This window comes from Citrobacter sp. wls619, assembly GCF_005281345.1.
GTDB lineage: Bacteria > Pseudomonadota > Gammaproteobacteria > Enterobacterales > Enterobacteriaceae > Citrobacter.
The window spans coordinates 426-58096 of the sequence record NZ_SZXJ01000100.1 but is presented as its reverse complement, the minus strand read 5'-3'; the positions used below and the strand labels follow the sequence as shown (position 1 = coordinate 58096).

Annotated in this window: 59 protein-coding genes, 1 tRNA gene and 1 pseudogene (1 of these 61 only partly in view); 25 read left to right on the top strand and 36 right to left on the bottom strand. The window is 49.9% G+C overall.

Annotation, left to right across the window (positions count from 1 at the left end; all coding sequences use genetic code 11):
• The 5 genes in view from FDX19_RS22150 to flgB are tightly spaced (at most 26 nt apart) and all read right to left on the bottom strand, a layout consistent with a single transcriptional unit that may run on beyond the window.
• Positions 1-328, bottom strand: partial view of a flagellar basal body rod protein FlgF gene (locus FDX19_RS22150; RefSeq protein WP_043015267.1) — the 5' portion only. It extends 410 nt beyond the left edge of the window; the window shows 328 of its 738 coding nt (coding positions 1-328); it begins with the start codon at positions 326-328; its stop codon lies off the left edge, out of view.
• A gap of 9 nt (positions 329-337) precedes the next feature.
• Entirely contained in the window at positions 338-1540 is a 1203-nt protein-coding gene (flgE, locus tag FDX19_RS22145) for a flagellar hook protein FlgE (protein ID WP_137384419.1), read from the bottom strand.
• A 26-nt stretch (positions 1541-1566) separates the two neighbouring features.
• Positions 1567-2433: a flagellar hook capping FlgD N-terminal domain-containing protein gene (locus tag FDX19_RS22140; protein ID WP_137384418.1), complete on the bottom strand. Its 867-nt coding sequence runs from the start codon at positions 2431-2433 to the stop codon at positions 1567-1569.
• Positions 2433-2864, bottom strand: coding sequence for a flagellar basal body rod protein FlgC (gene flgC, locus FDX19_RS22135; protein WP_006685942.1), 432 nt, complete (start codon positions 2862-2864; stop codon positions 2433-2435). The genes FDX19_RS22140 and flgC overlap by 1 nt, the downstream gene beginning before the upstream one ends.
• A gap of 2 nt (positions 2865-2866) precedes the next feature.
• Positions 2867-3214 carry a flagellar basal body rod protein FlgB gene (gene flgB / locus FDX19_RS22130; RefSeq protein ID WP_016151840.1) on the bottom strand — a complete coding sequence of 116 codons (348 nt, stop codon included), beginning with the start codon at positions 3212-3214 and terminating at the stop codon, positions 2867-2869.
• Positions 3215-3296: 82 nt separating this feature from the next.
• Between flgB and flgA the strand changes: the two genes are divergently transcribed.
• From flgA to FDX19_RS22080, 10 genes are all read left to right on the top strand, one after another.
• On the top strand, positions 3297-4067 hold the full coding sequence (gene flgA, locus FDX19_RS22125) for a flagellar basal body P-ring formation chaperone FlgA (RefSeq protein WP_137384417.1): 771 nt from the start codon (positions 3297-3299) through the stop codon (positions 4065-4067).
• A gap of 96 nt (positions 4068-4163) precedes the next feature.
• Positions 4164-4451 (top strand): flagellar biosynthesis anti-sigma factor FlgM, encoded by a 288-nt coding sequence (gene flgM / locus FDX19_RS22120; RefSeq protein WP_137384416.1) that lies wholly within the window; start codon positions 4164-4166, stop codon positions 4449-4451.
• Between the two features lie 12 nt (positions 4452-4463).
• Positions 4464-4892, top strand: coding sequence for a flagellar protein FlgN (flgN, locus tag FDX19_RS22115; protein WP_075145155.1), 429 nt, complete (start codon positions 4464-4466; stop codon positions 4890-4892).
• A gap of 134 nt (positions 4893-5026) precedes the next feature.
• Positions 5027-5971, top strand: a complete 945-nt coding sequence (locus FDX19_RS22110) for a lysine-N-methylase (protein ID WP_137384415.1) — start codon at positions 5027-5029, stop codon at positions 5969-5971.
• Positions 5972-6027: 56 nt separating this feature from the next.
• The gene (locus tag FDX19_RS22105; RefSeq protein WP_137384414.1) at positions 6028-8589 is read left to right on the top strand and encodes a glycosyltransferase; all 2562 of its coding nucleotides are present in this window, start codon (positions 6028-6030) and stop codon (positions 8587-8589) included.
• Between the two features lie 31 nt (positions 8590-8620).
• The gene (locus FDX19_RS22100; protein ID WP_170974424.1) at positions 8621-9697 is read left to right on the top strand and encodes a glycosyltransferase; all 1077 of its coding nucleotides are present in this window, start codon (positions 8621-8623) and stop codon (positions 9695-9697) included.
• Positions 9694-10809, top strand: coding sequence for a DegT/DnrJ/EryC1/StrS aminotransferase family protein (locus FDX19_RS22095; protein WP_137384412.1), 1116 nt, complete (start codon positions 9694-9696; stop codon positions 10807-10809). Before FDX19_RS22100 ends, FDX19_RS22095 begins: the two co-directional genes overlap by 4 nt.
• On the top strand, positions 10806-12074 hold the full coding sequence (locus FDX19_RS22090; protein ID WP_137384411.1) for an ATP-grasp domain-containing protein: 1269 nt from the start codon (positions 10806-10808) through the stop codon (positions 12072-12074). Before FDX19_RS22095 ends, FDX19_RS22090 begins: the two co-directional genes overlap by 4 nt.
• A gap of 1 nt (position 12075) precedes the next feature.
• Positions 12076-13266, top strand: a complete 1191-nt coding sequence (locus tag FDX19_RS22085; protein ID WP_137384410.1) for a sulfatase-like hydrolase/transferase — start codon at positions 12076-12078, stop codon at positions 13264-13266.
• Positions 13267-13317: 51 nt separating this feature from the next.
• Positions 13318-14049 (top strand): class I SAM-dependent methyltransferase, encoded by a 732-nt coding sequence (locus tag FDX19_RS22080; protein ID WP_137384409.1) that lies wholly within the window; start codon positions 13318-13320, stop codon positions 14047-14049.
• 57 nt (positions 14050-14106) lie between these two features.
• Here the strand turns inward: FDX19_RS22080 and FDX19_RS22075 are convergent, their stop codons facing one another.
• Genes FDX19_RS22075 through FDX19_RS22040 form a run of 8 tightly spaced genes read right to left on the bottom strand, consistent with a single transcriptional unit; the run spans position 14107 to position 21066 of the window.
• The gene (locus tag FDX19_RS22075; protein WP_137384408.1) at positions 14107-14502 is read right to left on the bottom strand and encodes an adenylyltransferase/cytidyltransferase family protein; all 396 of its coding nucleotides are present in this window, start codon (positions 14500-14502) and stop codon (positions 14107-14109) included.
• Positions 14499-14942, bottom strand: coding sequence for a flagellar export protein FliJ (gene fliJ, locus FDX19_RS22070; protein WP_137384407.1), 444 nt, complete (start codon positions 14940-14942; stop codon positions 14499-14501). The genes FDX19_RS22075 and fliJ overlap by 4 nt, the downstream gene beginning before the upstream one ends.
• Positions 14943-14944: 2 nt before the next feature.
• A complete protein-coding gene (gene fliI / locus FDX19_RS22065; protein WP_137384406.1) occupies positions 14945-16285 on the bottom strand; it encodes a flagellar protein export ATPase FliI in 1341 nt (446 codons plus the stop codon).
• The gene (gene fliH, locus FDX19_RS22060; protein WP_137384405.1) at positions 16278-16988 is read right to left on the bottom strand and encodes a flagellar assembly protein FliH; all 711 of its coding nucleotides are present in this window, start codon (positions 16986-16988) and stop codon (positions 16278-16280) included. The genes fliI and fliH overlap by 8 nt, the downstream gene beginning before the upstream one ends.
• A gap of 3 nt (positions 16989-16991) precedes the next feature.
• Positions 16992-18008, bottom strand: coding sequence for a flagellar motor switch protein FliG (locus tag FDX19_RS22055; RefSeq protein ID WP_043015252.1), 1017 nt, complete (start codon positions 18006-18008; stop codon positions 16992-16994).
• Entirely contained in the window at positions 17986-19665 is a 1680-nt protein-coding gene (gene fliF, locus FDX19_RS22050) for a flagellar basal-body MS-ring/collar protein FliF (RefSeq protein WP_137384404.1), read from the bottom strand. The genes FDX19_RS22055 and fliF overlap by 23 nt, the downstream gene beginning before the upstream one ends.
• A 4-nt stretch (positions 19666-19669) precedes the next feature.
• Entirely contained in the window at positions 19670-20032 is a 363-nt protein-coding gene (locus FDX19_RS22045) for a flagellar hook-basal body complex protein FliE (protein ID WP_137384403.1), read from the bottom strand.
• A gap of 47 nt (positions 20033-20079) precedes the next feature.
• The gene (locus FDX19_RS22040; RefSeq protein ID WP_137384402.1) at positions 20080-21066 is read right to left on the bottom strand and encodes a sigma-54-dependent Fis family transcriptional regulator; all 987 of its coding nucleotides are present in this window, start codon (positions 21064-21066) and stop codon (positions 20080-20082) included.
• 595 nt (positions 21067-21661) lie between these two features.
• On the opposite strand from FDX19_RS22040, the gene FDX19_RS22035 reads away from it, so the two are divergent.
• The 7 genes from FDX19_RS22035 to FDX19_RS22005 are packed head-to-tail and all read left to right on the top strand — an operon-like array spanning position 21662 to position 27919.
• Positions 21662-22525, top strand: coding sequence for a FliM/FliN family flagellar motor switch protein (locus FDX19_RS22035; protein ID WP_043015248.1), 864 nt, complete (start codon positions 21662-21664; stop codon positions 22523-22525).
• On the top strand, positions 22518-22889 hold the full coding sequence (locus tag FDX19_RS22030) for a FliM/FliN family flagellar motor switch protein (protein WP_137384401.1): 372 nt from the start codon (positions 22518-22520) through the stop codon (positions 22887-22889). The genes FDX19_RS22035 and FDX19_RS22030 overlap by 8 nt, the downstream gene beginning before the upstream one ends.
• A complete protein-coding gene (gene fliP, locus FDX19_RS22025) occupies positions 22886-23644 on the top strand; it encodes a flagellar type III secretion system pore protein FliP (RefSeq protein ID WP_137384400.1) in 759 nt (252 codons plus the stop codon). Before FDX19_RS22030 ends, fliP begins: the two co-directional genes overlap by 4 nt.
• A gap of 12 nt (positions 23645-23656) precedes the next feature.
• Complete coding sequence (locus tag FDX19_RS22020) at positions 23657-23929, top strand: flagellar biosynthetic protein FliQ (RefSeq protein ID WP_003838859.1); 273 nt, start codon at positions 23657-23659, stop codon at positions 23927-23929.
• Between the two features lies 1 nt (position 23930).
• Complete coding sequence (fliR, locus tag FDX19_RS22015) at positions 23931-24713, top strand: flagellar biosynthetic protein FliR (RefSeq protein WP_137384399.1); 783 nt, start codon at positions 23931-23933, stop codon at positions 24711-24713.
• Complete coding sequence (flhB, locus tag FDX19_RS22010; protein ID WP_137384398.1) at positions 24703-25842, top strand: flagellar type III secretion system protein FlhB; 1140 nt, start codon at positions 24703-24705, stop codon at positions 25840-25842. The genes fliR and flhB overlap by 11 nt, the downstream gene beginning before the upstream one ends.
• Positions 25826-27919, top strand: a complete 2094-nt coding sequence (locus tag FDX19_RS22005) for a flagellar biosynthesis protein FlhA (RefSeq protein ID WP_137384397.1) — start codon at positions 25826-25828, stop codon at positions 27917-27919. Before flhB ends, FDX19_RS22005 begins: the two co-directional genes overlap by 17 nt.
• Positions 27920-27957: 38 nt before the next feature.
• Here FDX19_RS22005 and FDX19_RS22000 read toward each other — a convergent pair whose 3' ends face one another.
• The gene (locus FDX19_RS22000; protein WP_137384396.1) at positions 27958-28719 is read right to left on the bottom strand and encodes a C40 family peptidase; all 762 of its coding nucleotides are present in this window, start codon (positions 28717-28719) and stop codon (positions 27958-27960) included.
• 349 nt (positions 28720-29068) lie between these two features.
• Here FDX19_RS22000 and dpaA point away from each other — a divergent pair, with 349 nt between their 5' ends.
• On the top strand, positions 29069-29809 hold the full coding sequence (gene dpaA, locus FDX19_RS21995) for a peptidoglycan meso-diaminopimelic acid protein amidase (RefSeq protein ID WP_137384395.1): 741 nt from the start codon (positions 29069-29071) through the stop codon (positions 29807-29809).
• Here dpaA and FDX19_RS21990 read toward each other — a convergent pair.
• Positions 29780-30547, bottom strand: coding sequence for a class II glutamine amidotransferase (locus FDX19_RS21990; protein ID WP_069323846.1), 768 nt, complete (start codon positions 30545-30547; stop codon positions 29780-29782). The two genes, dpaA and FDX19_RS21990, sit on opposite strands and share 30 nt — an antisense overlap.
• Positions 30548-30676: 129 nt before the next feature.
• Positions 30677-31255: a D-sedoheptulose 7-phosphate isomerase gene (gene lpcA / locus FDX19_RS21985; RefSeq protein ID WP_016151815.1), complete on the bottom strand. Its 579-nt coding sequence runs from the start codon at positions 31253-31255 to the stop codon at positions 30677-30679.
• A 239-nt stretch (positions 31256-31494) separates the two neighbouring features.
• Between lpcA and fadE the strand changes: the two genes are divergently transcribed.
• The 3 genes from fadE (at position 31495) to FDX19_RS21970 (ending at position 35407) form a co-directional block, all read left to right on the top strand.
• The gene (gene fadE / locus FDX19_RS21980) at positions 31495-33939 is read left to right on the top strand and encodes an acyl-CoA dehydrogenase FadE (protein ID WP_137384394.1); all 2445 of its coding nucleotides are present in this window, start codon (positions 31495-31497) and stop codon (positions 33937-33939) included.
• Between the two features lie 110 nt (positions 33940-34049).
• Complete coding sequence (locus tag FDX19_RS21975) at positions 34050-34817, top strand: amidohydrolase (RefSeq protein WP_137384393.1); 768 nt, start codon at positions 34050-34052, stop codon at positions 34815-34817.
• Positions 34818-34996: 179 nt separating this feature from the next.
• On the top strand, positions 34997-35407 hold the full coding sequence (locus FDX19_RS21970; protein WP_137384392.1) for a Spy/CpxP family protein refolding chaperone: 411 nt from the start codon (positions 34997-34999) through the stop codon (positions 35405-35407).
• Between the two features lie 99 nt (positions 35408-35506).
• Here the strand turns inward: FDX19_RS21970 and FDX19_RS21965 are convergent.
• Positions 35507-35583: transfer RNA gene (locus FDX19_RS21965), tRNA-Asp, on the bottom strand.
• A 134-nt stretch (positions 35584-35717) separates the two neighbouring features.
• On the bottom strand, positions 35718-36446 hold the full coding sequence (dnaQ, locus tag FDX19_RS21960; protein WP_170974423.1) for a DNA polymerase III subunit epsilon: 729 nt from the start codon (positions 36444-36446) through the stop codon (positions 35718-35720).
• A 64-nt stretch (positions 36447-36510) separates the two neighbouring features.
• Between dnaQ and rnhA the strand changes: the two genes are divergently transcribed.
• Complete coding sequence (rnhA, locus tag FDX19_RS21955) at positions 36511-36978, top strand: ribonuclease HI (RefSeq protein ID WP_137384390.1); 468 nt, start codon at positions 36511-36513, stop codon at positions 36976-36978.
• Here rnhA and FDX19_RS21950 read toward each other — a convergent pair.
• A complete protein-coding gene (locus FDX19_RS21950; protein WP_137384389.1) occupies positions 36975-37697 on the bottom strand; it encodes a class I SAM-dependent methyltransferase in 723 nt (240 codons plus the stop codon). The genes rnhA and FDX19_RS21950 overlap by 4 nt on opposite strands.
• A gap of 33 nt (positions 37698-37730) precedes the next feature.
• Between FDX19_RS21950 and gloB the strand changes: the two genes are divergently transcribed.
• Together gloB and mltD are read left to right on the top strand one after the other, a co-directional pair.
• The gene (gene gloB, locus FDX19_RS21945; RefSeq protein ID WP_137384388.1) at positions 37731-38486 is read left to right on the top strand and encodes a hydroxyacylglutathione hydrolase; all 756 of its coding nucleotides are present in this window, start codon (positions 37731-37733) and stop codon (positions 38484-38486) included.
• A gap of 71 nt (positions 38487-38557) precedes the next feature.
• Positions 38558-39916: a murein transglycosylase D gene (mltD, locus tag FDX19_RS21940; protein ID WP_137384387.1), complete on the top strand. Its 1359-nt coding sequence runs from the start codon at positions 38558-38560 to the stop codon at positions 39914-39916.
• Between the two features lie 49 nt (positions 39917-39965).
• On the opposite strand, the gene FDX19_RS21935 is transcribed toward mltD, so the two are convergent.
• From FDX19_RS21935 to FDX19_RS21925, 3 genes are all read right to left on the bottom strand, one after another.
• Positions 39966-40736: a class I SAM-dependent methyltransferase gene (locus tag FDX19_RS21935; protein WP_137384386.1), complete on the bottom strand. Its 771-nt coding sequence runs from the start codon at positions 40734-40736 to the stop codon at positions 39966-39968.
• 76 nt (positions 40737-40812) lie between these two features.
• Positions 40813-41613, bottom strand: a complete 801-nt coding sequence (locus tag FDX19_RS21930) for an endonuclease/exonuclease/phosphatase family protein (protein WP_137384385.1) — start codon at positions 41611-41613, stop codon at positions 40813-40815.
• 131 nt (positions 41614-41744) lie between these two features.
• The gene (locus FDX19_RS21925) at positions 41745-42920 is read right to left on the bottom strand and encodes an MFS transporter (protein WP_137384384.1); all 1176 of its coding nucleotides are present in this window, start codon (positions 42918-42920) and stop codon (positions 41745-41747) included.
• A gap of 104 nt (positions 42921-43024) precedes the next feature.
• Between FDX19_RS21925 and yafC the strand changes: the two genes are divergently transcribed.
• Positions 43025-43939 (top strand): DNA-binding transcriptional regulator YafC, encoded by a 915-nt coding sequence (gene yafC / locus FDX19_RS21920; protein WP_137384383.1) that lies wholly within the window; start codon positions 43025-43027, stop codon positions 43937-43939.
• Positions 43940-43959: 20 nt separating this feature from the next.
• On the opposite strand, the gene dkgB is transcribed toward yafC, so the two are convergent.
• The 14 genes and pseudogenes from dkgB to FDX19_RS25560 all read right to left on the bottom strand — a co-directional run.
• Positions 43960-44763 (bottom strand): 2,5-didehydrogluconate reductase DkgB, encoded by an 804-nt coding sequence (gene dkgB, locus FDX19_RS21915; protein WP_137384382.1) that lies wholly within the window; start codon positions 44761-44763, stop codon positions 43960-43962.
• Between the two features lie 470 nt (positions 44764-45233).
• The gene (locus tag FDX19_RS21910) at positions 45234-46253 is read right to left on the bottom strand and encodes a hypothetical protein (protein WP_137384381.1); all 1020 of its coding nucleotides are present in this window, start codon (positions 46251-46253) and stop codon (positions 45234-45236) included.
• 508 nt (positions 46254-46761) lie between these two features.
• The gene (locus tag FDX19_RS21905; protein ID WP_137384380.1) at positions 46762-47793 is read right to left on the bottom strand and encodes an RAMP superfamily CRISPR-associated protein; all 1032 of its coding nucleotides are present in this window, start codon (positions 47791-47793) and stop codon (positions 46762-46764) included.
• A 12-nt stretch (positions 47794-47805) separates the two neighbouring features.
• Entirely contained in the window at positions 47806-48498 is a 693-nt protein-coding gene (locus FDX19_RS21900) for a hypothetical protein (RefSeq protein ID WP_249357592.1), read from the bottom strand.
• 2 nt (positions 48499-48500) lie between these two features.
• Complete coding sequence (locus FDX19_RS21895; RefSeq protein ID WP_137384466.1) at positions 48501-50384, bottom strand: helicase C-terminal domain-containing protein; 1884 nt, start codon at positions 50382-50384, stop codon at positions 48501-48503.
• On the bottom strand, positions 50371-50856 hold the full coding sequence (locus FDX19_RS21890) for a type I-E CRISPR-associated protein Cas6/Cse3/CasE (protein WP_170974419.1): 486 nt from the start codon (positions 50854-50856) through the stop codon (positions 50371-50373). Before FDX19_RS21890 ends, FDX19_RS21895 begins: the two co-directional genes overlap by 14 nt.
• Before the next feature lie 101 nt (positions 50857-50957).
• Complete coding sequence (locus FDX19_RS21885) at positions 50958-51752, bottom strand: hypothetical protein (protein ID WP_249357591.1); 795 nt, start codon at positions 51750-51752, stop codon at positions 50958-50960.
• Between the two features lie 123 nt (positions 51753-51875).
• Complete coding sequence (locus FDX19_RS21880; RefSeq protein ID WP_249357590.1) at positions 51876-52364, bottom strand: DUF943 family protein; 489 nt, start codon at positions 52362-52364, stop codon at positions 51876-51878.
• A gap of 65 nt (positions 52365-52429) precedes the next feature.
• Positions 52430-53257, bottom strand: coding sequence for a DUF3289 family protein (locus tag FDX19_RS21875; protein ID WP_170974421.1), 828 nt, complete (start codon positions 53255-53257; stop codon positions 52430-52432).
• A 212-nt stretch (positions 53258-53469) separates the two neighbouring features.
• The gene (locus tag FDX19_RS21870) at positions 53470-54003 is read right to left on the bottom strand and encodes a M949_RS01915 family surface polysaccharide biosynthesis protein (RefSeq protein WP_137384376.1); all 534 of its coding nucleotides are present in this window, start codon (positions 54001-54003) and stop codon (positions 53470-53472) included.
• 16 nt (positions 54004-54019) lie between these two features.
• A complete protein-coding gene (locus FDX19_RS21865; protein WP_137384375.1) occupies positions 54020-54529 on the bottom strand; it encodes a hypothetical protein in 510 nt (169 codons plus the stop codon).
• A complete protein-coding gene (locus tag FDX19_RS21860) occupies positions 54526-56649 on the bottom strand; it encodes a LysM peptidoglycan-binding domain-containing protein (RefSeq protein ID WP_137384374.1) in 2124 nt (707 codons plus the stop codon). The genes FDX19_RS21865 and FDX19_RS21860 overlap by 4 nt, the downstream gene beginning before the upstream one ends.
• 4 nt (positions 56650-56653) lie before the next feature.
• Entirely contained in the window at positions 56654-57088 is a 435-nt protein-coding gene (locus FDX19_RS21855) for a DUF4431 domain-containing protein (RefSeq protein WP_170974420.1), read from the bottom strand.
• Positions 57078-57671, bottom strand: a pseudogene (locus FDX19_RS25560) (type VI secretion system tip protein VgrG); the annotation flags it as partial. The pseudogene FDX19_RS25560 and the gene FDX19_RS21855, both read right to left, overlap by 11 nt.

Below are 57671 nucleotides of genomic sequence, written 5' to 3'. Positions count from 1 at the left end.
GATCGTCCTGCTGAATATTGCCGTTGCGGGTGTAGACCTCGTTTCCGGCTTTATCCTGTACGGCGATATAGCCGGTTCCCTGAATGGCGACGTCCAATGGGCGCTCGGTTTTTTCCGCCACGCCGGTGCTGTCATTAACGCCGCTGGGACTTTCCTTCGCCATAAAACGCGTGTCGAAGCCACCGCCCTTCACTTTGTCATTGCTCGCCATCGCCATATCCGCACGAAAACCATTGGTGTTGACGTTGGCAAGGTTATTGGCGCTAATCTGCTGCTCCAGTAGCGTCTGGGTGGCGCCGCTCAGCGCGGTATAAATCAACCGATCCATTTCTTAGCCTTACATCGCCTGGAAGAGAGCCTGATCCAGCTGCGTACTGGTGGAAATCACCTTGGTGTTCGCCTGGTAGTTACGCTGGGCGGTCATGAGATTAACCAGCTCGTTGGTAATATCCACGTTGGAGCTTTCGAGCATGCCGGAGGAGAGCGTGCCGCAGGAGCCGGAGCCTGGCGTGCCAATCAGCGGCGTACCGGATTCGCCCGTTTGTACCCAGGCAGTCCCGCTCACCGCTTCCAGTCCGTTCTCATCCGGGAAAGTGGCCAGCACCACCTGCCCCTGCAACATGCGCTCGCCGTTGCTGTAGGTGGCGTAAACTTTACCGTCGTCATCAACCTGCACGCCGTTTTGCGTCGCGGAGGCATAACCGGTGGCGGAGTTGGTAGTAACCGAGAAATCAGAGCCGTACTGAGTACAATCGGAGTAGTCAATGGTCATCGAAATCGGTGCGGCTTCATCGGTGGTGAAGGTGATAGTTTGCGGGGTTGATGGGGTGACCAGCTTGCCGGTATTCGCATCGAAGGTCAGCGAAGTCGGCGGTACGCCGCTCTGCGCTTCGCCATCAAAGGTGTACTGCACTTCCCAAGTGTTATCCGCCGTTTTAGTAAAGTACTGGCTAACCGAGTGCTCATTACCGAGCGAGTCATACACGGTGGTGGTGTAGCTGTCGGTGTAGGTGTCGCTGTTGTCAGGATCAAACGGTACGGTTGCGCGATCGATCGCTTCATCACTGGCGTCAAAGTTGGCCGTGAAGGTCATGCTGTCCGTGGCCTGCGCCGGGATGTTGCCGGTTTTAATCTGAATATCGGTAACGGTACCGGTTTGCAGCGTGCCGCTGTCATCAACCGGATAACCCTGCAGGTAATCGCCGGAGGCATTGACGATATAGCCGTTTTTATCCGTCACGAAGGAACCGGCGCGGGTATAGGAGATGTTCCCGGCGCTGTCGCACATCACAAAGAAACCATCATCATTAATGGCCAGATCCAGCGCATTGCCGGTTGAAACCATTGAGCCGCCGGTAGAGATGCTTTGTGCCGAACCCGCCACGCTCACGCCCATTGCCTGCGTTCCGGCGTACATGGCGGAGAACTGGGTGGTCATCGATTTATACCCGACCGTACCGGAGTTCGCGATGTTGTTACTGATGCCATCAAGCTGTTCGTTGACGGCGTTCAGGCCCGTCGCTGCAATTTCATAACTCATTGTTTCTTCCTGTAATGTAAACTAAATCAGATCACCGTATTGCTGTCGGCGTTATCGCTGCCGTCGTCAGTATCAGGCGGCGTGGTGTCATCAGTGCTGTCCGGTACGCCAAACTGGGTGATCATGGTGAATGGCACTTCGCCAACGCCGTCAACGTTGAGCACTGGCGTGCTGCCATCGAGCGGAATACGCACATCTTCCACCTTGCCCGTCACCTCAATCGGCACTTCCTCTTCTCCGGTATTGGTCACCACGGACACGCTGTAATCGCCCGGCGGGATGCCGTAATCGGCAGGATTGATGTCGAAATCCACCTGGCCTGGTCCAACGGAGGTTTCACCTTCCGGGATCAGCGATACGGTGTAGTCATCACCGGCTTCATCGGTAAAGTGCAGATCCACATCGGTACAGCTGTCATCCAGCGTGACGCGCCCCTGGATCGCCTGGCTGTTGTCCTCGATATCCAGCGAAGTGGTTTGCACCATAATGTCGTCGCCGACCATATTCCCCAGCGCCATCACCTGAATGTTGCTCATCAGCACCGCGTTGGTGTTGGCCTGGACGCTCATCTCTTCCATCATGGCAACCTGCGCCATTGAGGAGAGCTGATCGATATAGGCCGTAGGATCGGTGGGATCGGTCGGGTCCTGGTTTTCAATTTCAGCCACAAACAGCGTCAGAAACGTGTCGACCGCCGACGTTTCGGTGGATGTTGTGGTTGTCGGGGTACTGCTGCTGTCACTGGTATCCGTGGTTGACGACGTGGCGGAAGAACTGCTGTCTCCCAGATTGGTGCTTTGCGCCGTGGCGCCGACGTTATTTTCAGCCACCGCCGTCTTCTCGGAAGAAGAGGCCAGCGCCTGAGATTGGGCATACAGAGCCAGGGTATTCATTACACTTCTCCCAGTTTGAGTAAGCTTTGCTGCATACTTTTGACGTTATTCAGCACATCAACGTCGGTTTCAAAATCACGTGAGGCAGACATCATGTCAGCCATTTGCTCGACTACGTTGACGTCCGGATACCAGACGAAACCATTCTGGTCCGCCATCGGGTGGTGCGGCTCATAACGCTTCACCGCCCCGCCGCTTTGCATGACGTCCTGTACCTGTACGCTGGCGCCATCAATGGCATGGCGGTTATGCCCACCTATCAGACTATTGTTGTAAACCGCGGCAAAAACCGGGCTACGCGCCTTATAGGCCTGCGCCTCGCTGCTGGCGGGAGATTCCGCATTCGCCATGTTGCTGGCGACGGTATTCAGACGGATGGTTTGCGCCGTCATCGCCGAGCCGGAAATCTGGTAAATATCAGTAAACGACATGGTTATTTCCCTTCAATGGCCTCTTTGATACCGCTAAGTTGCAGGTTCAAAAAGGTCAGACTGCTTTGATAATCCATACTATTTTGTGAAAACCGGGCCTGCTCGGTATTCAGCTCTACGGTATTGCCATCCTCTGAGGGCTGCATCGGTACACGGTATTTCACGTCAGCCTCGGGCAGCACATTTGTACGACTTGCCCGTTGCATCTCAGCGGCAAAATCAATATCTTTAGCTTTGAAATTTGGTGTATCGACGTTTGCCAGATTCGCGGTCAGTAGCTCGGTCCTCTCAAGACGTAACTTCACTGCCTGCGGATGTACACCTAATGCCTGCTGAAAACTGATTCCCATTTCTTGCATCACTCCTGCGTAGATATCGCTGTTATTAGCAATATGTATGCCAACTTTTAAGTGATTGATGAGAAATGACTTTATGAAACTACCCTCCTACGTAAGGAAGCCTTCTTTCCCCTTTGCCGCGGAAATATTGCTGGCTTTATGCTGCGTCTTACCCGTACATGCCGCCGTCCATCCCATACAGCACAGCGCCCGGGAACAGATCAACGCGCTGGTCCTGACGGCGGCTGGTCATGAAATTGACGCGCTGGCACAAAAGCAGCAGTGGCAGGACTATCGCTACACGTTCAATATCTATATTCCCTCCGCCGTCAGCACCAGCGCGCTATGCGCAATCGCGCCTCAGGTCACCTCCAGCACCTCTGCGGAAATGGCCCTTTCGCGAATGAACTTTGTGGTGAGCTGCCCAGGCAGCGCGGGCTGGCAATATAACGTTGCAGTACGCCCCGACGTGTCGGTGCCGGTAGTGATGCCAAAGTCGTTGATTGCCCGGGATACGGTGATTACGGCCGATGACCTGCAGCTTAAAAAATTCAACATCAGCAACCAGCGGGAAGGGTTGATGACAAATATGGATGAGGCGATTGGTCTCACCAGCAAACGCGCCCTGCAGCCGGGTAAACCGATTACCCATAGCGAGTTGGTTCAGCCCGTATTGGTTAAACGCGACCAGCCGGTGACGATCGTCTCTCGTATGGCCGGGATTACCGCCTCGATGCCGGGCGTGGCGTTGAAAAACGGTCGTAAAGGGGATGTGATAAAAATTCGTAACAGCAGCAGCCAGCGGATTGTCAGCGGTGTGGTGGACGATGCCGGCGTGGTCACTACGCTCACTGCTGAGCAGTGAAGGGATTTTTTGTGATGGGATTAAAGTTTTCCTCTATTGCCGTCGCTTTTAGCCAATAACAGATAACCAACCCAACGAAATATGTACGAGGTTGCTATGAAAATTACCCCAACGCTGCCAGGCAATCGCCCTGCGTCAACAACCGGACAGACGCGTTCAGATAAGAGCAGCGCGCAGACCAAAACCTCCAGCGCCGCGACGCTTTCCGCCGATGATATTACTCAGGCGGGATTGCAAACAGCGCAGCAAACGCTGAACAGCGATCCGCAAAGCGACGTTGATTACGACAAAGTAGCGCAAATGCAGGCCATGCTGGCCGCAGGCGACATGCAGGTTGATACCCAGCAGTTGGCTGGCGACATGCTCAGCTTTTTCCAGAAATAAGAGGCCAAAATTGTGAGTACCAGGCTACAGCAGGTGAAAACTCTGCTTCAGGGCATCCGGGAAGACGGGACGCGATATGACGCGCTCAGACACCAATTGGAACAACAACGTCTGTGCATGATCCGTCGCGCCAGTGAAGAGCTGCTGGCGGTCAATGACACGATCCAACAGCATTATGAGCAGTTGCAAAACAGCAGCCAGCAGCGCCGATCAATCCTGCAATTGCTGGGCGTAAGCGTCGATCGTGCAGGGATGGAACAGGTATTTAGCTGGTTGCCAGGCGTACAGAAAAGTGCCGCAGAGGGCTGGTGGCAGAGCCTTGAGCAAAAAGCGAAACGCTGCAAGGCATACAACGAAAAAAATGGCGATCTGCTGATCCGCCAGTATGAATTTATTCAGGCGTTTTTAGGCACCGAGCCGGATTTTATTTACCAGCGCTAAAACTTCCTTCCCTGACGCGGAAACTCGCTTTCCGCGCCCAAGCTAACTAATTGATATAAATACAATAAAAATTCAGGCATGGATATTGCAATGATATAACCAGATTTGAATATTGGGATTGCTGAGAACAGATTATGAGTATGATTGAGTGTTATGAACCTGACTTTGTCCGGTTGTTTTTATCCCACCATCCGGATTCCGCTTTACTGGCCAGCATACGCTGGAAAACGGAAGTACGTCAGAGTCTGGTATTAACCGATCCGGCCTGCTGCCAGGCTGCATTAGGCGATCCCAACGCCTTTGTACTGCATACCTCGCAATGTGCAGCCGATGCGGACAGCCCGGCGTTATCCCCACGCGATCAGGTACTTAACCAATCGGCTCTGCATACCATCACGCTCCCCGGTTTGTCGCCGGAGCTGCACCTGTATGCGCTGGGCATCATGCTCTCTTTTTCCGAAAAATGCCCAGGCGACAGCGACCCTACGCTGGAGAAGCTGGCCTCGCTGCCGCAGGTTCTGGCTGACCATGCGCAAAGCGGAAAACTGCAGGAGCAGTTCGCGCAACTGCCCAGCCTGCCCCAGTTGCAACGGGAACTGATCACCCAAATGGGCAACTGCGAGTTCAATTGGGATTTATTGCCAGAAAGCACGCGCAAATTGACCTTACCTCTGCAGGTCAGCCTGCTGATGCTCCAGGATGCAAACAGTGAGGCCATGCTCCAGCAGCAGCTGCAAGCTCAATGGCTAAACACCTATGAGCACTACTTTGCTCAGAACGCATGGATATTCAGTAACTATCTGATTTATCGACTGTATCACGATACATTCCCGCAGCACGAGAGTGAAAGCGTGCTGCAGCGCTTCTTCGAGCTGGTGGTTGACGTCTTTATGATTCGCACACTTTTATGCCTGTGGACGATGGATGATTCCCCGCTGAACCACGACGAAATCTACGCCCTTTTCGCGCTGTTTGAAGCATGGCGCAACAGCGAGAATGCTCGCTCGCTGCGCCAGCATATTCTGGACATGCAGCCGGGTGATCCTCTGCTCTCGGCGTTCTCCCTGATAACACGTTAGTGCCTGTTGGCCGGGTGAATGCCCGGTCCTTTTTCGAATCGCGAATACACATCACCATGTCTGAATCCTCCAAAGCACGTTCCGCCCTGACCGGCATCGTTAAAACGCTCGACACTGGCCGCGAAAAACCGTTTGTCAGCGTCATTACACCCACGTGGAACCGCGCCGCTTTCTTACCCTATTTGCTGTATATGTTCCGTTATCAGGACTACCCTGCCGACCGCCGGGAGCTGGTTATCCTGGATGATTCTCCGCAAAGCCATCAGTCGATCATTGACAGACTGACGCAGAATCATCCGGAGAAATTTAATATTCGTTATATCTACCATGCGGAAAAACTGACGCTGGGCAAAAAGCGCAATATGCTCAATGCGCTGGCGTTAGGTGAATATATTCTCTGTATGGACGACGATGATTATTATCCGGCGGATAAAATCTCTTACACCATCGATATGATGCAGCGCCACCGGGCGCTGATTTCGGGCTCCGATCAGATCCCCATCTGGTACAGCCATATCAACCGGCTGTTCAAAAGCCGCAGCTTTGGCCCGCAGAACATTCTCAACGGTACCTTTTGCTACCACCGCAATTATTTAAAAAAGCACCGTTACGATGATGACTGCAACTTAGGCGAAGAAGAAGGATTCACCAACCAATTCACCGCGAACCCGCTGCAATTGCCGGGTGAACGCACCATTATTTGTATCTCGCACAGCCAAAATACGTTCGATAAAGACTTTGTTTTGGGTAGCAGCGAGCCGCTCAACACCTCGCTGGCCCAGGCGATGACCGACCCGATGCTAAAAAACTGGTATCAGAGTCTGCATAACGCCACCCATCATCAGCCGATCCAGTGGGATTACATCGATCAGGTGGTGATCGTGAATCTGGACTCACGTCCGGATCGTTTAGCGCACATCCAGCAAGAGCTGACGTTTCTCAATTTCCCTACGCAAAAGATCACTCGTCTTGCGGCGTCAGTTGCCACTAACGGCCAGACGGGTCGCCGCCAGTCTCATATGCAGGCGCTGCAGCTGGCACAGCGTAACGGCTGGAAAAACTACCTGCTACTTGAAGACGATAGCGTGATCCTGAAGCAGGAAAAGCATATCCGGGTACTCAATTCGCTTCTGAACGCGCTGCCTGGCTTTCCGTGGGAGGTGGTTATCCTCGGCGGGGAAATTAAACAAGGCCGCGAACTCAAAAGCCTCAATGGCATGATCCATGCCCGCGACTGCAATAAGGTTTGCGCCTATCTGGTCAACAGCAGCTATTACCCGGCGCTGGCTCAGCAGATGGAACATGACCTCTCCGATACGCTCGAAGGGCAATGGCAGCCGCTGCTACGTGAAGGAAAATGGCTCTCTTGTTACCCAAGCATCTGCTATCAGCGTGCGGGATACAGCGATATCGAGAAAAAAGAAACCGATAACATCGGGTACTACTTCAATAAAATCAATAAGAAACCCGAGACCGTCAATACGTTGTTAAGCCACTCGCCTGCTACGACATCCACGCAGATAGATGCCATTGGCTTCTATATGGAAACTTCGCTGCATTACGCGGTCTATCGCCCCATCATTACCGAACTGCAGGCGATGGGCCATACCTGCTCGCTGCTGGTCAGTGACAAAATATCCAAATCGTTTCTGGATGAGATGACAGCGACGATTAAAACCATTAACGATCCTGCTCTCGGCGGAACGCGTCTTTCTGCGGTCATTGAACAGCGTCAGCGCTTCCGGTGCCTGATCAGTCCTTACTACACGCCGTTGCTGAACGGGCTGGCGGATACCCATGTTCGTACCCTGTATGGGCTGGCGAAAGAAGAGTGGAATCATGCCTGGTGGAACGCCTTTTATCACCGCATCTTGTGCTACAGCCACTATAGTCAGCGCGCACTTGATATCGGCGGTAGTGCTAAAGTGGTGGGGAATCCCCGTTTCGATGAATGGCATAACCACACTTACGATACCACGCTGCCCAACAGCCTGAAGCTGAATGCGAAAAAGCAGACCATCCTGTATGCGCCAACCTATGGCGCGCTAAGCTCGCTCCCCCATTGGGCGGAACAGCTCAGCCGGTTAAACCATGAATACAATGTCGTCACCAAACTGCATCATGGCACCCGGCACAGGCCGGAGGAAGCCGCCTCTCTGGCACTGGCGCAGCGCTATTTAAAGAACAGACTGGACGATCAGCAGCATTTGCTGGCGCTTATTGCGCAGGCGGATTACGTCCTGACGGACAGCAGCGGCTTTATTTTTGACGCCATTCATATGAATAAACGCGTCATTTTACTGAGCTGGCCTGAGATGGCCTCGTTGCTGGATGGCCAACAAAGTTTCTCAACCCCCGATAGCGCGGATCAGCGTATCCGCGACGTTCTCCCGGTGGCACAGGATATACAGAGCTTACGCCACGCACTCTCTTGCGAGTTTGACTGGGCTGCGCTGGAAGCGCCATTGGCTGAGATTCGCCATCACTATTGCGATGCGTTTATGGATGGTCAGGCGGGGAAACGGGCAGCGCAGGAGATCGTAGAGCTCATCGATGCCTCATCCAGGCAGCAGAGCAATACGTTACTGCTTAGTTTGCAACAGAAGCTATTTAGTTGATAACACAATAATTTTCGCCAGAGATTACGCTATGCCAACGCCTTTAGTGAGTATTATCGTTACCAGTTATAACCACGACGCTTTTCTTGAAGAGGCGCTGGATAGCGTCTTTAACCAGACGTGGAAAAATACCGAAGTCATTATCGTCGATGATGCCTCTACCGATCGGTCCGTCGAAATCATTAAAAAATACCAGCAGAAATATAATTGCAAAACAATACTGCGGGAGACCAACTATTATTCGCAGAAGGATAAAACTGGCGATAAACCGATCATCGAAGCTATGAACATGGCCACGGGAAAATATATTGCCGCGGTCGACTCAGACGATCTTATTGTTCCCACTAAAATCTCTCACCAGGTTAATGTGTTAGAGAAAAACCCGCACTGTGTAATGTGCTATAGCGCCATTCAGGTCATCATGCCTGACGGCTCGCGTTTTCCTTACAGCGATCTCTTCCTTAATGGTGACGTTTTTCATCATCTGCTGGTTTCCGGAAATCTTAGTCTTTATATCGGATCGTTAATCCGCCGCGAGGCGTATCTGAAGATAGAACGTTCCGATCCCGAACTGGTCCAGGAAGACTGGGATATGTTTCTGAAACTTTCCCGCCAGGGTCACTTTATTTCAACGCAGCGTTTAGTGGCCTACTACCGTCGACATGACAATAACACCTGGTACAGAAAAGATAACAGCAAATTAATGTACCGAAACAGGATGATGATCCTGAATCAATGGAAACATGAAGACGCCTGGGTAGAAGCGATGAACAGTCGCTGGAAACAGTATGCCCACCCCGATCATACGCTGGTCAAGGAAGATATTGACGAACTGTTAGTTAAACATCCAACTGACCCCTTGCTCCATTTTCAGGGTTTTATCGCGGCGATCCACACTAAAGATGTTAATAAAGCACAATATCATATCGTGCAAGCCATCATCTATTGTGACATTCGTCTGGAGATATTACCGCAATTATATTGCGCGGCATTAAAGAGCATTACTGACAATAAGATAAGAAGCACGATCCTCTCCAGCTTAAAAAGCAGACTGCCCGAGCAATACCAACAAATCAGCGCAAAATTCTCTCAGGATCTTCAGCAATGAAACAAGCAGAACCAAACCTTATCACCGTCACTAAACCCTTCCTGCCTCCGCTGGAAGAGTTTATGCCTTATCTGCAAGAGATCTGGTCAAGTAAGCAATTAACAAATAACGGCGCCATGCATCAGCTGCTGGAGGAGAAGTTAGCCTCTTATTTGAATGTTCCCTATATCTCGCTGTTTTGTAATGCCACCATCGCTTTAATCGCCGCGATGCAAACGCTGCGAATTAAGGGCGAGGTCATTACTACGCCCTATTCTTTTGTCGCCACTACGCACAGTATTCTCTGGAACCAGTTAACGCCGGTATTTGTTGATATTGATCCGCACAGCTTTAACATCAACCCACACCTGATTGAATCTGCGATTACCGGCAAAACGGGATTGATCATGCCGGTACATGTCTACGGGCAAACCTGCGACACCGCTGAAATTGAGAGAATATCCAATAATTACGGTATTCCTGTTATTTACGATGCGGCGCATGCCTTTGCTGTAGAAGATTGTGGCGGAAGCATTCTACGCCATGGCGATCTTTCCGTACTGAGCTTCCATGCCACCAAAGTGTTCAACACCTTTGAAGGCGGCGCTATCGTTAGCTACGATAAAAAAACCAAACAACGAATCGATTATCTGAAGAACTTTGGTATTGCTGACGAGTTAACCGTTGTGGCGCCTGGCATCAATGGAAAAATGAATGAGGTCCAGTCCGCTTTTGGTCTCTTGCAATTACAGTATGTGGATGAGGCGATAGCAAAACGCCAAAAAATCGATAAATGTTACCGTGAGCAGTTAGCCAATACGCAAGGCATTTTCATTCCGGCAAGCAACGCGAATCACAAGAGTAACTACAGTTACTTCCCAATCCTCGTGCGTCCTGATTATAAAATGTCGCGAGATGGGTTATACGATCATCTCAAAAGCCATAACATCCTAACGCGGCGATATTTCTACCCCCTGCTGTCTAATCTCAACATGTACAAAAACATGTCTGGCGCCAATAAAGAGACGCTGCCTGTGGCAAACCAAATCGCCGAACAGGTGCTGTGCCTGCCGATTTATCCAGATATGACATCCGCTGAACTCAGCACCATTATCGAGCTGATAACCGCATGATCAATGTCCTTATCTTCCCGGCGGGAACTGAGATTGGGCGTGAGATTTACCTGTCTCTGCGCAACGAAAAAAACATTAATCTGGTTCTTGCCGGTGCCGACTACGACAGCCATGCCCGACATTACGCTTGCGAATACCATGTCGTGCCGGATGTTACGCATCAGGATGGGTTACCTGTCTTACAGGCATTAGTTGTACAAGAAAGTATTGATTATATTTTTCCGGCTCATGATGACGCTCTTCTTTTTCTGTCTGAAAACCGGGAGGCGCTTTCCGCTACGGTACTCTGCCCATCACAGGAAACATGCCGCATCACGCGGTTTAAAAGTAAAACCTACCAGGCGCTTAAAGGTGCGGTCCCTCTGCCAGCCGTATTCAATGATCCCAAAGAGATCGCGCACTGGCCCGTATTTGTCAAACCCGACCGCGGGCAAGGTGCGCAGGGAGCTTTGCGTATTGATTCCCCAGAGAGGCTGGCATCGATCCTCGCACAGAGAAATGATCTGATCATATGTGAATATTTAAACGGTGAAGAATTCACCGTAGACTGTTTTTCCGATCGCGCGCAGGGGTTATTATTTTGCCAACCACGCGTACGCTCGCGGATACGAGCCGGTATTGCGATGACTTCCGCATTAGTCAGCCTGCCAGAAGTTGAAACTTACGCACGTGCGATATCACAGCGCTTACAGTTATACGGCGCATGGTTTTTTCAGTTGAAGCGTTCTGCCTCGGGTACGTTGACATTACTGGAAGTTGCTCCGCGTATTGCTGGAACAATGGCGCTCAACCGCGCCAATGGCATCAATTTCGCCATGCTGACATTGTACGAAAGTATGCGCGTTAACGTCTCGCTGCGCCCGCTCGCTGAAAACCTGCAAATAACCCGCAGCTTAGCCAATCACTATACGTATGATTTTACCTACCGGCATGTGTACATCGACTACGATGATACGATAGTGCTAAAAAATAAACTCTGCGTGCCTGTCTTCACCTTTCTCTGCCAGTGTCTGAATCGCGGAATAAAAATTCATCTCATCACGCGTCATGCCGGTGATATTTACGCTGAACTGGCGCAACGGCGGATTAACGCTTTATTTGACACCGTCACCCACTTGGGTAAACACGATAAAAAAAGTGATTATATTCACGAACCCGACGCCATATTTATCGATGACAGTTTTCGTGAAAGGCAGGAAGTTTCCTCTGTCACCGCCATCCCTGTCTTCGACATCAGCATGCTCGAACTATTAATATGTGAATAACATGAAAAAAAACATTATATTTTTGCATCTTGAAAGTCTTAACCACACGATTTTTAATAATCGGCAGTGGTTTCCTTTTACTAATAAAATCTATAATCAGTCGCTGCGATTCAATAATTTTATCTCGAGTGCAACCTCCTCACTGATGGCGTTAAGCGACCTCTTACACGGGGATGACAATACGTTAGAGCATAATATCCATCTTGAGGAAAACATCTCCATCCATCGCCACTGCCCCGCGCTTTTCGATGTTTTAAAGCAGCACGGATACACCACAGCAGGTATGGGATACCCAAAAAACTGGGCAAATGTCGATGCAATCTGGAGTGCAACGGATACCTTTAACTGGTATGACACGTCGAAAATAATGCTGGCAGAAATGCAGCAGGTCGTTTCCCGGCCGGAACCCTTTGCGCTCTACTTATGGAATCTCAGTAGCCATCTTTGTTATTACGACGACATTAAAAAAGGTGGCGCTAACAGCCTCGAACGCTGGCAACGTGGTTACCAAAGCATGGATTTTATGGTCGGACAGACCATTAAAATGCTGCTGGAAGCCCAAAAACTCGATAATACAATTATCGTCGCCTTTGGCGATCATGGCGATGACTTTTGGGGACATGGCTTTAATGGCGGCTATACCCATGGTATTGAACCGTATACATCATTAGTACATACCCCAGCGTTTATTTTTTGCCCTGGAATGAAATCGGCTGATTTAAATCATATGATTAGCATGGTTGATATCTATAATACGGTTTTGACATTAGCAAATGTACCTTCAACGCGTTGTGACAATAAGTTCTTTGCCTTAACCCCGCAACGTAAAGTCTGCTTTAGCCGTAATCTATTTGCACAACAAAAAAGCCAACACCAGGGAAGCCCCTTAAAAAAAGGTTATGCTATCACCAATGAATATTTTCATTTAATGAAAGTAGATAGTAAATTCAAGATGTTTCTATGGAAAATCGATCCGGCAAACCAGTTAGATATTTTAACATTATTAAAAGATAGTAAGTCAGGTACTCCATACCTCGATCTCAAAAAGGTGGACCGGCAGCGTATGGGTGGGGCCCATCCTCATATCACGCATTTTTTCTCAGCGGATATCGCACAGGTATTAGCTGATAACTTTCATCATCTACAGCAACAACTGGATTCATGGATCGATAGTAAAAAAAACCATAAATGAAGAAAAGTCACTTCCTGCCCTAAAAATACATTGAGATTATTGAGACGATTCATGAAATTACATTCGACACCATCCCCCCAATGCAAAATTTGCGATTCATCACCAGAACTCTATGGAGTGACTGACTTTAATGTATCTTGCTATGGCAACAATGTGCATAGATACAACTATCCTCTGAGCGGCCATGCTATCTATTATTATAAATGCAAAAACTGCGGTTTAATATATACCCACGCTTTTGATACATGGTCTGATGATGATTACTCCCAGCATATATACAATGCAGAGTATACTAAGCATGATCCCAACTTTATCTCGAAAAGGTCTGCTCATAACTTCACTTTGCTACGCAATGCTTTCAAAAATCTCGAGAGTTTTCGCATGATTGATTTTGGCTGCGGCGATGGACAACTGGTGAAGTTGCTAAAAGAATATGGTACTGATGCTGTTGGCTGGGATCCATTTAATAATTCAGCACCAATGCCAGAGGAAAGATTCGAGTTTATGACTTCATTTGAAGTCATGGAGCATACGCCAACGCCAGTCAAAACAATGGAGATTATAGACTCTCTTCTGGATCAAGAGAATGGGAAATACTTCTTTTCAACTCTCACAAATGACTTACACCTGGCTGAGCTAATGAATTTTTGGTATATAGCCCCACGAAATGGTCATATAACCATTCATTCAAACAAATCTCTTGATATCCTTTTCGCTAAGTTTGGGATGAAAGTAAAACACATTTCAGAGCTTTATCACCTGGCTTATAAACACAGTGATTAACTGTTTATTATTTACTTCATAAAAATTCAGTCAGGAAATACTATCGCTTATAATATCTTATTTGAATTTCTTCACCACCTCAATAATCGAGGTGGTGGATATCGATGGCGTTCTGGGAAAATAGACCACTTCGCACAGGTACGACAAACTATCAAAGCGCCCTGCCCAGTCATCGCCCATTACCAGCGTATCGGCGTTAAACTGGCGAATATAGTCCGCTTTTTTCTCCAGCGACTCTTCGAGGAACACGCTGTCCACACATTTAAGTCCGGCAACAATCCCCATGCGATCGTTTTGGCTGTAAACCGGCATCCGGCCTTTTTTCTGCATATTTAGCGCATCGGAAGAGATACCGACGATCAGTCGCTCCCCCAACTGCCCGGCGCGTTGCAGAATATGCAGATGCCCGATATGAAAAACATCAAACGTGCCAAAAGTAATGATCGTTTTCATACCAGCCCCAGCGTCTTCTGTCGTAGCCAGCATTGCGCGGCAATTTCATCTATGGCTTTTTGCTCTTTTACCTGCGCCTCATTGCTCAACTCGTAGCGCTTATCATCGAGCGTCATGGCGACGATTTTCTCTTCGCAGGCCGCCGCGACGAGGTTTTTCTGAATACGCTGCTCTTTGATTTTAGCCAGCGTTTTTTCCTGTTCTTGCCAGGCAATAACCGTGCGCAGCGTGCCTTTGTATCCGGTCACGTTTTTAAGCGATTCAACGGAAGGCGCCTCAACGCCGGTGCCGGTTTTTTGGATCAGGTAGCCCAGCGCTTTGATGTTATTGTCAAAACCAGTACAAACCTGCTGCTGTTTAGCCAGCTGTACCGTCATGTCTTTGACCGATTTATCCCGCAGGCGCTGCAGTTGCGCCAGGGTATCGATAATTTGCCGCATAATTATTTACCTTCCGTTTTCTTCGCCAGCGGAAACAGGGCCTGCAAGCGGCTTTGCACCAGCTCCAGAGAGGCCGGTTCACTGACTTCCTGGCGCAGAAAACGCTCGATGGCGGGGAACACTTTGACGGCCTTATCCACGCTGGGATCAGCTCCTGCAACATATCCACCCAATGGGATCAGTGGCTTAATTTCCATATAGGCGGCATAGTTTTGTTTCAGCAGACGGGCCGACTGTTGGTGTTCCTTGGGCGTGACCTGGGTCATGCATCGACTGATCGACTGCCCAATATCAATGGCTGGATAGTGTCCGGCCTCCGCCAGCTTACGGGTTAGTACGATATGCCCGTCCAGCACCGCACGCGCGCAGTCGACGATCGGATCCTGCTGATCGTCCCCTTCCGCCAGTACCGTGTAAATGGCGGTCATCGACCCTTCGCTTTCACTGTTACCCGCGCTTTCCACAAGCTTAGGGATCATGCCGAACGCCGACGGCGGATAGCCTTTCGTCGCCGGAGGTTCGCCCAGGGACAGCGCGATTTCACGCTGCGCCATGGCATAACGGGTTAACGAATCCACCAGCAGTAAAACGTGATGTCCGCGATCGCGAAACCAGGCGGCGATAGAGTGGCAAAGCTCGGTGGCTTTCAAACGCATTAACGGCGACTCATCCGCCGGTGCCGCCACGATAATAGATTTTGCCAACCCTTCCGCGCCCAGCGAGTGATCGATAAACTCCTTCACCTCGCGGCCACGCTCGCCAATCAACCCCACCACCACGATGTCGGCCTTGGTCTGGCGGGTGATCATCCCCAGCAGCACGCTTTTACCCACACCGCTACCGGCCATCAGACCCACGCGCTGGCCTTTGCCGATAGTGAGCAGGCCGTTGATTGCTTTCACGCCGACATCCAGCGGTTGATTCACCGATCGGCGCGTGAGGGGGTTGATGGAAGGTGCCTGAGGCGGCAGCACGTCATTGCCCGTAAGACGCCCTTTGGCATCCAGCGGTTCGCCCAGACCATTGACTACCCGCCCCAGCCAGCTTTCGCTTATCAGGATCTCCTGCGCTTTTTCTTCGGGGAAAACGCGCGCACCCGCCATCAGCCCGACGGGGTGCTTGAAGGGCATCAGGTAGGTGATATCGCGGTTAAACCCCACCGCCTGCGCATCGATCAACGTATGGTTGGCGCTTTCGACGCGGCACAGCTGGCCGGTCACCAGCGGACAGCCCACGCTCTCCAGCAAAATGCCGTTCACGCGCACCAGTCGCCCGGCAACCCGGGCTAAAGGGATCGACTCAATGGAGCGCAGCGCGTTGTCAAAGCAGGATAGGTCACTCACCCGTCGGCTCCGGCAGCAGCGACTCTTTCAGCGCCGACATGCATTGGTCGAGACGATGCTCGCAGCCAATATCCAGCTCGGATTTATCGGTAATTACCCGACACTCGCCTGCCTGCAGATCGGGAGATGGGGTCAACCCCCATTCAGCGACTTTCTCCGGCGCAGCGTCTTTGATACGGTTAAACTCTTCATTACTCAGTAGGACCTGTAGCGACTCAGGCATCGCCGGAAAGGCCGAAATCGCCTCTTCAACCAGCGATAGCAACTGCGTCGGTTGCAGCGCCAGCTCGCAACGAATCACCTGACGCGTAACCTTTTCCACCAGCTGCAGCAGGTCCTCCCGCTGTTTACGCTGAATGTGCGCCAGGTAGTCGTTCACTTTGTCGGAGATAACTGCCAGCGGCTGCGCTGCCCGCTCAAACTGCTTACGCCCTTCCTGCTGCCCGGCCAGGCTGCCTTCAGTGTATCCCTGACGACGGCCTTCATCGTGCCCCTTCTGATGGCCTTCCTGAAAGCCCTGCTCCTGGCCTTCGGTCATCCCTTGTTCAAATCCTTTTTGCAGTCCTTCCTGGAAGCCATCCATCAACTGGCGCTGATAATCCGCCGGCGTGATCCCCGGCGTGAGCTGTTCAGCCTGCAAATGGCGCTGGCGAGGGGGAAAACGGTGCAGTCGGTAACGACCACGAATGGTTTCAATCGCCATGTGTTACTCCGCCGTCTGTTCAGCAAACAGCTGTAGCTGAATTTCACCCGCTTCCTCAAGCTCGCGGGCAATCCCCATAATTTCACGGCGGATCTGCTCAATACGGCTCACCGGAACCGGACCCAGGCGCGACGTTATCGCCTCCAGCTGTTGGACCTGACGCTTAGGCATCACGGCATAAATCGAGCGGCGCAACAGCGCTTCGGTCCCTTTCAGCGCCACCGCCCAGTCTTCCATCGGCACTTCGTCGAGCAGGCGACGACGCACTTCATCACTTTGGCGGCTCAGAATGAAGAAGTCGTACATTTCGTCCTGCAACTGTTCGAGGACATCTTCATCGCGTTCGCGCAGCTGATCGAGGATCACCTGTTGATTACCCTGGAAGCGGTTCACGATATCCGCGGCCTGCTTGATCCCTTTCACTTTCGAACCATGTTCGGACAGCACTGACAGCCCACGTTCGATCAACCGATCCAGCTCATCCACCACGTCGCGATTCACATCGTTGAGCTTGGCAACCCGATAGAGGATCTCGTTTTGCACCGACTCACTCATGTAAGACAGTACCGTCGCTGAGATCTCCGGCGTCAGGAAGGCAAGGAAGACGGCCTGCAATTGCAAATGCTCTTCTGAAATCAGTATCGCCAGCTGGCGCGGTTCTACCCATTGCAAACGCGCCATTCGTGAGCGGATCTCATCACCGTAAATGCCGTTGATCACGCTGCTGGCGATTTCCGTTCCCAGCGCTTTATTGAGGATCCCTTGCAGCATGGAACGCGAGGCGCCGTTAATGCCGCTCTGCTCGCGGAACTCATCAAAAAAGTTATTGATCACTTTTTTCGCCATGCTGGTTTTTACGCCAGACAGACGCGCCATGTTTTCGCTGAGACGAACCACCTCTTCGCGGCTGAGCTTTTGCATCACCGTGGCTGCCGCCTCCTCGCCCAGACACAGCAATAAAATTGCGGCCTGCTCGAGGTAGCTGTTGTTACTGCCGTTATTTATTGTCAATTCGCTCATTGCTGGTAATCCATTGTCTGAGAACTTCAGCTACGCGATCGGTGTCGCTCATCGCCAGTTTTTGCAGGAACTCCAGCTTCACTTCCAGACCGGAGCTCTGCGAAGGCAGGCTGTCGTCACCAGGGAAAGAAGGCAGTTCGATATTTTTGCGTTCATCTTCAGCGGCCGCAAAATGGGGTTTGTCCGCAGGAATTGCGATTGGTACAGCGTCCAGCGCCAGTTCAGGCGAAGAGGTCCTGCGGCGCTCGGCGGTCAAACGTTTCATCACCGGACGGACAACAAACAGCAACAACAGCAGAGCCAGCAGGCCGCAGCCAATTAAACGAACCCAGGCCAGAATGCTGCCATCCTTCCAGAAAGGCAGCACCGGCTCGACGGGGATCGACTGCGGCACAAAGTTGAGCAGCGATAAAGACAGATTGTCGCCACGTCTGGCATCAATTCCGGCAGCGTTATTCAACAGCGCCGTCAACTGGGTGGTTTGTTCCGGTTTCCAGTTCTTCAATGCAGGCGCGCTCTGATTGAGCACCACGGCCACATTTAACCGTTTGATATCGAATCCTGGATGCTGGATATGCTCAACGCTACGGTCCCAGGAATAGTCGCGCTTGTTCTCACTATGTTTTGACAACGCGGCAGGCTGGCGAGACTCTTCTGGCGTTGTCCCGGCGGCGCCGTTTCCTACCTGGTTCGTCGCCAACGGAGGACGATTGCTCAGCGAGCCGGGGATCCCCATGGCAATTTGGTTGGTATCGCTATCGAGCACCGTTTCTTCACGATTCACCTTCGGCGTATCGCCGTAATGCTCCTGGGTTTCGTCGATATTGCTCAGATCGAGATCCGGCATCACGCTCACCCGGTAGTTGCCGGTACCGACCAGCGAGTCGAGGACATTTGCGAGACTGGCACGGGTCTTATCCTGAATATCCTTAAGGATCTGGTCGCGCTTACGCGTCGCCGCAGAAACGGCTTCTCCCGCGCCAATGCCGTCGGACAGTAAATTCCCTGCCTGATCGACAACGCTAACCTTCGACGCATTCAGATTGGGCACGCTGCCGGACACCAGATGCACAATGGCATTGACCTGGTCCATATCCAGCTTGCTGCCGTAATGCAGACGCACCACAACCGAGGCGCTGTTTTGCGGTTCATCACTGACGACAAATGAGCTCTCTTCATTCAGCGCCAGATGCACGCGAGCACTCTCGACAGCGTCCAGTGTCATAATGCTTTGAGCCAGTTCGCCTTCCAGACTCCGCTTGTAACGGACGTTTTGCACAAACTGACTGGCGCCCAGCACTTCGTCTTTATCCATCAGCTCGTAGCCGCTGGGCAGCATGGCCTGCACGCCTTTCGCCGCCAGCGTCATCCGCGTTTTCGACAGCGCGTCTTCCGGAACCAGAATTTGCCCGCTCTGCGGGTCAATACGGTATTCCAGCTTTTCGCCGTCCAGCACGGTGACTATCTGTGAAACCGGGAGGTTTTCCTGGCTACCGTACAGCGAAACATAGCCATGATTACCGTTCCACAGCACGCTGACAATTATGGCGGTAGCCGCAAGCGCCGCAGCCGCCACCAGCATCAGGCGTTTATTACCATCCAGTCTGAAAGAGAACGAGGGTAAAAACTGAGTGATTTTTTTTATTAATTCATTCATAGCGTTAGACTGACATGCTCATCAGGTCATTGAATCCGGAAGCGACTTTATTTCTGACCTGTACCAGCGCAGAAAACGATAACGATGCCTGCTGACTGGCAATCATGGCTCCCGCCAGGTCGTCACTTTTCCCCATCTCAATGGCCGTTTGTTTTTGCTCCGCGACCTGCTGGAATTGATCAACATGATTCAGCGCGCCTTGCATGACGCGGTCGAACGAGACCGGAGAAGATGCCAGTTGGGCGCCCACGGCGTTAATCTGCATCGGCGAAAGGACGGGCGCCTGCGCGACCGCTTTCATCTGCTGCATGTCCTGCATCATTTGCGTCTGCATCGTACTGGCTGGGGCTATCGTATTTATGCTCATGACCTACTCTTAAAATTAAAAAAGCGTTCTCGGTACCACAGACTGATTCAGGAAAAGATCTCAATTCCCTGTTTTCGCATTGACGCCAGACGATAACGAAGCGCACGTGGGGTAATACCTAATAAATCAGCAATTTTGGTTTTATTGCCCTGATATTTACGCATCAGGTCAGCGATATATTGATACTGCGCGCTACGGCCATGCTGACCCAGATTATCGCTGGTCGTTATTGGCATACTGGGCTTTGGCTGCCATTGCGGCTCGCTCCAGGAATCAGACTCAATGGATGGCAGACCTAAGGTATCGGGGTAAATGACGCCATCACGATTCAGGATCATTCCCCGTTGTATAGCGTTCTCCAGTTGACGCACGTTACCCGGCCATTCGTAGCTCAGTAATGCCCGGCGCGATGATTCAGAGAGCTTGATATTTTTAACCAGCACCGTGGAGTATTTTTTGATAAAGGACTCCGCCAGCGGAATAATGTCTTCCATGCGCTCGCGCAGCGGCGGCATGGTCAACGGAATAACTGATAACCGATAATAGAGATCTTCTCTGAAGCGTCCTGCAGCCACCTCTTCTTCAAGATTTTTATTGGTACAGGCAATTAAACGGAAGTTCAGTTTGATTAAACGGTTACTACCTAAGCGCTCAACCTGTTGTTCCTGCAATACACGCAATATTTTAGCCTGTAGCGCTAAAGGCATATCGCCAATCTCATCCAGCAGTAATGTGCCGTTATTGGCTAATTCCATTTTCCCCGGAACGGTAGCCACTGCCCCGGTGAATGCACCTTTATCATAGCCAAACAACGTGGCTTCGAGCATATTTTCAGGGATAGCGGCACAGTTCACCCCGATATAAGGTGCCTGAGGTTCCTGCGTAGACGCAATTGAATGGATAAATTTGGCGACACATTCTTTACCAGTACCGGTTTCACCATGGATAAGGACTGGTACATTAAACGCAGCAATACGCCTTGCCATTGAAAACACATTGATACTGGAGGCTGCTTCGGCAATAAGTTCAAACATGATTATTTTACACTTAGAAGTAAAGTTAACATCCGTTACGAGAAATATACAAATCATTCCAAAGCACAATCATCGAATAATAGATATCGCCCGTGCCATGTCTTAATCCCATCCTTGCTCATGTTTTACCGCCCCTTCAAAGGGCAGCCCTATCGAAGACTATTTTCAAATAGGGTTTTTCCTAAAAAAATACTAACACCGGAGCCATTAACAATCTTAAATTAAAAGATAATAAAAATATTATTCATTCAAAAACAATGAGTTACATTGATTTCGGCATAAAAACCAGCCACATAAGACATACCTTAAGTGGGTGAGCGGATTAGCGGTGAGCATCACGTATACGTAATTAATTATTTTTTAATTATAGCCTGAAGCCATTAATAACTTGCAGAGGAGAGAGGTAAAATATCTAATATCCAGCCCTACATCAGAGACGAGAGTAGGTACTGCATTTCATATCTAATGGACTTCAACAATATGAGAATAGCGTCAAGGATGAACCATAAATTAAATGGGTTTATTTTTTCTTTGATAACCGCGGGATTTGATATCAATCCATCCGTCCCAGAAATTACAGCTGAGAAAGCGTACCATGCTGAAATATAGTCAAACGCCCGGAATCTTTAAACTTGAAGGAAACCGGCTTGGGCGTCCTTATCATCGTCTGCCGACTATGTTCACGGGTAATTTTGATACAATTGAATCACATCTCGGAAACTATTTTCTCAAAAAACATCGCACAAATATAACACTCAGAAAAATACAATGCGAGATGGATGTTATCAATAAAAGCGCCGAGTTATTAGTCTCGCAGGTTGGGCATTTGGCCTTTGATATCGACCGCGCGCTATTGTTAATGTTGCTGGGCAACTTTTATGGTTTGACGTCATCGCTTGCAGACGAAAAATCAGAAGATGATTTACCGACCAAAACAGAAACCCGACTGCGAAGCAGACTGGCGCTGGATATTAGCAATATTATTTTTAATAAAAATATATCGGGTATTCCGCTGACGCTCAAACCGGACAGCAGTACCGTACAAACACATTGGGCGTATCAGCTTACATTTGTTTTAGGTGATGAGGAGAATTGCAGTTTCCGCATCTTACTGGACGATTCCCATACTGATTACATTCTGAATTTAATCCGCCGCAGCGAACACGGCGAGAAGAAAAAGCAGGTTGATAAAGCCAGCATTGAGACGCGTAAAAAAACGCTGATCAAAGAAATCATTCATACGCTGCCGCTGACCATGAACGTCAAAATTGCAGAAATCCCCCTCAATGTCGCCGACCTGACGACAATTAAGCCAGGGGATATTTTACCTATCGCCATGCCTGATACTTTCCCTGTTTATATCGGGAAATCCGAATTATTTAATGCCCTGATCGTAGAGGACAAAGACAAACTGTTTTTGTCCGAATTAACGAGCAAGACGGAGAAATCCTATGAGTAAGCCAGAAGATATTTTAGAGCAAGGTTTCGAGTTAGCGCCCGAAACAACCCCGCCGGCCGCACCGTCGGAAACAGAGACGCTGGTAGCGCGTTTAGAAGACCGTTTTTCCGAGTCGATGTCATTGCTGAAACGTATTCCGGTCACACTAACGCTGGAAGTGTCATCCGTGGAAGTGATGCTGTCCGATCTGCTGAATATTGATGACGACACCGTCATTGAGATGGACAAACTCGCCGGTGAACCGCTGGATATTAAGGTCAATAACATCCTGCTAGGCAAGGCTGAAGTGGTGGTGGTCAATGAAAAATATGGCCTGCGCGTTCTTGAATTCAACACGCATGAAATCAACGACCTGGCACCATGAAACGCGCACCAACCCTCACGCTTATACTGGGTATCTCGTTACTCATCCTTTCTCCCTTTGCCTGCGCACAAGGGGGAGATATCCCGTTGCTGAATGTGATTTCGCACGGCAATAGTCAGGAATACAGCGTAAAAATCCAGGTCCTGCTCCTGATGACCCTGGTGGGCATTCTGCCCACGCTGGTGCTGATGATGACCTGTTTTACCCGATTTATTATTGTTCTTTCCCTGCTGCGTCAGGCGTTGGGGCTACAGCAAACGCCGCCCAACCGCATACTGATTGGCATTGCGCTGTCGTTAACCATGCTGGTGATGCGTCCAGTCTGGATCAACATTTACGACCACGCGGTTGTGCCTTTCGAAAACGATCAAATCACGCTCCCTGACGCCCTGAGCACCGCCGCCTCACCATTGAAGCGCTTTATGCTGGCGCAGACCAACAAAAAAGCGATAGCGCAGATAATGACGATCGCCAACGCCAAAGGTAATGCAGCCGATCAGGATCTCTCCATTATCGTACCGGCGTATGTGCTGAGCGAACTGAAAACCGCCTTCCAGATAGGCTTCATGATTTATATCCCGTTCCTGGTGATCGACCTGATCGTCGCCAGCGTACTGATGGCGATGGGGATGATGATGCTGTCGCCGCTGATCGTGTCGCTGCCCTTTAAGCTGATGCTGTTTGTACTGATTGACGGCTGGGCGCTGACCGTCGGTACGCTGACCTCCAGTATCCGCGGTCTGGGACTGGGCTAACGGAGATCGGATATGTTAACCATTGATGTAGCCGCCGATATCGTCGCCAGCGGCATAAAAGTCGTGATTATTTTAGTCTGCGTGTTGGTCGTTCCCAGCCTGCTGGTGGGGATGCTGGTCAGCATTTTTCAGGCCGTGACGCAGATTAACGAACAAACGCTCAGCTTTTTGCCCAGGCTTATCGTCACCCTCGCCGTATTGGGAATTTGCGGAAAATGGATGATCGTCCAGTTGAGCGATCTCTGCGTGCATCTGTTCACTCAGGCCGCCATTCTGGTGCACTGACATGCGCGAAACAGACGTTACGCAGTTAAGTAGCCTGATACTGGGCATGTGGTTTCCGTTCGTGCGCATTATGGCGTTTATTCACTACGCGCCGGTGCTGGATAACGCGGCGCTCACGGTGCGGATACGCATTATTTTGTCCCTGGCGCTGGCCTTTATCATTACGCCGCTTATCCCCCATCCGGTTCCTGACAGCCTGCTGTCGATCAACAGCATTATTCTGACCGCAGAGCAGTTTCTGTGGGGCATGCTTTTCGGCCTGATGCTGCAGTTTTTATTTTTAGCGTTGCAGCTGGCGGGCCAGATCCTCTCATTCAATATGGGGATGAGCATGGCGGTGATGAACGATCCCAGCAGCGGCGCGTCCACGACGGTACTGGCGGAGATGATCAACATCTACGCGGTGATACTGTTCTTTGCGATGGATGGACATTTGCTGCTGGTGAGCATTTTATTCAAAGGCTTTACCTACTGGCCGATTGGCAATGCACTGCATCCGCAATCTCTGCGCACCATTTCCCTGGCGCTGGGCTGGGTGTTTGCCGCGGCCACGCTGCTGGCGCTGCCGACAACCTTTATTATGCTGATTGTCCAGGGCTGCTTTGGCCTGCTTAACCGTATTGCACCTCCGCTCAACCTGTACTCGTTAGGTTTTCCGATCAACATGCTGGCAGGTCTTGTCTGCTTTGCGACTCTGCTCTACAACCTGCCCGACCACTATCTGCACCTGGCGAATTTCGTCTTGCAGCAGCTTGATGCGCTCAAGGGGCACTATGGCGGATAGCAGCAGCGAAGAAAAAACAGAAAAACCCTCGGCGCAAAAACTTCGCAAAGCCAGGCAAGAGGGGCAAATTCCGCGCTCAAAAGATATGGGGCTTGCCGCCAGTCTGTTTGCCGCGTTTATGGTGATTTCCAGCAGCTTCCCCTGGTATGAGGATTTTGTCCGCGAAAGCTTCATTAGCGTGCATCAGTATGCGCAGAACATTAATGACCCGGACATCATCGGCCAGTTCCTCGAGCACCATTTGCTGATTTTAGCCAAGTTCATTCTGACGCTGTTGCCCATGCCGGTCGCCGCGCTGTTTGCCTCGCTGATTCCCGGAGGCTGGCTGTTCCTGCCGAAGAAAATTTTGCCGGACTTTAGCAAATTAAGCCCGCTCAAAGGGATTGGTCGCTTATTTTCTACCGACCACCTGGTGGACACCGGCAAGATGACGCTCAAAGCGATTGTGCTGCTGGTGATGCTGTGGATAAGCGTGCGCAATAACGTGGCCGCCTTTCTGGGTCTGCAGGAGCTGTATTTCAAACAAGCCGTCAGCGATGGCCTGGCGCTGTACAGCAGCATCATGCGCAACTTTGTCATCCTGTTTGTCTTTTTCGCGGTGATCGATGTTCCTCTGGCGAAAAAAATGTTCACCAAAGGGTTGAAGATGACCAAACAGGAAGTGAAGGAAGAATATAAAAATCAGGAAGGTAAACCGGAAGTGCGGGCCAGGATCCGTCGCCTGCAACGGCAAATGGCGATGGGGCAAATCCGCAAGGTCGTGCCAAAAGCCGATGTGGTGATCGTCAACCCAACCCACTATGCCGTGGCGCTGCAGTATGACCAATCGCGCGCCGCCGCGCCTTTTGTTGTCGCCAAAGGCACCGATGAAATTGCGCTGTATATCCGTCAGGTAGCGGCGGAAAGCAACATTGAGATTGTTGAATTTCCTAAGCTGGCGCGCTCGGTTTATTACACCACCCAGGTCAATCAGCAGATCCCATTTCAACTTTATCGGGCGATTGCACACGTCCTGACCTATGTACTGCAAATGAAACACTGGCGTGACGGTTCACAGGCACGCCCTTCGCTGAACAGACATATTTCCATTCCAAAAGAGGTTCTTAAACTGGATGCCGAAAATAACTAAACAATTACTCGCGCTGCTGCGCAACGGTAACATCGGCATTCCGCTGGTCATACTGTGTATCCTGGCGATGGTGATCCTGCCGTTACCACCGGCCCTGCTGGATATTCTGTTCACCTTTAACATCGTGCTGGCGGTGATGGTGCTGTTGGTAGCCGTTTCCGCGAAACGCCCGCTCGAATTCAGCCTGTTCCCGACCATTTTGCTGATCACCACGTTAATGCGCCTGACGCTGAACGTGGCGTCAACGCGCGTGGTGTTACTGCACGGTCATATGGGTGCAGGCGCTGCCGGTAAGGTGATTGAGTCCTTTGGTCAGGTGGTGATCGGCGGTAACTTTGTCGTCGGTTTTGTGGTGTTCATCATTCTGATGATCATCAACTTTATCGTGGTGACCAAGGGTGCCGAGCGTATCTCCGAAGTTTCGGCTCGCTTTACGCTCGACGCCATGCCCGGGAAACAGATGGCGATCGACGCCGATCTGAACGCGGGACTGATTAATCAGGCCCAGGCGCAGGCGCGACGTAAAGACGTGGCGGGTGAAGCGGATTTCTATGGCGCAATGGACGGTGCGTCGAAGTTCGTACGCGGTGATGCTATCGCCGGGATGATGATCCTGGCGATCAACCTGATCGGCGGCGTCTGTATCGGTATTTTCAAATACGATTTAAGTGCCGAAGCCGCATTCCAGCAATACGTACTGATGACCATCGGTGACGGTCTGGTCGCCCAGATCCCGTCTCTGCTGCTGTCAACGGCGGCGGCGATTATCGTTACTCGCGTGAGCGACAGCGGTGATATCGCCACTGACGTGCGAAGCCAGCTGCTGGCCAGCCCCTCCGTGCTCTATACCGCCACCAGCATTATGTTTGTGCTGGCGGTGGTGCCGGGAATGCCGCATTTCCCGTTCCTGGTGTTCAGCGCCCTGCTGGGGTTCACCGCCTGGCGTATGAGCAAGCGCCCGAAGGTGGCTGAGACCGAAGAGAAAAACCTTGAGACGCTGACCAAAACTATCGTTGAAACCACTGAGCAACAGGTCAGTTGGGAAACGATCCCCTTAATTGAGCCAATCAGCCTGAGCCTGGGCTACAAGCTGGTGTCGCTGGTGGACAAATCCAAAGGGAACCCGCTTACCCAACGTATTCGCGGTGTGCGGCAGGTTATCTCAGACACGAACGGCGTGTTGCTACCGGAAATTCGCATTCGCGAAAACTTCCGTCTAAAACCGACCCAGTACGCCATTTTCATCAATGGGATCAAGGCCGATGAGGCCGATATTCCCGCAGATAAGCTGATGGCGCTGCCCTCCAGTGAAACCTACGGTGAGATCAATGGTGTTTTAGGCCACGATCCGGCCTACGGTATGCCGGTCACGTGGATTGTCCCGGCGCAAAAAGCCAAAGCGCTAAATATGGGGTATCAGGTTATTGATAGCGCCAGCGTCATCGCGACGCATGTGAATAAGATCATTCGCAACTATATTCCTGACCTGTTTAACTACGACGATATTACGCAATTGCATAACCGCCTTTCCTCGATGGCGCCCCGTTTGGCGGAAGATCTGAGCGCGGCGCTGAATTACAGCCAGCTCCTGAAGGTTTACCGGGCGCTGCTGGTCGAAGGCGTGCCGCTGCGCGATATCGTCACTATTGCCACCGTGTTGGTCGCCAGTAGCGCCGTCACCAAAGATCATATTCTGTTAACGGCAGATGTGCGCCTGGCGCTGCGTCGCAGCATTACCCATCCGTTTGTGCGCAAAGATGAGCTGGCGGTGTACACCCTGAACAATGAGCTGGAGAATCTGCTGGCAAATGTGGTGAATCAGGCGCAGCAAAGCGGCAAAGTGGTGCTCGATAGCGTACCGGTCGATCCGAATATGCTCAATCAATTCCAGACCACTATGCCGCAGATTAAAGAACAGATGAAAGCCGCGGGTAAAGAGCCGGTCCTGCTAGTCGCCCCGCAGCTACGTCCTCTGCTTGCGCGCTATGCGCGCCTGTTCGCACCGGGTTTGCAGGTGTTGTCTTATAACGAAGTTCCGGATGAGCTGGAATTAAAGATCATGGGGGCGTTGAGTTAACCCCTGACGAGGCGGTGTCATTTGCACCGCCTTGTTGATTACAGAATGGTATTTTCCGTAAGAATACGACGGGCGCCGAGGTAATGATCCTGCCAGAAGTCATCGGATAAATTACTCACCCGAATGGTTTCTCCCGTACGCGGCGATTCAATAAATTGTCCCTGCCCCAAATAGACGCCCATATGATCGGCAATATCCCGACTGTGAATATGAAAGAACAATAAATCCCCACGACGAAGGTCGCGATTGGCGACGATGGTCGCCCGCCGATAGTGATACATTTCATTCGCCGTACGCGGCAACTTTGCCGCCAGGATTTTGTTGTAGGCATAAAAAATCAGCCCGCTGCAGTCAAAGCCCTGATCCGGGCTGGTCCCGCCCCACAAATAAGGTTTACCCAGCTGCTGCTCGAGACGGTGGATTGCCACTTCGGTCATGTTATGCAGATGATCGCTACTGAGAAAATGGTCATTCTCGACCAGCTCCTGCCAGCGATGATCGCTCGCTTTCAGCGGCCCCGGGAACCACTCAGGGTGCTGTTTAATCAGAGTCCTGTTCTGCTGGCGCAGCGCGCTTTTACTTTGCGCATTGCCTTCCACCACATAACTTGCCTGCTTTTTTACCTGCGCGTGGTACTGCTTCAGCAGCCGGGCGCGGTTACGCATGCGCATTTGCGCCGCATAGCTTATATGGGCGTCAGATAAGAGTGGCTGAACTTTGGCGACAGACGGAGAGGACAACACAACACACAAAGACAGCAGACCCGGCAAAAAGCGTCGGGGCGCAGAGACAAAAGACATAAAAACAAGAATACCTAATCAAATACGTTCGGCGCAGTCTAGCGCGATGGCCTGACAATCCGTTTTAATATTCGATTATTAAATAATTATTTTTTAGAATTCAATACATTATCGCCATTACATTCATCAGGAATTACGACATAAGGCCGATGAAAAAATACGCCACTGTCTGACTGCCTTTCTGCGCGATTTTCCGTATAAAGAGAAACTAAAGTGTAAACGGCGCACGAGAGACTTGCGAAAAACTCTCTTGGTGCTAATGTGAGCGCTCCAAATACAGACTTTTCTGATTTGGGGACTCTTTTTGCCGTCCTGGCGTGTGTAATCGTTTTATCAAGGAATAAGCAGTATGCGTAAAATCGCATTTTTTCTTGCGATGCTTTTATTGCCGTGCGTTTCATTTGCCGGTTTGCTGAGCAGCGGCAGCCCGACCACGCCAATCAGCAAAGAATATAAGCAGCAATTGATGGGGTCCCCTGTCTATATTCAGATCTTTAAAGAAGAGCGGACGCTCGATCTGTACGTCAAGATGGGCGAACAGTATCAGCTGCTCGACAGCTATAAGATCTGTAATTATTCCGGCGGCTTAGGGCCGAAACAGCGTCAGGGTGATTTCAAAAGCCCGGAAGGGTTTTACAGCGTACAGCGCGGACAGCTCAAACCGGATAGCCGCTTCTATAAAGCGATTAACATTGGTTTCCCTAACGCCTACGACCGCGCCCACGGTTATGAAGGTAAATACCTGATGATCCACGGCGCCTGCGTTTCTGTCGGTTGCTATGCGATGACCGACAACGGTATTGATGAGATTTTCCAGTTTGTCACCGGCGCGCTGGTGTTCGGACAGTCCAGCGTTCAGGTGAGCATTTACCCGTTCCGCATGACTGACGCGAACATGCAGCGCCATAAGTTTTCGTATTACAAAGATTTCTGGTCGCAGCTAAAACCGGGATACGATTACTTTGAACAAACGCGTAAGCCACCGACCGTTTCCGTTGTCGATGGCCGTTATATCGTCAGCAAGCCGTTGAGTCACGAAGTCGTTCAGCCACAGCTGGCATCAAACTACACGCTCCCCGAGACAAAATAGCGCCCACTCGCCTGGCATAATCTTTTGCCAGGTTTCATTGCCCGTCAGTGGCTGAGTGGCAATCACAGTGACCACATCATTGGGTGTGGTCTCTGAGCTAAAATCAATTTCCACATCCTGATCCAACAATGTCGCCACGCCAAACGGCGCACGGCGGGTGATCCAAAACAAATTGGTTGAGCAGAAGGCCATCACATAACGCCCGTCTGACAACAGCATGTTGAAGACGCCCTTCTCTCGCAGTTCTCCTGCCAGCGCCGCGATATATTTAAACACCGCCGTCATATTACCCGGCGTGCGCGGATAACGCTCGGTTAGCTTATGCAGCAGCCAGCAGAAGGCTTTTTCGCTGTCGGTTTCCCCGACCGGGCGGAAATTACCGGTTTCCAGCGATTTATAGCCGCTCAGCTGTCCGTTATGAGCGTAAGTCCAGTTGCGTCCCCACAGCTCACGCGTAAATGGATGGGTATTTTCCAGTGCCACTTCACCGCGATTCGCCTGACGAATATGGGCAATCACGGAACAGGATTTGATGGGATAGTCTTGTACCAGTTTGGCGATAGGCGAATTAAAGCTGGGTTGCGGATCTTTAAACGTACGGCAGCCCTTACCTTCATAAAACGTAATACCCCAGCCGTCTTTGTGCGGCCCGGTACCTCCCCCGCGCTGGACCAGCCCGGTGAAGCTAAAGCAGATATCGGTTGGCACATTGGCGCTCATCCCGAGCAGTTCGCACATACATCACCTACCTTAAAACCGTGAACTGCCTGATGGCGCTGCGCTTATCAGGCCTACGTGGCGCTCATGTAGGCCGGATAAGACGTCTTCACGTCGCCATCCGGCAAAAACACAGAATAAATTACCCGCTTACTTAACCATCTCTTTTTCGATCAGTTGAATCAGGATATGGATCACTTTGATATGAATTTCCTGAATACGGTCGGCATAGCCAAAGTGCGGCACGCGAATTTCGATATCCGCACTACCCGCCATTTTGCCGCCATCTTTGCCGGTCAGGGTGATGACTTTCATTCCCTTCTCACGCGCTGCAGCAATCGCTTTAATCACGTTACCGGAGTTACCCGAAGTCGAGATACCTAACAGGACATCGCCTTCACGGCCAACCGCTTCAACGTAGCGGGAGAATACATAATCGTAACCGAAATCGTTGCTGACGCAGGAGATATGGCTGACGTCAGAGATAGCGATAGCCGGGTAGCCCGGACGGTTTTCACGATAGCGTCCAGTCAGCTCTTCGGCGAAATGCATCGCATCGCAATGGGAGCCGCCATTACCACAGGAAAGTACCTTCCCACCGGCTTTGAAGCTATCTGCCAACAGGACCGCCGCGCGTTGAATGGCGTGAATATTGGCGTCATCTTTAAGAAAATTAGCCAGCGTTTCCGCCGCTTCGCTCAGTTCGTTACGAATAAGATCCTGGTACATGAGGATATCCTTCAGCATGAATGTAAATGACAAGATGCAGTGTACCGGATAGCGCTACCAGCGAGAAGTGCAAGCCACAGGAATGGCTGTCGCTTTTGATTTTTTGTGCCGGTTAAAACGGCAACAATGTGAGCTTTGTTGTAATTATTTTGTAAACACATTGCTAAAAGAATTTACATCCACTACAACCATATCATCACAAGTGGTCAGACCTCCTACAAGCAAGGGAGCTTTTCGTTATGATGATTTTGAGTATTATCGCTACGGTTGTTCTGCTCAGCGTTCTGTTTTATCACCGCGTGAGCTTATTCCTCAGCAGCTTAATTTTGCTCGCCTGGACGGCAGCGCTTGGCGTGGCTGGCCTGTGGTCAGTCTGGCTGCTGGTTCCTCTGGCCATTATTCTCGTACCGTTTAACTTTACGCCGATGCGCAAATCCATGATCTCTGCGCCGGTGTTCCGCGGTTTCCGTAAGGTCATGCCACCGATGTCGCGCACCGAGAAAGAAGCGATTGATGCCGGTACGACCTGGTGGGAAGGTGACCTGTTCCAGGGCAAACCTGACTGGAAAAAACTGCATAACTATCCGCAGCCGCATCTGACTGCTGAAGAGCAGGCGTTTATCGATGGCCCAGTGGAAGAAGCATGCCGCATGGCAAACGACTTCCAGATAACCCATGAACTCGCGGATCTGCCGCCGGAATTGTGGGCATATCTGAAAGAACACCGCTTCTTCGCAATGATCATCAAGAAAGAGTACGGCGGGCTGGAATTCTCTGCGTATGCTCAGGCTCGGGTACTGCAGAAGCTCTCCGGTGTTTCTGGGATCCTGGCGATCACCGTCGGCGTACCTAACTCCTTAGGCCCCGGTGAACTGCTGCAGCATTACGGCACCGAAGAACAGAAAAACCACTATCTGCCGCGCCTCGCTCGTGGTCAGGAAATCCCGTGCTTTGCACTGACCAGCCCAGAAGCTGGCTCCGATGCCGGTGCGATCCCTGATACCGGCGTGGTTTGTATGGGCGACTGGCAGGGCCAGCAGGTGCTGGGTATGCGCCTGACCTGGAACAAACGCTATATCACGCTGGCCCCTATCGCCACCGTTTTGGGTCTGGCGTTTAAACTCTCTGACCCGGAAAAACTGCTGGGTGGCGAAGAAGATCTTGGCATTACCTGTGCGCTGATCCCAACCTCAACGCCGGGCGTACAAATTGGCCGTCGTCACTTCCCGCTGAACGTGCCGTTCCAGAACGGACCAACGCTGGGTAAAGATGTCTTCGTTCCGATTGATTACATTATTGGTGGCCCGAAAATGGCCGGCCAGGGCTGGCGTATGCTGGTGGAATGTCTGTCCGTAGGACGCGGCATTACCCTGCCATCTAACTCTACGGGCGGCGTTAAATCCGTCGCCATGGCGACTGGCGCATATGCGCATATCCGTCGCCAGTTCAAAATCTCTATCGGCAAGATGGAAGGTATTGAAGAACCGTTGGCACGTATTGCCGGTAACGCCTATGTAATGGATGCTGCAGCGTCGCTGATTACCTACGGCATTATGCTGGGTGAAAAACCGGCGGTGCTGTCGGCTATCGTGAAATATCACTGTACTCACCGCGGGCAGCAGTCAATCATCGATGCAATGGATATTACTGGCGGCAAAGGCATCATGCTTGGCGAAAGTAACTTCCTGGCCCGTGCTTATCAGGGTGCACCGATCGCCATTACCGTCGAAGGCGCCAACATCCTGACGCGTAGCATGATGATCTTCGGCCAGGGCGCAATTCGCTGCCATCCGTATGTACTGGAAGAGATGGCTGCGGCGCAGAATAACGACGTGAATGCGTTCGACAAACTGCTGTTTAAACACATCGGTCACGTAGGCAGTAATAAAGTGCGCAGCTTCTGGCTTGGTTTGACTCGCGGCTTAACCAGCAGCACGCCAACCGGTGATGCGACCAAACGTTACTACCAGCACCTGAACCGTTTGAGCGCCAACCTGGCACTGCTTTCAGATGTGTCCATGGCCGTACTGGGCGGTAGCCTGAAACGTCGTGAACGTATCTCTGCGCGTCTGGGCGATGTGTTAAGTCAGCTGTATCTGGCTTCCGCCGTGCTGAAACGTTATGACGATGAAGGCCGTAATGAAGCAGACCTGCCGTTGGTTCACTGGGGCGTACAGGATGCGTTGTACAAAGCGGAACAGGCGATGGACGATCTGCTGAAAAACTTCCCGAACCGTCTGGTTGCCGGGCTGCTGAATGTGGTCATCTTCCCTACCGGTCGCCACTACCATGCACCGTCTGACAAGCTGGATCATAAAGTCGCGAAGATTCTGCAGGTTCCAAGCGCCACCCGTTCTCGTCTTGGTCGCGGTCAGTACCTGACGCCAAGCGAGCATAACCCGGTTGGTTTGCTGGAAGAGGCGCTGCTGGACGTGATTGCAGCCGACCCTATCCACCAGCGGATCTGCAAAGAGCTGGGTAAAAACCTGCCGTTTACCCGCCTGGACGAGCTGGCGCACAACGCGCTGGCCAAAGGGTTGATTGATAAAGACGAAGCGGCGATTCTGGTGAAAGCCGAAGCAAGCCGCCTGCGCAGTATCAACGTGGATGACTTTGAACCCGAGGCGCTGGCGACTCAGCCGGTAAAGCTGCCAGAGAAGGTGCGTAAAGTCGAAGCCGCATAACGACATACACACAACGTTCAGCCCCGCTTAATGCGGGGCTTTTTATTGCCACATTTTCGTTAAAGCTCGTGCTACAGTGTCAAAATGTTGTTCAACGAGGAGCCTCGACCGTGCCAGGTTTAAAAATTACTCTGCTGCAACAACCGCTGATCTGGATGGATGGCCCAGCCAACTTGCGCCATTTCGACAGACAACTGGAAACCGTCACCGGGCGTGACGTTATTGTGTTGCCCGAGATGTTTACCAGTGGATTTGCGATGGAAGCGGCAAACAAATCGTTGCCACAAGAGGAAGTTGTAAGCTGGATGCGTAGCAAAGCGCAGCAGACGAATGCCCTGATAGCAGGTAGCGCAGCGATACAGTCTGAACGGGGATCGGTGAATCGTTTTTTGCTGGTTGAACCCGAAGGCACCGTGCATCTCTATGACAAACGCCATCTGTTCCGCATGGCGGATGAGCATCAGCATTACCAGGCAGGTGACGCGCGGGTTATTTTTGAATGGCGTGGCTGGCGTATTCTGCCGCTGGTCTGTTATGACCTGCGTTTTCCAGTGTGGTCGCGTAACCGCAACGACTACGACCTCGCCTTGTATGTTGCCAACTGGCCTGCGCCGCGTTCGCTGCACTGGCAGCTTCTGCTTGCCGCACGGGCAATTGAAAACCAGGCTTATGTAGCAGGATGTAACCGCGTGGGCACTGACGGTAACGGGCATCATTATCGCGGTGACAGCCGGGTGATTAATCCGCAGGGTGAGATTATTGCCACCGCCGAGCCGCATCAGGCCACACGCATTGACGCCGAGCTGTCTCTCTCAGCGCTGCGCGAGTATCGCGAGAAATTTCCTGCCTGGCAGGACGCTGACCCGTTCACGCTATAACTATCGCCTTCCCTCCCGCTGCACAACGTTTTCCGTGGCGGGATTGTTTCACTCCGTAACCAACCGCAAAACAAATTCGCGTGGCGACATGCGATGGTCATCGTATTCTGCAAAGGATAATCACTCGTAACCAATGAGTGGCAGACAATGTCGATAATTTCCTTATCAGGATTTCAATAATGAAGAACTTCGTACGCATGACTTTGCTGGCAGTTACCGTGGCTGGCGCTTCTTTTAGTACGCTTGCAGCAACGACATCTAATGTTCCGGCTCCAGCCCAGGATCCGATAGTACAACATCTTAAGTTGAGCACTGACCAGGTTGCGCAGATTAAAAAACTGCACCAACAGCTTGAAACTAACGTCGGCCAGATTTCAGTGAAAGATGTAAAAGACGGCGCGTTGATTGACGTCATCAAGTCAGGGAAATGGGATGATGCCGCCGTTAAGAAACAGCTGGCCGCGTTCAGCAATATCGAACAGCAGGCGCGTTATTATCGCGTGAAATACTATTTTGACCTGAACAAAGTGCTGACCCCAGAACAGCGCCAGCAGGTGCAAAAAGATATCGCCCAGACGCTGAGCGAGTAACGACTGCGGCCTGCAATAAAACATTATTGCAGGCTTTTATTTTGGGTGGGTTAAAACGACGAAAGCCTGAATCATTTCTGATTCAGGCTTTCTGAATAGTGGCGGAATGGACGGGACTCGAACCCGCGACCCCCTGCGTGACAGGCAGGTATTCTAACCAACTGAACTACCACTCCGCGTTGTGTTCCGCTTGGGAACGAAGCGAATATTACGGATTGCCTCGCGCCTCGTCAACGCTTTTTCTCACGTTTTTTAATCGTTTGCTGCAAAAATCACCCGAATGACCATTTCTGTACTGTAAATACCAGAACTAGGCCCGCCAGAGGCAACTTCCGCCCTTCTTCTGTACCAGGTCAAGGCGCGACTCATGGGCTGCCAGCTCTTCATCAGTAGCGAAAACAACGCGTAATTTACTGGACTGACGCACAATGCGCTGGATCCCCGTATCATTCTGCTGCTGGCTATCACCTTCCATAGAGAACGCCATGGTGGTCTGCCCGCCGGTCATCATCAGATAAACGTCGGCCAGAATCTGGGCATCGAGCAATGCGCCGTGCAGAGTACGCTTGCTGTTGTCTATCTCATAGCGCGAGCATAACGCATCAAGGCTGTTACGCTTGCCAGGAAACATTTTCCTCGCCAACGCCAGGCTGTCGGTCACTTTACAGAAGGTGTTCGTCTTCGGGATATCGCGATTGAGTTTCGCGAACTCGTAGTCCATAAAGCCGATATCAAACGATGCGTTATGGATGACCAGCTCCGCACCACGGATATAGTCGAGAAACTCATCGGCGACATCGGCGAACGTGGGTTTATCAAGCAGGAACTCATCGGCGATTCCGTGTACGCCAAACGCTTCCGGGTCCACCAGCCGATCCGGCTTCAGGTAGACGTGGAAGTTATTTCCGGTCAAACGGCGGTTCACCACTTCAACCGCACCGATCTCAATAATCTTATGGCCTTCGTAGTGGGCACCAATCTGGTTCATACCGGTGGTTTCGGTATCGAGGACTATCTGTCGTGTAATTCCAGTGCTCATAGCGGTCATTTATGTCAGACTTATCGTTTGATTTCGATTTGCTAAAACAGGAAGTCTACCAGAGATGCTTAAACAGGTAGAAATTTTCACCGATGGTTCTTGCCTGGGGAACCCAGGTCCTGGCGGTTATGGGGCTATTTTACGCTATCGCGGGCGCGAAAAAACCTTTGCCGAAGGGTACACCCTCACCACCAATAACCGTATGGAGTTGATGGCGGCAATCGTCGCGCTGGAAGCACTTAAAGAGCCATGTGAAGTGGTACTCAGCACCGACAGCCAGTACGTACGCCAGGGCATAACACAGTGGATCCACAACTGGAAAAAACGCGGCTGGAAAACCGCGGATAAAAAGCCGGTGAAGAACGTCGATCTGTGGAAACGTCTGGATGCCGCGCTGGGCCCGCACCAAATCAAATGGGAATGGGTTAAAGGGCATGCGGGCCATCCGGAAAACGAACGCTGTGATGAGCTTGCACGTGCTGCGGCAATGAGTCCCACCCAGGATGATGTTGGGTATCAGGCAGAGTCTTAAGCGTCTGGCTTGCGGTATTGTCGGGTGGCCCCAACAGCCTGGCGGATACGTGCCTTACTTTTGCTTTGTTTCATCGGATTGAGCGTAAGCGGAATGGTTCGCTTACGCGCGACAACCAACTGCAAACAGCCCAGTGCAGGAATATGCGCACTTAACATTTTACCGCCCTGCTTCGCCCAGGGCAGCACGTGGAACCGGCTATAGTGCAGCACCTCAAAATTCAGCAAAGAGAGCCAATCCAACTGACGCATCAGGGTAAACATCCGGCTGTTGTAAGGCGGTGTTTTACGTAGCACTGGCACCAGCTTACGCAATCCCATCAGGCTAACCGGGTTAAACCCGCTCAGTATTAACCAGCCATCATCAATCAGTACCCGGTCGGCTTCACGCAATAAGCGATGCGGATCGGCGCACCACGGTAGTGTATGAGCCAGCAGACAGACATCCACGGATTTATCGGCAAAAGGAAGATGTAAAGGATCAGCCGTAACCTGCATGGGCGAGCCTTGCGAAGAAACATTTACCTGATGAGAAACCGCGCACGCTTCGGAATTGATTTCTGCGCTTAAATTACCAATCTTAAGCAGATGAAAACCGTACATTTTTGCGAACCACGGGTTAAGCTGATGTTCCAGCGCCTCACGATAGTGCTCACCCCAGGGTAAATCATCCCAGCTAATGGGCGCTACGACAGTTTGAGGGATCCTTGCCGGTTTCATCACAACCTTCCGTTACGCATTGAGAGGTAATTTATGAATCTTAACAGTATTCCTGCATTTCAGGACAATTACATCTGGGTCCTGACAAATAATGAAAACCGTTGCCTGATTGTTGATCCGGGCGAAGCCGCTCCCGTCCTGAAAGCCATTGCAGAACATCAGTGGGTGCCAGAGGCCATTCTCCTGACCCATCACCATCAGGATCACGTTGGCGGTGTGAAAGAACTTTTGCAACATTTCCCACAGTTAGTGGTTTACGGACCGGCTGAAACGCAAGATAAGGGAACGACCCATATAGTCAAAGATGGCGATATTGCACTCGTTTTAGGGCATGAATTTACGGTAATTGCCACGCCGGGTCACACTTTAGGACATATCTGTTACTTTAGCCAACCTTATCTATTTTGTGGGGATACGCTCTTTTCTGGCGGCTGTGGCAGACTCTTTGAAGGCACTGCATCTCAAATGTATCAATCACTTAATAAATTAAACGCGCTTCCTGATGATACATTGATCTGCTGCGCCCATGAGTACACATTAGCAAACATGAAGTTTGCCTTAAGCATTCTGCCGCACGATTCGTGCATAAATGAATATTATCGTAAAGTTAATGAGTTACGCGTAAAAAAACAAATGACACTCCCCGTAATTCTGAAAAATGAGCGGCGAAATAATCTTTTTTTAAGAACGGAAGATATTGATTTAATTAATGAAATAAACAAAGAAACAATATTGCAACAACCTGAAGAGCGTTTTGCCTGGTTAAGGTCAAAGAAAGATACGTTCTGACAATTCCGGGTTGCCTTTTGAAAACTTCGCCGTTATGATCGGTCGTCTTTTAAGCAACTATTGACACACACATGAAGGCAAAAGCGATATTACTCGCCTCTGTCCTGCTTGTTGGGTGCCAGAATACTGGTAACGTCCAACAGCACGCACAGAGCCTTTCTGCAGCTGGTCAAGGGGAAGCAGGAAAGTTTACAAGTCAGGCGCGATGGATGGACGATGGAACATCTATCGCTGCTGATCAGGATTTGTGGGCTTTCATTGGTGACGAGCTAAAGATGGGAATTCCGGAAAACAACCGGATTCGCGAACAAAAACAGAAGTATTTACGCAATAAGAGCTATCTCCACGATGTAACTTTACGGGCAGAGCCGTATATGTACTGGATAGCCGGGCAAGTTAAGAAACGTAACATGCCTATGGAACTGGTACTACTACCCATAGTGGAGAGCGCTTTTGATCCTCACGCAACGTCTGGCGCCAATGCCGCAGGTATTTGGCAGATCATTCCGAGCACGGGGCGCAATTATGGTTTAAAACAGACCCGCAATTATGATGCACGTCGCGACGTTGTGGCTTCCACCACCGCCGCACTGGACATGATGCAGCGTCTGAACAAGATGTTTGATGGCGACTGGCTGCTGACCGTTGCTGCTTATAATAGCGGTGAAGGTCGTGTCATGAAGGCAATTAAAACGAACAAAGCCCGTGGAAAACCCACTGACTTCTGGTCGTTACCATTGCCTCAGGAAACGAAGCTATACGTGCCCAAAATGCTGGCATTGAGCGATATACTCAAAAACAGCAAACGCTATGGCGTGCGTCTGCCAACAACAGACGAAAGCCGCGCGCTGGCACGTGTTCGCCTGAGTAGCCCGGTTGAAATGACTCAGGTTGCCGATATGGCGGGTATTTCCGTCAGCAAACTGAAGACCTTCAATGCAGGTGTGAAAGGTTCCACGTTGGGTGCCAGCGGTCCGCAATACGTGATGGTACCAAAGAAGCATGCAGAGAAGCTGCGTGAGTCTTTGGCTTCCGGCGAAATTGCAGCCGTACAGTCAACGTTGGTTGCTGATAACACGCCGCTGAACAGCCGTAGCTACAAAGTTCGCTCTGGCGATACGCTTTCTGGCGTCGCTGCACGTCTTGGCGTGAGCACGAAGGATCTGCAGCAGTGGAATAATCTGCGTGGTTCATCCCTGAAAGTGGGCCAAAGCCTGACCGTAGGTGCTGGCACCAGCGCACAGCGACTGGCTAACAACAGCGATAGCATCACCTATCGTGTGCGTAAAGGCGATTCTCTGTCGAGCATTGCCAAACGCCACGGGGTTAACATCAAGGATGTAATGCGCTGGAACAGCGATACGGACAATCTGCAGCCGGGCGATCAGCTCACGTTGTTTGTCAAAAACAACGGCATGCCTGACTCCTGATAGCATTGTAAAAATGAAGGCACTGGTTTCCCCCCAGTGCCTTTTTTATTTATCCCGCTTTATGTGCCTCAACCATTATCGTATCACTGGTGAATGAACCATCCCCCTGTAACGCGAAGTAGGCTTTCACTTCAGCAGATGCGCTCTCCTGGTATAAACGAATCGCTTCTGTCAACGCGGCAGGTGTACGCATCCGCGCCACCCACGAACTGAACTCCAGCGGCAGGCGATCGGTCAACACGGTATCGGTAATCAAACCGGCGTCGTTGATTAAAGACAGCCATTCACCGCTGGAATAATTGCGGACATGTGAGGTGTCGCGTAACGCTTCGACAGTTTGCAACCAGATATCACGGACCGGATGCCCTGGCGACATCACATCCATTACGATCGCCACACCACCGGGTTTCAGTACACGATTGACTTCACGCAGCGCACGTCCGACATCATGCCAGTGATGCGCTGAATAGCGGCTAATCACCACATCAAAAGCACAATCGCCGAACGGCAGGCTCTCTGCGTATCCCTGCTGCGTGGTGATATTGTCCAGGCCCTTCTCTTTTGCAGCCTCTGCGACCACCTCAAGCATCTGAGACGATAAATCATAAGCCACAACCAGTTGAACGTTTTGCGCAGCCACAAAACTGGCGTGCCCTGCTCCACATCCCATATCCAGTACCCGTGCCTGTGGAAAAGCAGACAGCCTTTCCGCCAGTCGTTGTAAATCACGACCCGTAGCATGTACGGTGCTGGTTAAATAGGCATTAGCCTGAGAGCCAAACTGCTTTTCGACGTTGTCATGGTGAGAGCGTGTTGTCATTGTGTTGTCCTTCGGTTGTTGTGAAATAGGAAGGGCAACCATCACAGGCCTGCCCTACGGCAGACCTGACACACCTTTATTGCTCAGGCTTGCCGGGACTGAATTCAACGAGTAGTGGATTGTGATCGGACGCGCGAGTGACCAGCACAGAGGCTTCACTCACGTTCAAACCACGATAAAACACAAAGTCGAGTGGGCGACCAAACGCACGCCGGCGTTGATCGTCGGTAAAGCGAACCTGGCGCAGCGACATTTCACGCGCAAAGCGGTACAGCGCATTCATCCGCCGACGACTCCAGGCATTGAAATCACCGGCCATAATCACCGGACCGCTGTGATGGGCGATTTGATCGCCAATAGGAAGTAACTGCTTACTATAGACATCGACGCCGAGACTGAAGTTTACCGCGTGGATATTCACCACCATCAATAACCGCGAGTCAGGCAGCGGATACACTGTTACCAGAGCCGATTTTGCCAGGCGTAAAATTGGCTCACGCTCGCGCAATGGGCAGCAGTAGACCGGATGGGCAGCAGAAAGCGTCATGACGCCAGAGGGATGCTGAGGCAGCACAAAAGCGGGAACCTGATCGGCGGCAAGATAGTTAGCGGTCGCAAACTGCACCAGTTCAGGCGTGGTTTGTGCTTCCTGCAATAACACCAGATGCGCGTCTTTGCCAAAATTCTTCAGCACCGACTGCCATTCTGCGCGCTGCTGTTTAAAAATATTCCATACCAGCACGCGAATGCGATCTTCACTGCTTAACGGCACGCCTGCAGGTAATGCCTGGCCGATATGCGCAAATGACCCTGGCGGTAAAATCCGCTCAACGGGCTGTCCGGCAACATAGCGCATGGCATAGGTGTTTTTTCGCACTTTAGACTTTCAAACCTCTATAACGTCAACCAGCCCGCAGCCGGACTGGTTCTTCTGTTATAGGGACTTTAGCACTCACTTTCAACGAACAATTGCAGTTTGTTTTGTAAGTGGGTACTTACATCAATGATTTATCCCAATACTACCCGCGCCGGTTTATCCAGGCGACCGCTGATACCCATCAGTAAAAAAGCGACCAGAACAATCAGTGCGCCAATCCACGGCGTCTGCGCCAAACCATAATGCTCGACCGTTTGTCCGCCAATCACAGAGCCAAGCGCAATGCCAATATTAAACGCCGCAATATTCAGACCGGATGCCACATCCACCGCATTGGGGGTAAATTGTTCCGCTTTCTGTACCACGTAAACCTGCAAACCTGGAACATTGCCGAAGGCAAAGATCCCCATCACCAGAATCGTCACTAACGCAGCGTATTGCGTAGAAGCTGTCAGTTGAAAGACCATCAGCAGGACAAACAGCGCCGCGAAGATAAATTTCAGCGCCGGGACAGCACCATGTTTATCCGCCAGCTTACCACCCCAGATATTGCCAATAGCGACCGATACGCCATAGCCCAGTAAGATCCAGCTTACCGCTGCCGGCGAGAAGCCAGCCAGGTCCTGCATCATAGGAGCCAGGAAGGTGAACGCAGTGAAGACACCACCGTAACCTAATGCCGTAACCGCGTAGATAAGCAACAGGCGTGGATGGGTTAACACTTTTACCTGATCACGAATGCTGGCGGCCGCCCGACCCGGAATATTCGCAGGGATCAGCAGTTGGCTGCTAATCAGTGCAATCACACCCAACAGTGATACGGCCAGGAAAGTCTCGCGCCAGCCAAAGTGCTGGCCGATAAATGTCCCCAGCGGTACTCCCGTCACCAGTGCAACCGTTAAACCACCAAACATGATAGCGATGGCAGAAGCGGCTTTCTCTTTTGGCACCAGGCTTGTCGCAATCGTAGAACCAATTGAGAAGAAGACGCCGTGTGCCAGGCCAGTCAGCAGGCGGGCGACAATTAATGTCGTATAACCAGGTGCCTGCCATGCCAGCAAGTTACCGGCCGTAAACAGCACCATCAGCGCAACCAACAGTTGCTTACGTGGCAGGCGTCCGGTCAGGGCAGTCAATACTGGCGCCCCGATCGCGACACCCAGCGCATAGATTGAAACCAGCATCCCGGCAGAAGGTAAAGAGATCGCCAGTTGTTCAGCAATGGTCGGCACCAGGCCGACAATCACAAATTCAGTCGTGCCAATAGCGAAGGCACTTATTGTTAGTGCAAATAAAGCGAGAGGCATAAATAACTCCATATCATCAGTAATCGGATGACAGGCAGTATGCCGGGATGTTTTAATAACAAAAATATTCAAAATCTCAATATAATTTTGCTTCAGGTGCAAAAATGAAAGCAACCTCCGAAGAACTGGCAATTTTTGTCGCGGTCGTGGAAAGCGGCAGCTTTAGCCGGGCCGCAGAGCAGCTTGGACAGGCCAATTCCGCGGTCAGTCGGGCGGTAAAGAAACTGGAGATGAAACTGGGCGTTAGTTTACTCAATCGAACAACCCGACAACTCAGTCTGACAGAAGAAGGTGAACGCTACTTCAGGCGCGTACAACAGATACTGCAGGATATGGCTGCAGCGGAAACAGAAATCATGGAGTCGCGGAATACGCCGCGCGGTTTGCTGCGTATCGATGCCGCAACACCGGTGATGTTGCATTTCCTGATGCCACTGATCAAACCTTTCCGTGAGCGCTATCCCGAGATGACGTTGTCGCTGGTTTCCTCAGAGACATTTATCAATCTTATTGAACGAAAAGTGGATGTTGCGATACGTGCCGGTGCCTTAACTGACTCAAGTCTGCGCGCACGTCCACTCTTTACCAGCTACCGCAAGATTATTGCTTCACCTGACTATATTGCCCGCTTCGGCAAGCCAGAAACTGTTGAAGAGTTAAAGCAGCACCTGTGTCTGGGGTTTTCTGAACCCATTTCGCTCAATACCTGGCCCATTGCCTGTAGTGACGGGCAATTGCATGAGGTTGAGTGCGGTCTATCTTCGAACAGTGGCGAAACGCTGAAGCAGCTTTGCCTGAGCGGCAACGGTATTGCTTGTCTTTCAGATTATATGATTGATAAGGAGATCGCTCAGGGTAAGCTGGTCGAATTGATGGCGGATAAACGGCTACCAGTCGAGATGCCTTTTAGCGCGGTGTATTACAGCGATCGCGCCGTCAGTACCCGTATTCGGGCATTTATCGATTTTTTAAGTGAATATATAAGAACAGCTCCCGAAGGAGCTGTAAAAGAGGGTTAAAGGCACAGAGGGTCAGGCAATTAATCCCACTCAGGCGCCAGACCTTCCGGGCTAACCAGGCGGTCGTTGCAATCCAGAGCAGAGATTGCCGCTTTGTCTTCCGCATCAAGATGCAGTTCCAGTGCCAGCAGGTTGCTTGCCAGGTTTTCACGCTTGGTAGAAGAAGGGATCACAGAGTAACCTTCCCCCATCGCCCATGCCAGAATCACCTGGGCCGGCGTCGCGTTATGTTTAGCGGCAATGCGAGCAATCACTTCATCTTTCAGCGCCTTACCGTAAGCCAGCGTCATGTATGAGGTGATGTGGATACCGTGCGCTTTCGCCCAATCAACAACCTTACGGCTTTGCAGATACGGAGATAACTCAATCTGGTTAGTCGCAATATTCTCTGCACCCACAGCAGCAATAGCTTTTTCCATCAATGGGATAGTGAAGTTAGAGATACCAATTTCACGAGTCAGCCCTTGCGCTTTAGCTTCGAGCAATGCCTGCATAAACTCTTCAACAGAGACGGCATCATTTGGTGATGGCCAGTGGATCAGCGTCAGATCAACATAATCTGTGCGCAGCTTTTTCAGGCTCTCTTTCAGGCTTGGGATCAGCTTGTCTTTGCCAAGATTTTCAATCCAGATCTTAGTTGTGATGTACAACTCATTACGCGGTACGCCGCTTTCAGCAATCGCCTGGCCAACAGCCGCTTCATTATCATAGATTTGTGCAGTGTCGACAGCGCGGTAACCCAGCTCAAGAGCTGTTTTAACAGATGCGATAACCACGTCGTCTTTCAGGCGGAAAGTACCTAAACCAAATGCAGGGATTGTCATAGAATTCCTCTTTTTAATCACAATGTTCGTTAACTGAGGGGATTATGACCTTCTGCTCTTTATAGAAAAAGAGTGAAAAATGCAGAGGATTTTTGCGAATTTAGCAATAATAAAGTTACAGGCAAAGAAAAAGCCCTGAGCAAATGCTCAGGGCTCTTAATAAGTGGCGGAACGGACGGAATTCGAATTAAGTAGCTAACTACTTGAAAAAAATACAAATCCAACGTCATTCCCTATTGCTATGGGACGAATTGTAGTCCATTTCAGAGATGACATGCAAGAGAGAATTAGCAATTCACGTTTGACCGCATGATTTTTAACCCATACAACATAAAGCGCTCTGTATCGCTCTCTACGCTGATTTCCATAAAAGGCAGGCGATTGCATTGTGATAAACTTTTTATCAATTTCTGATGCGTCTGACGAAGCCATTTCTTTGCGCAACAGACAGAAAATTTCGCCCGGTGGCATCATCCACCTGTTTTTTTCCGGCGCGCCGTCAGCCGCGAACAGGCTCCCCGTACCGCCATCGGCGTTCGTCCCGGAAAGAGTGCGGTCAGTTCCGCCAGCGGCAGGTGATGGTTCGCCTCCAGTCGCTGCCATTCTTCCTGACTCCATTTCCGTTGTACCAGTTTTGACCGGGAATCCGACAGACTTATCCCCGTCGCAGACTCAACCTGCCCCGTCACCATCCGGTTACGCACTGCCAGCTTAATCGCCCTGCGGCTTCGTCCCAGAATCTCCGCAATCAGCTCCGTGGACATAGTGCCGTACCAGGTTTCCAGAAATGCTGAATCCTCATCATTCCAGTCGGTATGATGGTTCCGGGCCTCCGGCGCGCCCTTTTCCCGTTCGTTCATTTTCGAGTGACAGGAGGTGCTGTCCCGGCGTTTATTCAGCAACTGACGATAACTCCGCACCGATGCCTTCGTTCTTTCCGGAAAGAGCACGGTCAGCTTCGCCAGCGGCAGGTAGCGGTTTCTCTCCAGCAGTCGTTTCTCCTCGTCACTCCACCTCTGATGGAAGGTTTCCTGACTTCCCTCAAAAACGATACCCAGTTTACCCGCCTGGATTATTACCGCCGCAGGCGTTCTGCCGGGCAAGCGGCTCGCCACAGAACTTCCCTCTGAGGGATAGTATTTCTCCAGCATCCGGGCCTCCGCCTCACTCCAGTTCCGGCAGCCATCACTTATGAGGCCCATGTTTACCGCCATGAGAAAAACCGCCGGTCTTTCCCGCCCCGGCAGCAACGGCAGTGCCTGTGTAATACCGGCCTGGCTGATACACCGGGTTTGCACAATGTCCAGTTCAGCTTCCGTCCACGCCTTTCCCCGTCCGAGTGCACGTACTGTCGCTTTCACGGCCAGCCGTGTGCGTCCGAGATGTTTTGCCATCTCAGCCTGGGTCATCGTGCCTGTGTGTTCTTCCAGAAATCGTAGCTCTTCCACCGTCCAGGACACCCTGCGGGTTTCTGTTTTCGTTTTGTTCATGCGTTTCCACCCTGACGGCGTTTCAGTCGAGCGCGAGCTTTCCCTGTCCTCACCGCCCGCTCCGGTTGTCTTCACTCATTCTGCCACAATTAAAGCTTATCTAACCCATTACCTACACTACAATAAATTAATACTCTGTTTAAGGTATAATGATAAATTCTGACAGTGAAGAAAAGGGAAATGCCGATTATTATTGCAGGAAAAAATAACAGCGGAAACGAATATTTCTGACTGCGAAGATCTGAATGAATGAATGAATGAAAAATATTCTATGGGCGCTTTTACACGATGCACCATATTTGTGAACATAATAATCTATAATACAGGAAGATAACATTATATTATCCCCCTGTAATTATTTACTCTACCCCCATAATCGGGGGACATATAGCTGCTTGACGATTTCGATTTCGCACCCGAACAGTAACCCCCATAACGGGGGACAGCAGAGCGCAGTCAGTGCGATAAGCCATTGCCCACAATAACCCCGGCATTCGGGGATAAGCCGTCAGCAGATACTGAAATCCAGCGATTTGTCATTCGTAAACGAATCTAACATGTTCTCAACGTCATTACCTGTGATTTCCACACCCTGTGAAGTAATGCTTATCTCACCGAGATACACTGGCTTCAGCTCACCGGGTTTCCATGTCGTCAGTTGCCATTGAGCGTTTACCAGTCCGCAGTTATGGGCGCGATGACTGCCTAACCGGGGATCTGATGCAAAACGGATCAGCGCCGCGATAAAAAGCCCGGCCTCCGTGTCTGTTGCATTCTTAATCGTCATCCGGTGACTCAGCTCTGCACCGCTAATAAATGCCTCGTAAGGATCAAGAGGGCGACGGATACTCTCACGCGCTTCAGATTTCTCATCTTTTCGGGCCTGAATTTTTTCATCCAGCGCATTAATTTTGTCCCGCAGCGCCTGAACCTCCTCCTTTGCCACCGTTTTAAGCATTCTTTTCAGTGCGGTCTGTTCTGTTTTAAACACCTGAACGTCAATACTGGCGTCAGCCTGCTCAGCCATAATGCGTTCGAGACGGGCTACCTGGTCGGGTTCCAGTAACTCAATCAGTGACTCATCACGTTCAAACATAACGGTACGGGCACCACCATTAAGTATCGCCCACTGGCCATCGCTGGTCGGAATGGCGTTGCCAATACCCACTTTACCGGCAAGTCTCCAGCGACCAAACAGGCTCAGCAGCGGATTGCTGGCGCGAACTCTGGCTCCAGCATCAATTTCGCCCAGAAAATGCTCTTCTGCCCGCTCGGCAATATCAACGCCCTGGGCCAGCATAAAATGGTCAGCAAGATCAAACGGCAGCACGCCATTATTCTCCGCCTTCACTCTGTCAACCACTACCTGATGCGCGGCATGGCGTATGACGCCCCGGATACTGGTGGCGGGAAAATAGGGGACGGCACCAGGTCCGCCGTTTCTGGGTAAACGGTGCCCCGAAGAAGAGGATGCACCTTTCATTATAACGGTCAGCGGCTCCTGGGTGATGAGCTTTCCGGTAAAATTAATCGTCCTCATTGATATTCAGCCTCATAATAAATTGGATATTAAATTAATACGTACAGGCTCAGGGAAAATGACATCCCGTTTTTCCCCGACAAAATAGGGCGGGACAAGAGGGGAAACACCGCGTCTCCCCTGTAATCCTGCGTTCACCGGCACCGGGCGCATGGCAACGCCACCGGCATCAATACTGTTGTCTTCGTCCAGCGGGATAATACTGACGTCAGTAAACTGTCCGTTTCCTGCACTAAAAACGTCGTAACCCACCCCCACGAATGTCATTGTCAGCAGTTGTAATATCGGTTCCCTGACGCCGACAAAATCAAAAACATAGTAAGGCGCAGCACAGGCGGGTCGCTCCGTCAGCCGTTGCCGGGTCGGGCCGCCCGATAACCTGACGCGCGGAAATTTACCCCGGTGGATTCTGGGGCTGAACATGGATGAACTCAGCTTCTCGTCATTAAAGCAATCGCAGCGGACGCTGAATACCGCATTAACGCCCCGTTCCGGCGTGATACCAAAGGTGAGTGATGACGCATGGAATACGCCCAGTTCGTCACTGAAAAGTAAAATTTTCCGTAGCCAGGCATGGATGACATCCGGACGATCGGTTGCCAGTACCTGAGACGCCGCTTCATAAAGAATACCGTCAAGCGACGGGGCAATACCGCTGATCACCACCGGCGATATTCCCGTCATAATCACCCGATAAGGCTGCATCTTTAACACACTAAATCCTCCTCAACGTCGGCGGGTGACAATATCGTGCAGTGCCGGTAAACACGTCTGAAGCGAACCGGGATAATGTTTTCCAGCGCCCTGTATTTCGATGACTGATCTTTCGGCTCCGGGAACCGGGGATCGAGAATAGTTAACCGCACCCGGTCATTTTCACTGCGAATACCCCGCCCGACGGCCTGTTTCCCTGCCCGTACCACCTTCTGTAACTGGTTAACATAATTGCTGCGGGTAATGGACTGTACGGTGGTTTCATAACCGAGCTGGTGAAGGTATTGCTGATAACTCTCGGCACCGTCACGATCCGGTGGAGCAAATTTCATGCGGGTAATAATGAGATCCTGGAACATCTGGCTACCATCGGCGTTACGCAGATTCAGGCCAATATAAGCACCAGCAGAAATCAGAATGCCGGGATTTTCGGCGTATTGTTTAACCAGTTCAGAAACCGGCTGTCCGGCTTTTTGCTGGTAAACGGGCATCCCGACATCACGAAGTCGCCTGGCAATTTCATGGCTTTCATCATGGCTCGCGGTCAGCACAACAACCGGCCCGTTTGTACTGGCGTTTTTAATCACCGTGACCACCTGCGCAAGCCACGTTTCTGACAGGCGCTGTACCTTCGCGCTGCTGAATATTTCTGCGAACCCTCCCCCGGCAATCGTCAGCGCCATGTCACCGTAAGACTCAGGCGTAAAAATATCCCGCAGAGAAATCAATTCCTCTTTCAGACCGAGCGCCCCGGTGATCCACTCCATCCCACGCGAAGGTTCACTGGTAATACTCAGGGTCGCTGACGTCAGCAGCGAACTCTTCCACTGTGCGGTATAGGCACCGATATTACGGCCAACAAAAGGGTTTATGCGGATAAGAGATGGCTCTTTTCTTATTCGCGACACCCCGACGCCGGTATGCCCTCCGGACAACAGCGCCGGGTCCCAGCTAAATAATGCCGCAGTAAAACTCTTTTTTGTTTCCTCATCTTTTATTGAGTCACCAATAAAGACCAGTTCCGCAATCGCATCTTTATATATTTCAGCAGTACCATCATTACTCAAAAAACGATGCACTCCGGCTGCATCACGAATTTTATCCACGACCGTTGCCAGCATTTTGCTTTTCTCCGGCGTCAGGTATTGCTCCAGAGAATGTTGCAATGTTCTCAGATTCAGCCTTCGGTGCTGCCACTGCTCCGTCATATCCGCAAACGCATCTGCTTCATCAATGATCAGATACCGGTCCGCTTTATCACCCAGTACGGCATGGTTACTGAATGAGTCGATAATCACCATCGCATGGGACGTGACGACAAACCGGGCCTTCATGGCCTCCTGCTGCGTGTCGTGAACGGCGCTCACCTTATCCCACAGTGAATACGTCACCATTTCCGGTGTGACACCTGCGGGCAGCGCACCATACTCTTCTTCAAACGCGACCAGCGGTCCCCGCCATCTGCCCAGCGTCTCCAGCATGGTCAGCTCACCGGTCAGCGAGGCCGGATATGCCTGGATAACCTTCCTGACCTTTTCAGGAGAAACGTAATTGGCCTTACCCAGCAGACGGGAGAATGTCACGCCGGGTATTCCGGCGATATCCGCCATCCGGGATATCGCCAGCCGATCATGGTTCATAATCTGGTTCATCAGCGCGTGTGTGCTGGTCGCGATCACAAAACGGGCTTTTGGGTTGTGCCTGATAATGCGCAGCGCTGCCGCCAGATAACCGAGCGTTTTTCCGACGCCGGTGTCGGCGCTCAACAATGCCACCCGGCCTGTCGCCCCCAGGCCAGCATAAACAGCACTGGCGTACTCCTGCTGAATATCACGCGTTCTCAGGCCTGCGCGGGCGAAGAGGTCAGAAAGATTCATCAGCGTTAACACTGAACGACGCCAGAAAACCAAACCCGAATATCCGCTTTCTGCCGATCCCGTAGACCAGCGCCTTCTCCGCCTCCCCGGCCTGGCTGACAGTGCAGGTGACCCGGATGGCAGAAACGGGGATAAGTATCGGGCTGGCATTCACGGAGACATTTTTCCTCACAATGACATTTTCCGGTTCGCCTGCCGTCAGTGACTGCACGCTGAAACCGGCTTTTGCCAGACGGGTATAAATATAGCCTTCGCGCTCCGCCGGTGAGGGGGTGATTTGTCGCTTTTTACCGTCCACAATAAAATGCCGGATAACCGCCAGTGCCGTGGTAAAACGGACGGTATCCCCCGCCTGTAAATAAATTTCCCTGGTCTGCTCACCGGGCAGCGCCAGCGGCTGCGCTGTCCGTAACTGAATGCAGGTATCACTTCCGGTTCCGGGCGCTGCCTTAAAAGAATAAGGTATTTTCACCCTGCATTTTTCCTGAATAAAATAGTCCAGATGCTGGTGTATTTTATAAACTTCGTAATGAGGAACCCGAATAAGAAAGGTGTTCTGCCAGAAAATCATAATTATAAAACCTTTTTCAGAATTCTCAGTAAAGTCAGACGCTGATGAGGATCGGCCGGAAGCATTCGTACAAGATGCGCCATATTATTTTTTTTAAATGTCGCTGAGGCATCCACAGGCGAAATACGGCCATGAGCAAGAAACTCCACGGTGCGAATAAAGGTATTTGTTTCCCGCTTACCGAGGTTCTTCAGTTGCGCATGTAATGCTTTTGCCTGCTCCAGATTGATTATCGTGGCTGCTTCATTGGTGCGGGTCGTCAGCGTATCACAACAGGCATAAACTGCATTGCTGCTGTGGCTTACGCGCAGTGAACGAACCAGATCATAGGTTTTACGGCCAAAATCCTGAATGTAGATAAGCGGATAGCGGAGGTCTGCATTGAACAGATATTCAGACTGCTGACCGGCTGTCGCAGTCACCACGTTAACTTTTTCAAAGAACAGAGGAGGAAGCTTATTCACCACGCCAGGCGGGGCGAGCAACACCGAACTGCATTCCTGTATGTTAATCAGGGCACCCACGCCGGGCCACATACCAAACCGCTGGCTTGATATTTTTTTAGGCGTTTCAAGCCCTAAAATATCAGGCGCAGAGACAAAAAAAGTCTGGCATTGCGGGCAGTGCATTACGGGTTGTTTATAGCTGTTCATGAATCGGTAGCCCAGAGAACCAAACGCTTCTGCCGGGCGCTCACAGCATGAGCATTTTCCCTGCACGGTTTCTGGTTCCGGCATATAAGGGATAGCCACACTGGTTAATGATTTATAAACAAGCTCAACAGAGTGAATAGTCATATTTATCGTTCACTTTCAATTATTAGATACATTCTGGAAATATAAAATTAAAATTATAAACAATAATGATATCAACACATATAATATGAGAATCAAATCGTTAACGAATGATTAATTGAAAGTTCACTGCTGTTTAATAAGCATGTTACTGTCTTTTTTTGGCTGATAAAAATAACCTGAACCAGAAAATAAAAACACTCGATAATAATTAACACCTGCTTCAGCTGACATGTATATATCTTTTTTGATGCAGTTAAATTCTGATTTTATATCAGGGAAGCAATAAAACTCATCCTCGGCATCATAGGGGGATAATTTTTGATAACCGTCACCAAAATTCCATATATATACAGAAAAATCATTTTCAGGGAGATTGTATTTTTCCAGGATTTTTCTTTCATTTTTTCTCCACCAATTCAGCTTCCCTCTGTCCGTAATGGGGAAGTGTCTGGCAAGAATATTAATGTCTTTATCCGAATAATAATGGACATCCACAATCTCCACTGACCTGCTCGACCATAAGTATATAACAACAAAAGAAAAGAATATGACGAACGTCACAATATAAATAAATTTTCTCTTTATTACCCATGACACAATCACATTCCTCATACTGAGTATCAGACTATACTATATTAACGATACAAGCAAATACCTCACCGACAGCATATACTAAATCAGGAGCAATACCCTTTGACACCTGTTATTTTTACGGTGGTATTTATCTCTGTAATAAATGGCTTAAACGCATACCCTTCTTTCTCATAATGTTGAAGTACAAACCAAATTTTAAAGACATCCCAATGGCTATAAAGCCAGTGTGTTATATCATTCGTATCAAGACCAAAATGATCCTGCATCCTGTAATGTACGTATGCTTCGTAGGTATTATTAACAACCTTCAGTGATGTTATGGTAACATGTGTGGCATACATATCATGGACAGATAAACCTAGTCCGTTTACTTTATCCAGATTTCTGTCAAACTTAGGCAATATTTTACCTTCAATAGCTATTGTCAATTTTGACCTGCGAGATTCAGGATATCCTCCCGCGTCAAAATCAATATTTAGATCCAGAATACGCTTTATTGCCATGTAGGTGCTATTTTCCGATTTATCATTCTCAATTTGTTCTTTAGCAGCCAGATCCAGATCTTTACTTGTAAAGACTCCCGGTGTTCTGTTCTGTAAATGATCAACCATTGCCAGGAATACACTGCGATACCCCATGAATGTAAGTTTGGCGCTCTCCAGCCTGAAATCGCTGAACAAATTACTGACGACTTCAGCATCAGAAAGAGGTTGAGGGAATTGTGTTACTCCGGGTATAAAAAATTGATTTCGCCACGGATCAATGCTATCTGAGACCTGCTCCAGATGATAATCATTGCGCAATTGCTGTTCTGTTAAATCACCATATTTCATATCTTCAGCCGATTCATCATCCATAATATGTCTGGTTTTAAATATCATAGCAGGGAACTTTAGCAGCGGAACTTTCATAATATCTTCTCTATTTCGAAACATACCTTAAAATAAGTAATTTTTCACAGATAACATTTTGTAGTTACCTGAGGAACACAATCATCTTCTCCTCGTCTATTGGGGCATGGCTACATTCGCAGTGACTATATCCACAAAATCAGCAAAAAGATAATATTATCGTCATTGAAATAATTTTCAAACACTTGGACTTGAGATCTATTTAATGGTTATTAAAACATTATTCTTGTCGCTATTAAAGACCATCGCCCTTGCATATAGTTAAAAAGTATTTTATTACTTTTTAAGTTATAGCTAGGGATTGGTGGATTATAGCCTTCATCCACACCATCATTTGATATAAACAACTCAATACCCCTTAAAGCATATTTCTGCCCTTTATAAAAAGCAAAATACTTAACATCCACAGGATCTATTCCACCTATGCATCCTATTTTATAGGCAAACAACACAACAAAATCACCATTACCAAATAAATCAATAGCTTCAAGAGAATCAGGTATGATATTAAGTTCCACATCGAGATTACATGATTGTACATAATCATTTAAGGACCAAAGCTTTTTGTGTAAATTTCTATTCGTAGCCTCAACATGAAGTTGATTATATTTCAAAAAAATATTTAAATCATTTACTGAACCATTACTAGCCGACCATTGAAGTTTATAATAAATGTCTGGTTGATACTCATCTGCATAAGAACAAACAGAAAACATAAGAAACAGAAAATACAATATACACTTCACAAACTTACCCCACAAATTAATTTACCAAGATAATTTGAGATGGCCAATATTTTACCATGAAATTAAACACCTCATTATCATTCCTTAAGGCATCATTTATGTGATAAGAGAATTTTCTTTTGCTTAATCGTTTCCAGTCATCATTAACAGATGCAGTCAATGCAATACCCGACATGACATATTGAACTCCTTTATATATTGCCAAATACTCTATCCTGGGTGGTTGAGATTGGTCTTCACAGCTCATCATATAAGATATAAAAAAAACATTTTGTTTGTCTCCTACATTTGCAACATCAACATGGCGTAAATATATTTGCGCTTTGTTTTCATTATTACATTGAAACGATGTATCTTTGAATGACCAGGATGGGTCAAAATGATCAGTAACAGTAATTATTGTTTTTTTAATGATAATATGGATATCATATTTAACCCCATTATTATTCACGCTTTGCATATATTCATAGGTATTTGCCATCGAAAACAATGGAATACCCAACAAAAAAAAACATACATATTTCATCGCGTACCATTCCCTTGTCCAGCTACATTAATTCCAAAATATTCATTTAATTCATCATCATTATATTTCCCGAGAACAGTACCACTTTTTTCTTTATCATATTTTTTCGGTAAAAAAAATCTTGCTTTACTAAGGCTAAAACTTGAGAATTTTATAGTACCACCGAATACTCTTTTTTTTCCTGGTTTCGTGTCACCTACCCCCCCCTGATTACCACCCAGCCCTATAAAACCACCGGGTTTATCCTTATCTAATCCATACATTAAAGTTATATGATGCGGAAGCATTGTCATACACCCATAAACTGGCTCTTTAATTTCCACAAAGCGATCTTTATTTATTTTCGATGATATCGCTTGTGAACGCTGCGGCTCTCGCCACATAGCAAAGTCATTAACTTGTAGACAATAATTAATAAACGATCCACACCATGCACTTTCGGTACCATCCATATCATCTTTATCTGGAAAACTTGCTCCCACCAAAATATGAAAATTCTCACTATCATCTATTATATTTTCATCTGCGCCCTTATATTTTTTGGCTTCATCTATTGCAGTCACCATCCAAGGTGCTTCATATTGAGATAAACGGACATGTGCTTGTGGATTCCCACTATCTTTACCACCCACGGTCGGTAAATTTGTTGGCTTGTCTGCCGTAGTTGTTGTCTGCGGTGAACCAGATTTTTGCCCACCAGCTCCATCCGATGTATGATCCGTATTACCCGCTCCGGCTGTAGGATCACTCGGTAAATCAGGGTAAGGTGGAAGAGGGTAAGATTTACCAGTTCCAGAGGGCACCGCGCCGCCTGTTTCCGCCGGTGATGAGTCTGCCCCATCAGTCGTATTTGGTGTCCATCCTCCTGGTGATAATGGCCCATCCACTGGATGCCCCGCATTACCGGCACCAGCTGTAGGATCATTTGGCGGAACAGGATAAGATTCACCTGTTCCGGAGGGTATCGCGCCACCTGTATCTACCGGTGATGAGCCCGCCCCATCAGTAGTATCAGGTGTCCACCCTCCTGTTGATAAGGGCCCATCCACTGGGTTACCCGTTGTATTACCTGTATCGGCTGTAGGATCATTTGGCGGTACAGGGTAAGATTCACCATTTCCCCCCTGCGGAGATTGCCCTCCCGAATCCACATTATCCGGTTCTTTTTTGCCATAAATCACAATTTTTTGCCCCGGATAAATTTTGTTCGGATCTTTGATCCCATTGTTCTCAACCAGTTCTGAAACACTCACTTCATACCTGGCTGCAATTCTGGATAAGTTATCTCCGGACTGAACAATATATTCTATTGGCTCAGGCTGACTTTTTTCATGAGGTGGTTCAGGATTATAGGCTAAAGTATGGGCTTTATATTGAACAAGATATCTTTTCAGGATAATATTCTTACTTTCTTTTCCCGCCTGAGCTGAGTAAATCGTTTCATATTCACCTTCCAAATTAGCAGCTTTCACCTCAATATTCATTCCCTCTGTTTTATGAACGATTGGATCAAGCCTTCCGTACTTATCAGTCTTGCAGTCACGTTCACACGCCCCTGTTATAACTTTCAAAGAAGCGTCAGCAGCAGGACGAACGCCATCAGTGACAGTAATATTAGTGGTGTAAATCCACTTCTCAATCCGCGTTTCTTTTAAATTATAATATCCCTCCTTCTTTTTAATGGCTTTCATAACTTTTTCCAGCGTCGCATCATCCATATTCCCAAAGGTCAATAACGGCGATACGCCACTCTCCGCCAATATATCTCTCGCATATTTTACAGGGTCATTGCCATCTTTTTCAGGAGTATGTATTTCCGCCATTTCACTAATGGTACAATTACGATACAGGTCGCTTCGCAATAGTTTTTTTTCCGTTTCCCAGCCATCTTCTTCACTGCCATACATACCGAATTTACCACTGGCAGTATCTGCAACTGCAAGCCTCAATGGTTGTAAATACTGGCTTTCCATTCTCCCGTTTGGTCTTACGTTACAGGGATTTTGCGTACGCCATGGGATTGTGCCTCCCTCACGAACATATACTGTCCCATCCGCCATTTTATACATGGCTCTTTTTTTTATCGTATTGTAGGTTGCTGAAATAAAATTATGGCTCATTAATTTAATCTCCCTTCACTGCCTTAACGTTCGATACATGAAAGATTAATACAGGGGTGCTGTGATATGGACTATCAGCAAACATGACCTTCCCGCTTAATTCAACATCTTTCCCCAGAAATTTTCTGTATTCATTATATTGATTATCAACCATAATTATTTGCATTTTTTTACTATAATGCCGAGTGTCGTCATCCACAGAATTAAAACAGCCTAATAATTTATCAGGATATAAAAACCAGTAATTCATCTTCTCGTCATTTTGAGGATCTTCTCCCCAGCCAGGTGGACCATAAACAGTTTCTTTTCTCAGCACACCAGCTAACGTAACATTATCCCCTTCATTCAGACATGCCGATATTGCAGGCACAGAAAAGAAAAAGAACAAAAGAAAAAATACAGGCCGCATTATTTTATTCATTATCAAATCACTCATCATTACCAGGCACTTCGTCAATATCCGCATCTGATGGCCATTGCTCATCCTGTTCCAGTTTTCCGTAATAAGGATCATTTGCCAAATCATACTCCTCATCATCATATGCGGCATCATCTGACGAAGTGTCATCATTCCCCAGGGCTAAATCCTCAACCCCCCACTCCTCATTACCCATAGTCAGGGTCAGCTCATCAGGTTCATCCAGCATCACTCTCGGCAACCGTCCCGACTGCTCAATCGTCCCCGATGCGAGTACATTTCCTTTACTGTCACTGATCTTATACGGCTGGCCAATTAACCAGCTCATAGTTTCAACTGAACTGTCAGCGCCAGGAAAAGCAAATCGCAAACTATGTAAGTTTGCCTTATTTTCATCATCCATCAGCGCCTTCAGTATCGTCGGTTGCAGCGTTCTCACAGGTGTTCCTGGACCGCCGCCACTGTTCAGGTTTATCTTCGGCCCGACGATATCCACTCCGCCCGCATGGATAACCACGAACGAGCCGCCCACTTTCAGAGTGGTTTTACCGCCGCTCTCCAGTACGATTTCATTCCGCACCTTCATGCCCAGTGCGCCGGTAAT

Coding starts and splice junctions, on each gene's coding strand:
- lpcA (WP_016151815.1), bottom strand. CDS start 31,255: ATGTACCAGGATCTTATTCGTAACGAACTGAGCGAAGCGGCGGAAACG.
- flgB (WP_016151840.1), bottom strand. CDS start 3,214: ATGGGAATCAGTTTTCAGCAGGCATTAGGTGTACATCCGCAGGCAGTG.
- FDX19_RS22085 (WP_137384410.1), top strand. CDS start 12,076: ATGAAAAAAAACATTATATTTTTGCATCTTGAAAGTCTTAACCACACG.
- fliH (WP_137384405.1), bottom strand. CDS start 16,988: ATGGCGATTGAAACCATTCGTGGTCGTTACCGACTGCACCGTTTTCCC.
- FDX19_RS21885 (WP_249357591.1), bottom strand. CDS start 51,752: ATGACTATTCACTCTGTTGAGCTTGTTTATAAATCATTAACCAGTGTG.
- fliP (WP_137384400.1), top strand. CDS start 22,886: ATGAAACGCGCACCAACCCTCACGCTTATACTGGGTATCTCGTTACTC.
- rnhA (WP_137384390.1), top strand. CDS start 36,511: ATGCTTAAACAGGTAGAAATTTTCACCGATGGTTCTTGCCTGGGGAAC.
- FDX19_RS22045 (WP_137384403.1), bottom strand. CDS start 20,032: ATGAGCATAAATACGATAGCCCCAGCCAGTACGATGCAGACGCAAATG.
- FDX19_RS22110 (WP_137384415.1), top strand. CDS start 5,027: ATGAGTATGATTGAGTGTTATGAACCTGACTTTGTCCGGTTGTTTTTA.
- FDX19_RS21860 (WP_137384374.1), bottom strand. CDS start 56,649: ATGAGCCATAATTTTATTTCAGCAACCTACAATACGATAAAAAAAAGA.
- FDX19_RS22035 (WP_043015248.1), top strand. CDS start 21,662: ATGCTGAAATATAGTCAAACGCCCGGAATCTTTAAACTTGAAGGAAAC.
- FDX19_RS22140 (WP_137384418.1), bottom strand. CDS start 2,433: ATGAATACCCTGGCTCTGTATGCCCAATCTCAGGCGCTGGCCTCTTCT.
- FDX19_RS21855 (WP_170974420.1), bottom strand. CDS start 57,088: ATGATGAGTGATTTGATAATGAATAAAATAATGCGGCCTGTATTTTTT.
- FDX19_RS22100 (WP_170974424.1), top strand. CDS start 8,621: ATGCCAACGCCTTTAGTGAGTATTATCGTTACCAGTTATAACCACGAC.
- FDX19_RS22075 (WP_137384408.1), bottom strand. CDS start 14,502: ATGAAAACGATCATTACTTTTGGCACGTTTGATGTTTTTCATATCGGG.
- FDX19_RS21990 (WP_069323846.1), bottom strand. CDS start 30,547: ATGTGCGAACTGCTCGGGATGAGCGCCAATGTGCCAACCGATATCTGC.
- dpaA (WP_137384395.1), top strand. CDS start 29,069: ATGCGTAAAATCGCATTTTTTCTTGCGATGCTTTTATTGCCGTGCGTT.
- FDX19_RS21895 (WP_137384466.1), bottom strand. CDS start 50,384: ATGAATCTTTCTGACCTCTTCGCCCGCGCAGGCCTGAGAACGCGTGAT.
- FDX19_RS22030 (WP_137384401.1), top strand. CDS start 22,518: ATGAGTAAGCCAGAAGATATTTTAGAGCAAGGTTTCGAGTTAGCGCCC.
- yafC (WP_137384383.1), top strand. CDS start 43,025: ATGAAAGCAACCTCCGAAGAACTGGCAATTTTTGTCGCGGTCGTGGAA.
- FDX19_RS21905 (WP_137384380.1), bottom strand. CDS start 47,793: ATGAGGACGATTAATTTTACCGGAAAGCTCATCACCCAGGAGCCGCTG.
- FDX19_RS21935 (WP_137384386.1), bottom strand. CDS start 40,736: ATGACAACACGCTCTCACCATGACAACGTCGAAAAGCAGTTTGGCTCT.
- flgC (WP_006685942.1), bottom strand. CDS start 2,864: ATGTCGTTTACTGATATTTACCAGATTTCCGGCTCGGCGATGACGGCG.
- fadE (WP_137384394.1), top strand. CDS start 31,495: ATGATGATTTTGAGTATTATCGCTACGGTTGTTCTGCTCAGCGTTCTG.
- mltD (WP_137384387.1), top strand. CDS start 38,558: ATGAAGGCAAAAGCGATATTACTCGCCTCTGTCCTGCTTGTTGGGTGC.
- FDX19_RS21925 (WP_137384384.1), bottom strand. CDS start 42,920: ATGCCTCTCGCTTTATTTGCACTAACAATAAGTGCCTTCGCTATTGGC.
- FDX19_RS21900 (WP_249357592.1), bottom strand. CDS start 48,498: ATGCAGCCTTATCGGGTGATTATGACGGGAATATCGCCGGTGGTGATC.
- gloB (WP_137384388.1), top strand. CDS start 37,731: ATGAATCTTAACAGTATTCCTGCATTTCAGGACAATTACATCTGGGTC.
- flgA (WP_137384417.1), top strand. CDS start 3,297: ATGAAACTACCCTCCTACGTAAGGAAGCCTTCTTTCCCCTTTGCCGCG.
- flgE (WP_137384419.1), bottom strand. CDS start 1,540: ATGAGTTATGAAATTGCAGCGACGGGCCTGAACGCCGTCAACGAACAG.
- FDX19_RS21875 (WP_170974421.1), bottom strand. CDS start 53,257: ATGAAAGTTCCGCTGCTAAAGTTCCCTGCTATGATATTTAAAACCAGA.
- fliF (WP_137384404.1), bottom strand. CDS start 19,665: ATGAATGAATTAATAAAAAAAATCACTCAGTTTTTACCCTCGTTCTCT.
- FDX19_RS22020 (WP_003838859.1), top strand. CDS start 23,657: ATGTTAACCATTGATGTAGCCGCCGATATCGTCGCCAGCGGCATAAAA.
- FDX19_RS22080 (WP_137384409.1), top strand. CDS start 13,318: ATGAAATTACATTCGACACCATCCCCCCAATGCAAAATTTGCGATTCA.
- FDX19_RS22005 (WP_137384397.1), top strand. CDS start 25,826: ATGCCGAAAATAACTAAACAATTACTCGCGCTGCTGCGCAACGGTAAC.
- flhB (WP_137384398.1), top strand. CDS start 24,703: ATGGCGGATAGCAGCAGCGAAGAAAAAACAGAAAAACCCTCGGCGCAA.
- flgM (WP_137384416.1), top strand. CDS start 4,164: ATGAAAATTACCCCAACGCTGCCAGGCAATCGCCCTGCGTCAACAACC.
- FDX19_RS21880 (WP_249357590.1), bottom strand. CDS start 52,364: ATGAGGAATGTGATTGTGTCATGGGTAATAAAGAGAAAATTTATTTAT.
- fliJ (WP_137384407.1), bottom strand. CDS start 14,942: ATGCGGCAAATTATCGATACCCTGGCGCAACTGCAGCGCCTGCGGGAT.
- FDX19_RS21950 (WP_137384389.1), bottom strand. CDS start 37,697: ATGAAACCGGCAAGGATCCCTCAAACTGTCGTAGCGCCCATTAGCTGG.
- FDX19_RS22040 (WP_137384402.1), bottom strand. CDS start 21,066: ATGTTTGAACTTATTGCCGAAGCAGCCTCCAGTATCAATGTGTTTTCA.
- FDX19_RS22095 (WP_137384412.1), top strand. CDS start 9,694: ATGAAACAAGCAGAACCAAACCTTATCACCGTCACTAAACCCTTCCTG.
- FDX19_RS22055 (WP_043015252.1), bottom strand. CDS start 18,008: ATGAGCGAATTGACAATAAATAACGGCAGTAACAACAGCTACCTCGAG.
- dnaQ (WP_170974423.1), bottom strand. CDS start 36,446: ATGAGCACTGGAATTACACGACAGATAGTCCTCGATACCGAAACCACC.
- fliR (WP_137384399.1), top strand. CDS start 23,931: ATGCGCGAAACAGACGTTACGCAGTTAAGTAGCCTGATACTGGGCATG.
- FDX19_RS21865 (WP_137384375.1), bottom strand. CDS start 54,529: ATGAAATATGTATGTTTTTTTTTGTTGGGTATTCCATTGTTTTCGATG.
- FDX19_RS21970 (WP_137384392.1), top strand. CDS start 34,997: ATGAAGAACTTCGTACGCATGACTTTGCTGGCAGTTACCGTGGCTGGC.
- FDX19_RS22000 (WP_137384396.1), bottom strand. CDS start 28,719: ATGTCTTTTGTCTCTGCGCCCCGACGCTTTTTGCCGGGTCTGCTGTCT.
- FDX19_RS22105 (WP_137384414.1), top strand. CDS start 6,028: ATGTCTGAATCCTCCAAAGCACGTTCCGCCCTGACCGGCATCGTTAAA.
- FDX19_RS21910 (WP_137384381.1), bottom strand. CDS start 46,253: ATGAACAAAACGAAAACAGAAACCCGCAGGGTGTCCTGGACGGTGGAA.
- dkgB (WP_137384382.1), bottom strand. CDS start 44,763: ATGACAATCCCTGCATTTGGTTTAGGTACTTTCCGCCTGAAAGACGAC.
- FDX19_RS22090 (WP_137384411.1), top strand. CDS start 10,806: ATGATCAATGTCCTTATCTTCCCGGCGGGAACTGAGATTGGGCGTGAG.